Genomic DNA, 57,262 nt, shown 5'->3' with positions numbered 1-57,262 from the left:
CGGCGACCCTGGGCACTCTGCTCAAGTATCCCTGGACCGTGGAGCATGGCGGCAGTGCCGGCAAGTTCGGCTGTTACCAGTCCGAGCGATCGATGCTCGAGGACGTGACCCGCAGCTTGGGGCTGCTGCCCCGTGGTGCGGGGCGCTGGTGCCGGCATCCGCTGGCCTGGCTGGTGGAGGCCGCTGACGACATCTGCTACGCGCTGCTGGATCTCGAGGATGGTCTGGAGATGGGCATCCTGCGCTTCGAGGAGGTGGCCGAAGTGCTGCTGCAGATCGCCGGCGATGCGCCGCCCGACTACCCGCGCATGGTCCGCGACGGCGTCTCGCAGCGGCGGCGTATCGCCGCCCTGCGCGGTGCCGCCATGGAGCGGGCGGTCAACGACGTGGGGGCCGTGTTCGTCGAACACGAGACGGCGCTGCTCAACGGCACTCTTTCCAGTGACCTGCTCGAACTCTGCCACCCCGACCTGGGCTGGGGCGTGGCGGCGGCCAAGCAGCTCGCTCGCGAGCGCATCTTTCAGAACGAGCGCAAGGCCAAGCTGGAGATCGGTGCCTACACCACGCTGGGTATCCTGCTCGAGGCTTTCATCGGTGCCGCCCACGAGCTGCACTTCACCGGCCAGTCGAGCTTCAAGCATCAGCGGGTGCTGGCGCTGATCGGCGAGAACACGCCGCGCCCCTCCTGGCCGCTATACGACAGCTACCGGCGAATGCTCGACTTCATCGGTGGCATGACCGACCACTATGCGGTGGACCTGGCCCAGGAGATGGGCGGACGCCTCAGGGGCGACTGAGCGGATGCGAGCGTGGCGGCGGGGAATCTGGGCCGGACTGGCGCTGCTGGATCGCCAGCCACGATAGAGCCGATGTCATATCGATGGCTCGCTCAGCGTCGGATTTCGATCCAGCTCCGCGGCGCGCTCGATGAGAGCCGTGATCACCTTGTCGTGCAGTGCATCGTCGATTTCACCGAGGTGGTGTTCGCTGAGCTGCTGAGACAACGCTTCGCCGCTTACCACCATCAGGCCTTCGGGAGTGCCGGCGCAGGAGATGTCCCAGCCCGGCAGGGCGAGTACGCCCTGCACTGGCACCGGGCTGCCGCACTGCTGCTCGAGCCATGTGGCAAGCCAGCGCGAAGCGCGCAGGGTCTTGACCAGGGGGGCATGCTCGCTCCAGCCGGGGAAGCGCAGGCGCTCCGGCTCGACCGTGACCAGATTGATCTCGCGACCGTCCGAGGTGAACGGCCTCGTCCGGGCGCGTGTCTCAACCACGAACACACCGTGGGGCGTTATGGCGACGTGGTCGATGATGTCGGTGTCGGTCGGCACATCGTGAAACACATAGTAGGGATGCGCCTCTGGGTGCACCATGCGCTCCAGTTCCTGGCCCACGGCCAGCTCGCAGGCCAGCCCCAGCTTTATGCGTCGGATATGCTGGAAGTCGCGAATCAGCAGGAAGCAGTAGACCAGAACCAGCACGGTGCTCAGCGCCCCGTAGAGCGCCCATTCGAGCCAGTTCTGACGGTTGGCGAAGAGCATGCGGCCCATGCCGTAGACCAGTGGCGCCAGGGTCACGATAGGCCCCAGCGCGCCGTTGAGAAACAGCGTGGCGAAGGCACGGTCGAGCCGGTCGCGCAGGGCCTGTCCGGGCTCGCGTAGATGGCGGGCGTTGAAGGGCGAGCGGACACGGGCATCGTGCAGGTTGCGCAAGGCGATGACGATCACGGCCATGGCCCCGAGGGGGAACAGGAAGATGAGAGGCAGCAGATATTCCAGCCAGGCCATCGGGATTCGTCCTTGCCGGTGAAAGTCACATAAGCATTACATTCTAGACAACCTGAGGCGCGCAGGGCCATGTTCGATACCAGACAATGCGCTGCATCATGACGGATAGACGATGAACGATACACGACAGCCCGCCGAGACAGAAGCCATCGAACGCCTGCAGGAGTTCATGTCCCGCCATCCGCGCCTGGCCGTGCTCACTGGCGCCGGGGTCAGCACCGACAGCGGCATTCCCGACTATCGCGATGCCACCGGGGCCTGGAAGTGTGCCCCGCCCATGCAGCACAGGCAATTCATGACCAGCCATGCCGCGCGGCAGCGCTACTGGGCACGAGCCCTGGTAGGGTTTCGCACGCTGCATCGGGCCCGTCCGGGTGACGCCCACCGAGCCCTGGCCCGGTTGGAAGAGGCCGGGGGCGTGCATGGGGTCATCACCCAGAACGTCGATGGGCTGCATCAGAAGGCGGGTTCACGGCGAGTCATCGACCTGCATGGCCGGGCCGAGCAGGTGCGCTGTATGGGCTGCGGCGCCCTGCGCATGCGCCACGACCTGCATGCGGAGCTGGCCGAGCGTAATCCTGACTGGATAGAGATGAAAGCGGAGGTGCGGCCGGATGGCGATGCCGATATCGAGACGGACTTCTCTACCTTCGATGTGCCCGGCTGCCGTCGCTGTGGCCAGGGGATCTGGAAGCCTGACGTGGTCTTCTTCGGCGACAGTGTGCCCTCCGAGCGCGTGGCTCGAGCCAGGGCCGTAGTCGAGGAAGCCGAGGCCCTGCTGGTGGTGGGCTCGTCGCTGATGGTCTATTCCGGCTATCGCTTCGCGCGCCAGGCGGCCGCTGCCGGCAAGCCAATCGCCTGTCTCAACCTGGGACACACTCGTGCCGATGGGCTCTACTCCCTCAAGCTCGAGGCGCCGGTGGGTGCGGTGCTCGCGGCGGTGACCGCCGCCCTTACGGGCGAGGGTCGAGCGGCAGGCTGACCGGTCTCTCGCCGGTACCCGATATGGGCACTGGCTCGGAGGTCACATGGGTCAGATTGCCCTGCTGGCGCAGTTCGGCCGACAACTGCGGTGAGCGGGCCGCCTCGAGAGTGCGGCGGTCGAAGCGCAACGCAACCGGCCAGGGGCCGCTTCCGCTTGGGGTCGAGCGGGTTTCCGCCAAGGTTCCCTCGGCGTCCCGCAGTTGTACCCGTAGCTCGGTATCAGCAGTAGGCTCCAGCCCGGCCGGGGGCTCGACGCGAACGCTGAGCTCGGTGAAGTCGGGTGTTCCGGCGCAGCCGGCCAGCGCCACCACGACCCCGATGCTGAGTAGCCAGCGGCGCCGAGTGGCCTGTGGTTTCGTACGTATTAAAGGCATGACGTCTCCTTGTTCAGCCGCCTGCGAGCTTGACGGTATAGCCCAGGCGTTCGAGCTCGGCCTTGAGCAGTTCGCGATGGTCGCCCTGGATCTCGATGACGCCGTCCTGTACCGAGCCACCAGTACCGCAGCGTTTCTTGAGTGTCTTGGCCAGCGCCTTGAGTTCCGCACCGGGTAGCGGCAGCCCGGTGATGGTGGTTACCCCTTTGCCCTTGCGACCGCTGGTTTCGCGTCGAATGCGCACGATGCCATCGAGCGAGGCGATGCGCTCCTGTTCGGCCAGCTCGACGCAGCAACAGTCGTTTTGCGGTTGGCGGCAGCCGGGGCAGATGTCGCCATGTTCGGTGGAATAGACCAGGCCGCGCAGCTGGTCCTGCAGTGAGGCCATGGAAGCTCCTGACTCGTAAGAAGCGGAATGAGTGCTGGCGTGATCATAACGTCCGGCGGAGCTCGTGCCTACGCAACGTCACCCACTGTTCAGGAGAAGCGCTGGTGTATAGCGGCGGGAAAGGCAGGCTGGCTCAGCGGGCGTGGGCGACCTGGCGGTTGTCCATGGCCCTGGCGTGCGCCAGATTCTCGATCACCGTGGGCAACTGATACATGCTGCTGATCATGATCGCCCCTTCGGGTGTTTCCTCGGCATCGGGATAGCGGTTCAGGTGGATAACCGTCATTCCGGCATCGAGCGCGGCCTTGACGCCCACCAGGGCATCATCGATGGCAATGCAGTCCTCGGCATCGAAGCCCATCATGCTGGCAGCGTGCAGATAGAGCCTTGGGTCGGGTTTCCAGTACTGGGCGGTATAGCCGCTATAGAGGTGCGTGCCGAAGAAATCGGCGAAGCCGATGGCTTTCAAGGAGGTGAGAATCTTGTTCTCGGGCCCATTGGAAACCACGCCGCACGGGTAGTTCGACAGTGCCAGGAGCGCTTCGCGGGCTCCTGTGATCGCCGACAGTTCGGTCTCGAGCCGGCGGTTCAGGTTGCTGCGCATCTCGGTTTCGGTTTCGGCCAGGTGCAGCGGGTCGACGCTGCCGTAGCGGTCTTCGAGAGCCGCCACGATGTTGCGGAAGCGACTGCCACGGAATTCTCCGATGTAGTCACTGGCCTGGAAGGGTAGCCCCAGCCGGGTCAGGCTGGCAGCCATCTCGGCGGCCAGCAGAGGCTCGCTGTCTACCAGCGTGCCGTCACAATCGAAAAGTAGGCATAGGGGGCTAATCATACCAATCTTCCTTCGCAGTCCTGTGACTGTCGAGCACCGTACCTCTTGTATCGGCATGCGGGCCGAAAAGTTTAGGCTGCCGCATGTTTAGCGAACGCTGTTTCCTAAGTATTGCGCGTAAGCGCATCGGGTTCAAGTGTCTCGGTAACATTGCGTCTCATGGGCTGCCCAGGCTGAGAAAAAGGGCTCTAAAAAATGCCGGGTCATACCTGCCTAGAACGGTCCCATGTGTCAGATGTCACCACCCACAGGCCAATTCTCGGCATCGTGCTGGCAAGTGAGGCTTATTTGTAAGATGCTGAATATTGGATGTTTTTAAGTTTAATTGGCTTGTTGGCCCGGCAGCTGCAACCTACCAGGGTGAGTACGACATGCCGGACGAGACCAAGCGCAAAATCGTATTCGCTAGCTCACCGGCATGACAGTGAAGCTTCGGCTTCAAAGGAAACTCAAGTTCAACTCCCCTGGAGGTGCGAACATGATGTCCAAGGAATTTCTCAAGAAACTCGGCATTGTCGGTATTACTTTTGGCCTGAGCGCCAGCCCGTTGGCCTTTGCCGATTTCCATGACGAAGAGGACGAGCAGGGTGCCGTGCCTCAGGAAACGGTTCCGGGTGAAGATGCAGGTGCCGGCATGGGCACTGACGCTGGTGCCGACACTGGTATAGATGCCGGTGCTGATACTGGCGACGCCGGTCTGGGTACTGATGCCGATATGGGCGCCGGTGCCGGCGCTGAAGGCGATACCGGCTTCGACGACGCCGATGATGGGTGGGGCGACGATACCACCGATGAGTGGGAAGAAGAGAACGAAGAGGAAGAGTGGGAAGAGGATCAGGATGACGACCAGGATTGGTAAAGTCTGATGCCCACGGATGGGCAGTCGCTATCAGGGACGATGGCGACGTCATCTAACGGTTGATCCGTCAACCGCCTCGAGCCCGCCCCCGGCTATGCCGGGGGCGGGTTTTTTTGCGTGTACCGAATTACGGGGCGCAATGAGCGAGCTTCTGGCTGCAATGAGAAATATGCCAAAGCGTACATTCTGTGCTCATGTGTCATTTTTCTCCATGCCCGAATGTGCTTGAGAGGCTCCTCTTGCTCAGGGGTGTTTTTCCATATCTTGTTGTTTTACGGCTGTTTTATTCTATGTTGGCAAGATTGGCCTGCATTTCGCTTTCTCCTAAGTGCTGTCGGAATCCTGCCCAAGCGATTTCGGTACATACACTCAGGAAGCAAGTTCAAACTTCATTGGAGGTACGAACATGATGTCCAAGGAATTCCTCAAGAAGCTCGGCGTTGTCGGTATCACTTTTGGCCTGACTGCCAGCCCGCTGGCCCTGGCCGATTTCACTGCCGAGGAAGACCAGGAGACCTATCCGGAAGAGACTGCTCCGGATACCAATGGCAACGCTCAGGGCGGAGCTGACTTCGACACCATCGAGTTCGAGAACGAAGAGGAAGAGTGGGAAACCGACGAGTGGGAAGAGGAGAACGAAGAGGAAGAGTGGGAAACTGACGAGTGGGAAGAAGAGAACGAAGAGGAAGAGTGGGAAGAGGAAGGTGACGCCGACCAGGATTGGTAATGGTCGAGGCTCACTAGCCTACCCCACGATCGCCCTCGGCTCCGCCGGGGGCGATCTCATTTTGTCTGGCTGACCGGATCCAGCCGACGCCACCCCGGCCACGGTACACAGGTGAAGAAGACCAGCGCCGTTAGCCACTTCGGCAGTCAGTTGGTGGAAGCTCAGCGCCGGCGCGAAAGTCGACGGGAATTGGCGCTGCTGCGGCGATGGTAAGGCAGCATGGTGCGGCGTCCGGTGACCCACCAAGGGGTCAACTGGCCGAACGCCATCTGGAGCATGGCTTTCTGAACCTCGAAGCCGGTTTCCATGCTGGCCTCGAGCTTCTCGGTCACCATGCGCTGGTTTTCCTTGAGCATCCGGGGGCTAGTGGGAGACTGGGTCTGCCATAGGCCATTGCGCATCGCGATGGTACTGAACGAGGTGGACCACAGCTCGAAGGCCATGACGCTAAGCTTCCATACGTCCAGCATGGCAGCAGGCGTATACGGCATAAAAGGAGAATAAGGATGAGGTGACATTACGACTCCTTGTCGCTTGATGACGGTGGTTCCTGCACCTGTTGGGTGTTCTTGATCCTAACAGTATTCTTGGTCACTGTATGTTGCGTTGCAGCGTAAAAGCGATATCTCTTACCTGTCGAGACAGACGCTCCACTGCTGTCGGCAGTTCGCGGGCGTGATGAATGGTCATGGCTCCGGCGGGAGTCGCTTCCAGATCGGGAAAGCGGTTGAGATGGATCACCTGCATACCGGCAGCCAGACCGGCAGCAACCCCCACGGCGGCATCGTCAATTACCACGCAGCGCTCAGGGGGATACCCCATGACTTCCGCCGCTTTGAGATAGAGCGCTGGGTCCGGCTTCCATACGCCCAGGCTGTAGGCGCTGAACAGGTGGTTGAAGTGGTGGCTGAAGCCCACACACTCCATGGCACAGCGGATCTTGCGCTCCGGGCCATTGGAAACCACCGCGCGAGGATATTCACCCAGCGCTTCCAGGGCCTCGGCCATGCCGGAGATCGGCATGAGCTGCTCGCGCATGCGGATCTCCATCAGCTCCCGCATCGCACCCTCCATGGCTTGGCGCTGGGTGTCGCCAAGCGCTCGATGGCGGCTCTCCAGCTCGAGCACGATGGTCAGGAAGCGAATGCCGCGAAACTCCTCCATGTACTGCGCCGCGGTGAAGGGCAGGCCGTAACGGGGCAGGACGTCGGCCATGACCTCGGCGAGCAGGATCTCGCTGTCGACCAGGGTGCCATCGGAGTCGAACAGCAGGCAGAGCGGTGCGGACATGAAGGTACCTCCGATGAGAAGTCGCGTAGTGTGCTCAACGTGACGCGGTGAGGTGGGTGAAGGCCGCCTCGTTGACCAGGCTGATCGGCCGCTTGCCATCGAGCGCGAGCATGATGTTATCCACCGCGCGCTGGGCCATGGCGTCGCGGGTCTCATGCGTGGCCGAGCCGATGTGCGGCAGGGCCACCACGTTGGCCATGTGGGGTAGCGGCGATTCCGGCGAGAGCGGCTCCTGTTCGAACACGTCGAGCCCGGCGGCGTGGATCTCGCCGCCCTCCAGCGCGCCGATCAGTGCCGCCTCGTCCACCACCTTGCCACGGGCGATGTTGACGAAGATCGCCGAGCGCTTCATCAGGCCGAACTCGCGCTTGCCGATCAGGTGCGTCGTCTCGGCCGACAGTGGCACGGTCACGCAGACGAAATCGCTCTGTGCCAGCAGCTCGTCCAGCTCGCAGCGCACGGCGCCGAGTTCCCGCTCCAGCTCGGGCTTGGGCGAGGCGTTGGAGTAGAGCACCCGCATGCCGAAGCCCAACGCACCGCGGCGGGCCACGGCGGCACCGATGCGGCCCAGGCCGATCATGCCCAGCGTCTTGCCGTGCACGTCGCTGCCGAAGTGGGACTCGCCGATGCTCTCCTGCCAGTCGCCGCGCTTGACGAAATCGGCCAGCTCGATGGCGCGCCTGGCCGTGGCCATGATCAGCAGGAAACCTGTATCGGCGGTGGTCTCGGTGAGCACGTCGGGGGTGTTGCACAGCAGGATGCCGCGCCTGGTCAGCTCCTCGACGGGATAGTTGTCATAGCCCACCGAGATACTGGCGATGGCCTCAAGGTGCGGCGCCTGGTCGAGCAGTTCGGGTGTGATGGGAAGACTCGAGCCGACGATGCCGTGAGCCTGGCCCAGCGTTTGGCGAAAAGCGGGGTCATCGGTGTCCTTCAGCGTTTCGAAGTAATCGACGTGGAAACGCTGCCTGAGTTGCTCGAGATGCGTCGGCTTGAGGCGGCTGTAGGCGACGATACGTTTCATCATTGTCTCGCTCCGTTGTTGGTCGGCAGTTACGGCAAGTGCGGCAGGCTGCGCTCGAGTTCGACCAGCCGTGCGCGGCTCGGCAGCCCCTCCATGTCGCCCTGTACCTGCACGGCCTGGGCGCCGATCAGGTTGCCGCGACGCGCAGCGGCCTGCGGCGAGAGACCGTCGAGCAGGGCGCTGACCACTCCCGCGGCGAAGCCATCCCCTGCGCCCACGGTGTCCACCACGCGCTCGACATGGAACCCCGGCAGCGTGGTCTCCATCTCCTGGCCTCCCAGCACGCCGCGGTAGTAGGCGCCCTCGGGCCCAAGCTTGAGGAATACGGCCTGGGCGCCACGCTCTAGATAGAAGCCGGCGATGTCGCGGGGAGTATCGCGCCCGGTCAGCAGGCGGCCTTCGGCCAGGCCCGGCAGCACCCAGTCGGCCTTCGTCGCCAGCGCATTGAGCGTCTCGCGCATCTCCGCCTCGCTGGACCACAGGCTGGGGCGCAGGTTGGGGTCGAAGGAGATGGTTGCGCCATGGGCTCGGGCGCGGTCCAGCATGTGTCCGGTAAGCTCCCGGCAACTGGCCGAGAGTGCCGGAGGAATACCGGTGGCGTGCAGGTGACGGGCGGCGGTGAAGTCCACCTGGGCGGCATCTTCAGGTGAAAGGTGACTGGCCGCACTGCCACGGCGGAAGTACTCGACACTGGGGTCGGCGCCGCCTTCGGCGCGCTCCTTGAACACGAGGCCGGTGGCATGGGCGGGATCATCGCTCAGGTAGCGACAGTCCAGCCCTTCCGTTTCGAGCTTGCGACGCACGTAGGTACCGAAGCCGTCGCTGCCGACACGACTGAGCCAGCCGACCCGGAAGCCGAGCCGGGCCAGGCCGATGGCGACGTTGGTGTCGGCCCCGGCGATGCCGCGGCGGAAGCACTCTACCTCGGCCAGCGCACCGGGAGTCTCGGCTACGAACAGAGCCATGGCTTCGCCGAAGGCGAGCACTTCCGGTGGCAAAGTGGGGGTCTTCATGGTGTCTCCTTGTCGTTATCTTCAACGTCGTCGGTGTCGGATAGACGGGTCGAGCCGCGCGCGATCAGCGTTGGCGGAAACAGGGTGTGGCAGGGGGGAAGTGCATCCCCGCTGTCGCCGAGACGTGCCAACAGCTGCTGAACGGCGGTGCGGCCGATGACCTCGGTGGGCTGTGCCAAGGTGGTGATGCCGGGTGGCACCAGGCCGCACCAGTCGAGTTCGTCGATACCCAGCAGGCCGACCTCGCCCAGGCGTATGCCCAAGGCCTGCAACGCTCGGGTAGCGGCAAGGGTTACGTTACCGTTGGCGCAGAGCACGGCGGCGGGGCGCCCGGCTCGAGCGAGGAACGCCTCGATGATGGTGCATACCGCGGTGCCGTCGAGGGCCGGGTCGTGGCGTTCGCCGTGGAGTGCCGGTTCGTCGGCCAGGCGTCGTTCGAAGCGCTGCCAGCGCTGCTGGCGCGGGCTGGCCAGGCCTACCGGTTCGCTGAGGAAGAGCAGGTGGCGATAACCCTGCGCCTTGAGGTGATCGATGGCCATGTCGACGGCGAGCGCGTTGTCGAGACCGACCCTGTCCACCTCGAGTTCCTCCAGCCAGCGGTCGAGCAGCACCAGCGGCATGCCCTGCCCGGTGAGGTTCTGCAGTTCATGGGCGGGGCTGCCGGCGGCGTTGATCACCAGCCCCTCGACCCGGTAGGAGGCGAGCAGTGCCAGGTGAGTGCGCTCTTGGGCGGGGTCGTTGTCGGTGTTGGCCACCAGCAATGAATAGCCTAGTTCGCGGCACGCCTGTTCTACGCCGTGCATCACCGCCACCGAATAGGGGTTGCGTATGTCTGCTACCAGCATACCGAGCAGCCGCGAACTGCCGCCCTTGAGGCCGCGGGCGATCTGGTTGGGGCGATAGCCGAGCTTGAGTGCGGCCTCACTGATGCGCCGCTGCAACGCCGGCGAGAGCCGCTCGCGCTCGCCGCTGAAATAGCGCGACACGCTAGTCTTGGAGGCGCCGGCCTCGAAGGCGACTTCGAGAATGGTGGCATGGCGGGAGGTGCGGGCAGGCATGATGACGCTCTGAATGGGAACGTTCCCATCCTAGGCGGCATGAGCCGTGGGGGCAAGTTCGAGAGAAGTTTGGGAGATGCTCGAGAGCAAGGTGCGCGAAGGGCGAGTCAGCGTCGGATGAGCGAATGAGGAAGGCAATGCCAGGGGAGAAAATGAGAAGGGCGGCTCGAGGCCGCCCTTGTCGACTCAGGCGAGACGTTTACTTCACCTTGGGATCCAGCTCGCCGCGGGCGTAGCGCTCATACATTGCATCGAGGCTGATCGGCTTGATACGGCTGGCGTTGCCGGCGGTACCGAAGGCCTCGTAGCGGGCGATGCAGATGTCGCGCATGGCCGTCACGGTTTCCTTGAGGAACTTGCGCGGGTCGAACTCGCTGGGGTGGTGGGCCATGAAGCGACGTACCGCCCCGGTGGAGGCCAGGCGCAGGTCGGTGTCGATGTTGACCTTGCGCACGCCGTACTTGATGCCCTCGACGATCTCCTCGACCGGTACGCCGTAGGTCTCGGGGATCTCACCACCGAATTCGTTGATGATGGCGAGCCACTCCTGGGGCACCGAGGAGGAGCCGTGCATCACCAGGTGGGTATCGGGGATGCGCGCGTGGATCTCCTTGATGCGCTGGATCGACAGGGTGTCGCCGGTGGGTGGCTTGGTGAACTTGTAGGCGCCGTGGCTGGTGCCGATCGCAATGGCCAGGGCGTCGACCTGGGTCGCCTTGACGAACGCGGCGGCTTCTTCCGGGTCGGTCAGCAACTGGTCGTGGGAGAGCACGCCCTCGGCGCCGATGCCGTCCTCTTCGCCGGCCATGCCGGTCTCCAGGCTGCCCAGGCAGCCCAGCTCGCCCTCCACCGAGACGCCGCAGGCGTGGGCCATCTCGACGGTGCGACGGGTGACGTCGACGTTGTAGTCGTAGTCCATCGGCGTCTTGCCGTCCTCGCCCAGGGAACCGTCCATCATCACCGAGGAGAAGCCGAGCTGGATCGAGCGCTGGCACACCGCGGGCGAAGTGCCGTGGTCCTGGTGCATGACCACCGGAATGTGCGGGAACTCTTCCACGGCGGCCAGGATGAGATGGCGAAGGAAGGGCGCGCCAGCGTACTTCCGCGCGCCGGCAGAGGCCTGGACGATGACCGGGGAGTCGGTTGCGTCGGCCGCTTCCATGATGGCGCGCATCTGCTCGAGGTTGTTGACGTTGAACGCTGGAATGCCATAGCCGCGCTCGGCGGCGTGGTCCAGCATCTGGCGCATGCTGATCAGTGCCATTGACTCACCTGTTCTCTTCTACGGTCTGTCTGGGGGATAGGGTGTCGCCCGGCAGTACCGGGCGACAAGGGGTTGGGTCAGCGTGCGGCGGCATCTTCCAGCGCCTTGACGGCCGGCAGGATCTTGCCTTCCACGTACTCGAGGAAGGCGCCGCCGCCAGTGGAAATGTAGGAGACCTGCTCCTCGATCCCGTACTTGTCGATGGCGGCCAGGGTGTCGCCGCCGCCGGCGATGGAGAAGCCGCTGCTTTCGGCGATGGCCTTGGACAGCGCCTCGGTGCCCTTGCCGAACTGGTCGATCTCGAACACGCCCACCGGGCCGTTCCACAGAATGGTGCCGGCATCCTTGAGCAGGCCGGCGAGCCGCCCGGCGGTGTCGGGGCCGATATCGAGGATCATCTCGTCGTCGCTCACCTGGTCGACCGGCTTGACCACCGCCTCGGCCGATTCGGAGAACTCGGTGGCCACCACCACGTCGGTGGGCAGCGGGATCTCGACCCTGGCCATCAGCGCCTTGGCCTGCTCGACCAGGTCGGCTTCATACAGCGACTTGCCGACGTTGTGGCCCGCCGCGGCAATGAAGGTGTTGGCGATGCCGCCGCCGACGATCAACTGGTCGCACTTCTCGGAGAGGGCGTTGAGCACTTCGAGCTTGGTCGAGACCTTGGAGCCGCCGACGATGGCGACCATCGGCCGCCGGGGGGTGGCGAGAGCCTTCTCCAGGGCATCGAGTTCGGCGGCCAGCAGCGGGCCGGCGCAGGCCTGCGGGGCGAAGCGGGCCACGCCATGCGTAGAGGCCTGGGCACGATGGGCGGTGCCGAAGGCGTCCATGACGTAGATGTCGCACAGCTCGGCATACTGCTGGGCGAGGGTCTCGTCGTCCTTCTTCTCGCCGACGTTGAAGCGCACGTTTTCGAGTAGCACCACCTCGCCATCGGCAAGATCCTGAGCGGTGTCGAGGTAGTCCTCGACCAGCCTCACCGGTCGGCCGAGCAACTCGCCGAGGCATTCGGCTACCGGCGCCAGCGAGAACTCCTCGGCCGGCTCGCCTTCGGTCGGGCGCCCCAGGTGGCTCATCAGCATGACCTTGGCGCCGGCCTCCGTGGCGGCCTTGATGGTCGGCAGGCTGGCCCGCAGGCGGGCGTCGCTGGTCACCTTGCCGTGCTTGACGGGTACGTTCAGGTCCTCGCGGATGAGCAAGCGCTTACCGCGCAGGTCGAGGTCGGTCATCTTGAGCACGTTCATCGGGCGTCTTCCTTCCTTGTCTGGGGGAAACCGAAGCCGGGAATCATCGGGGCGCCGCGGGAAGTGCCGCCATGCGCTGGGCGACGTCGAGCATGCGGTTGGCGAAGCCCCACTCGTTGTCGAACCAACACAGCAGCTTGATCAGGCGGTTCCCGGCGACGCGGGTCTGAGTGGCGTCAACGATACCCGAGCGGGGATCGTGGTTGAAGTCGACCGAGGCCGTGGGCTCCTCGGTATAGCCGAGCAGGCCGGCCAGCGGACCCGTGCTCGCCTCACGCAGAAGGGCATTGACCTCGGCCGCCGAGGTGTTGCGACGTACGCAGATCGACAGATCCATGGCCGAGACGTTGATCGTCGGCACGCGCATGTGCAGGCACTCGAAGCGCCCGGCCAGGTGGGGCATCAGGCGGTTGATGCCGCGCGCCAGGTTGGTGTCGACGGGCACGATGGAGTGCATTGCCGAGCGCGTCAGGCGCAGGTCGGTCTGGTGATAGGCGTCGATCACCGGCTGGTCGTTCATTGCCGAGTGTACCGTGGTGGTCACGCCGTGCTCGATGCCGAGCGCCTGGTCGAGTACCGTGAGCACCGGCACCAGGCAGTTGGTGGTGCATGACGCCGCCGAGACGATGCGATGCTCGGCGGCAAGCTCACTGTCGTTGATGCCGCAGACGATGGTGGCATCGACGTCGCTCTCGGCGGGCTGGGAGAACAGCAGCCGCCCGGCGCCAGCGGCAAGATGAGCCTCGGCAGTGGAGCGGTCCTTGAAGCTGCCCGAGCACTCCAGCACCAGGTCGATGCCGAATTCGCCCCAGGGCAGGTGCGCGGGCTCGGGTTCGGTGAGGATCGCGATGGGTGAACCATCGACGATCATCCGGCCTTCTGCCGTCTCCACCTGCCCTGGAAAACGCCCGTGGGTCGTGTCGTAGCGGGTCAAGTAGGCGATGGTATCCAGGTCGGAGAGTTCATTGATCGCCACCACCTCCAGCATCGGGTCGCCGGAGCGGTTCAATCGGCGCTCCAGCAGCGCGCGCAGCACGCACTGGCCGATACGACCGTAACCGTTGATGGCGATGCGCTGGGCCATGAGGCGGGATCTCTTGCCGGCGGAAAGCGGCGATTCTAGCGCATTTTCGATGCAGTTGCCCACGTGGCCTGAGGATGAGCCCGTACCGAGCGGAGCGCTGAAGCGAGTCTCCGGCGAGCCTTGAAAAAAATCGCGGCGACCCTATAAGAAGCAATACGGCACCAGTATGGCCCTTGTGCCTTCGGTGCCGCGGTTCGGGTTGACCCGCAACATCCAAAAGCCTGATAGCGTAGGAGGTGTTCGATATGTTCGGAGATCTCAGGCGTTTCGATACCGGCGTCTCGCCGGGAGTTGACTGGTTCCGCCAGTGGCTCGACGAGGTCTTTTCGGAGGAGGGGGCGGCGGACATTCGCTCGGTGCCGCGCGGCAGCTTCCCGATGATCAACGTCGGCCGTACCGATGACGCCGTGCGTGTCTACGTCCTCGCAGCTGGCCTTGCCCATGGGGATCTGGAGATCAGCGTGCAGGACAATGTGCTGACCCTGCGGGGGCGGCGTGACGCCCTGCCGGGAGAGCGCGACGATGGCCGCCAGCGGCCCAGCTTCCGTCGCGAGCGCTTCGATGGAGAGTTCGTACGCTCCATCGGTCTGCCTGAAGGCATCGATGTCGAGCGTGCCGAGGCACGTTGCCACGACGGCGTGTTCGAGATCCACCTGCCCAAGCGTGAAGAGCTCAAGCCGCGTCGTATAGAGATACAGGCGGCCTGAGTCGAGTAGTGGCAGAAGGAGAGCAGATCAACACGTCAGGAGGTGATGGACATGAACGAAGTCGCACGTCATGAATCGCAGGCTGGCGTACCCGCACGTGAAAGACGCAGCTCGGCGATGCGGCCTCCCGTGGATATCTACGAGGAGGACAATGCCCTGTTCGTGGTCGCCGACATGCCCGGTGTCTCGCGGGATGGCCTGAGTGTCGAAGTCGATGGCAACCTGTTGAGCATCGAGGGCGAGATTCGTATCGACATGCCCGAGGGCATCACCGCGACCTATGCGGAAGCCAAGGCTCAGCGCTATGCCCGGCGCTTCACGCTCAGCCACGAGATCGATACCGCCGCCATCGAGGCGCGCCTGGAGAAGGGGATTCTCCAACTGCGGCTGCCGAAGAAGGAGCGGCATAGGAGCCGGCGGATCGAGATCAAGGCCGCTTGATACGCATGCAGATTCATGGAGTACTCACCTTGGAGCGCCCTTTCCCTGTGAAAGGGCGCTTCCGTTTGCAAGCGAGGCGTACGCTCGGTACGGTTTTCACTACGCTGGGAATAGCGATTCACGACACCATGGAGAGGAAGACATGACCGACATACCCCAACTTCTGGGTGACGATGCCGAGTATCTGCTCGATCACCGTTGCCGTGGCTTTCCCCGCGAACAGCTGCACCTGCCGGGGCCGGACTTCGTCAGCCGGGTGGTGGCCGACAGCGACCGCAGCCCGGCGGTGATGCGCAGCCTGCAGGCGATGTTCGACCACGGCCGTCTGGCGGGCACCGGATATCTCAGCCTGCTGCCGGTGGACCAGGGCATCGAGCACTCCGCCGGCGCTTCGTTCGCTCCCAATCCGCGCTACTTCGACCCGGCCAACATCGTCGAGCTGGCCATCGAGGGCGGCTGCAACGGCGTGGCGTCCACGCTGGGCGTGCTGTCGTCGGTGGCGCGGCGTTACGCCCACCGCATTCCGATGATGCTCAAGCTCAACCACAACGAGACGCTGAGCTACCCGGCGATGTACGACCAGACCCTGTTCGCCGAGGTGGAGCAGGCCCACGACATGGGCTGCGTGGCGGTCGGCGCGACCATCTACTTCGGCTCTCCCGAGAGCCGCCGCCAGATCATGGAGATCAGCGAAGCCTTCGAGCGTGCCCACCAACTGGGCATGGCCACGGTGCTGTGGGCCTACCTGCGCAACCCGGGCTTCAAGCACGAGGGCAAGGACTACCACGTGGCGGCCGACCTCACCGGACAGGCCAACCACCTGGCGGCGACCCTCAAGGCCGATATCGTCAAGCAGAAGCTGCCCGAGACCAACGGCGGCTACCAGGACATCGGCTTCGGCCACACTCACGCTCGGGTCTACAGCGAGCTGACCTCGGAGCACCCCATCGACCTGGCCCGCTACCAGGTGGCCTGCTGCTACATGGGTCGAGCGGGGCTGATCAACTCCGGTGGCGGTTCCAAGGGGCACACGGATATGGGCGAGGCGGTGCGCACCGCGGTGATCAACAAGCGCGCCGGCGGCATGGGGTTGATCTCGGGACGCAAGGCGTTCCAGAAGCCCATGAGCGAAGGCGTCGAGCTGCTTCACGCCATCCAGGACGTCTATCTCGACCAGAGTGTGACGGTGGCCTGAGCGCGATCAGGCAAACGGGCAACGTAAAAGGGCACGACCGCCAGGTCGTGCCCTTTCTTCTTGCCGCCTGTGGAGAGAGCCTGTCAGCCCAGCAGTTCGCGCGCCTGCTTGACCACGTTCTCGACGGTGAAGCCGAAGTGCTTGAACAGGTCATCCGCTGGGGCGGACTCGCCGAAAGTGGTCATGCCGATCACGCGGCCGTCGAGGCCCACATACTTGTACCAGTAGTCGGCGTGGCCGGCCTCGATGGCGATGCGCTTGGTCACCGTGCGCGGCAGCACCTTGTCGCGGTACTCGGCGTCCTGACCGTCGAAGCGGTAGGCCGAAGGCATCGACACCACGCGTACCGCGCGGCCCTGGCTTTCCAGCTCGGCGGCAGCGCCCATCGCCAACGTCACCTCGGAGCCGGTGGCGATCAGGATCAGTTCGGGCGTGCCCTCGCTCTCCTTGAGCACGTAAGCGCCGCGCTGGATTTCGGCCAGCTGCTGCTTGCTGCGCTGCTGGTGCGGCAGGTTCTGGCGCGACAGCACCAGCGCGGTGGGGCCGGAGTTGCGCTTGATCGCGGCGTCCCAGGCGGCGGCTGTCTCCACCGCGTCGCAGGGACGCCAGGTGCAAAGGTTGGGTGTGCTGCGCAGGTTGGTCAGCTGTTCGATCGGCTGATGGGTGGGGCCGTCCTCGCCCAGGCCGATGGAGTCGTGGGTGAAGACGTAGATGGCGCGCTTGCCCATCAGTGCCGCCATGCGCACCGAATTGCGCATGTACTCCATGAAGATCAGGAAGGTAGCGCCGTAGGGAATGAAACCGCCATGCAGCACGATACCGTTCATGATCGCGCCCATGCCGAACTCGCGCACGCCGTAGTGCAAGTAGTTGCCGCTCGGGTTTTCGCGGGAGATCGGCTTGGCACCGCTCCAGAAAGTCAGGTTGGAGGGGGCCAGGTCGGCGCTGCCGCCGAGTAGTTCGGGCAGCTGCGGCCCCAATTCGTTGAGGCACAGCAGTGACGCCTTGCGCGTGGCAATGGTCTCGCCCTTCTGCTGCATCTTCTCGATGAACGCCTCGCTGGTGATCTCCGCCGGCAGCTTGCACTGGGTGCGACGGCTGAATTCACGGGCCAGTTCAGGATGCTCTTCACGGTAGCGGGCGAAGCGGGCCTGCCAGTCGTCCTGCTGGGCTTGCCCCTGTTTGCGTGCATCCCAGTCCTGATAGATCGGCTCGGGCACGTGGAACGGCGCATGCGGCCAGTCGAGCTGCTTGCGTGCGGCGGCCACTTCCTCTTCGCCCAGCGGGGCGCCGTGGGCCTCTTCCTTGCCTTGCTTGTTGGGTGCACCGAAGCCGATGACGGTCTTGCAGATGATCAGGCTTGGCTTCTCTTCGTGGCTGCGTGCCAGTTCGATGGCGGCCTTGATCTCTTCGGGATTGTGGCCATCGACGTTGGGTACCACATGCCAGCCGTAGGCCTCGAAGCGCTTGGCGGTGTCGTCGGTGAACCAGCCCTCGACCTCGCCGTCGATGGAGATGCCGTTGTCGTCGTAGAACACCGTGAGCTTGCCCAGCCCCAGGGTGCCGGCCAGCGAACATACCTCGTGAGAGATCCCCTCCATCATGCAGCCGTCACCAGCAAAGCAGTAGGTCTGATGATCGACGATGGTATGGCCGGGGCGGTTGAACTGCGCCGCCAGGGTCTTCTCGGCGATGGCCATGCCTACGGCATTGGCCAGGCCCTGGCCCAGCGGGCCGGTGGTGGTTTCCACGCCCGGCGCATAGCCGAACTCGGGGTGGCCGGCGGTCTTGGAGTGCAGCTGGCGGAAGTTGCGCAGTTGCTCGAGCTCCAGTTCGTAGCCGGTCAGGTGCAGCAGCGAGTAGAGCAGCATCGAGCCATGGCCGTTGGAGAGCACGAAGCGGTCGCGATCGGGCCATTTCGGGTCGTTGGGGTTGTGCTTGAGATAGTCGTTCCACAGTACTTCGGCGATGTCTGCCATGCCCATCGGGGCGCCGGGATGGCCGGACTTGGCCTTCTGTACGGCATCCATGGACAGGGCGCGAATGGCGTTGGCCAGTTCGAAACGGGATGGCATTTGGGTAAGCTCCTCGCCTGCGGCAGAATGGGGCAAGTCAACGGCGGCCTGCCGGGCCTGCCGGTAGCGTTCTGGCTGGGCGCCGCAGGAAGGTACGGCGCGGTCGAATTCGGCCGCCTATTGTCGCCGACTTGCGCCCGGTCATCAAATGACGGGTGCCTCCCCGGATGGCAGCATGTAAACTCGGGTCCCCATGAGGCTGTGTGTTCGCCGGCAGGAAGCTGGAAAGCACGCAGCTGGTTCGTCGTTCCGGTTCGACGGTACCGCCGCGCCTTGCCGAGATACAGCCTGCCGATATACAGCTCGCCGATACACAGAAGGGTCGACACGCATGAGCGAATACTCCCTGTTCACCTCCGAATCCGTGTCCGAAGGTCATCCGGACAAGATTGCCGACCAGATCTCCGATGCGGTGCTGGATGCCATCATCGCTCGCGACAAGCACGCCCGGGTGGCCTGCGAGACGCTGGTCAAGACCGGGGTGGCCATCGTCGCTGGCGAGATCACCACCTCCGCCTGGGTCGACCTGGAGGAGCTGGTGCGCCAGGTGATCATCGACATTGGCTATACCTCCTCGGAGGTCGGGTTCGACGGTGAGACCTGCGGGGTACTCAATCTGATCGGCAAGCAGAGCGTAGACATCGCCCAAGGGGTTGATCGCAGCAAGCCGGAGGACCAGGGGGCGGGCGACCAGGGCTTGATGTTCGGCTACGCCACCAACGAGACCGATTCGCTCATGCCGGCGCCGATCCACTACGCCCATCGCTTGGTCGAGCGCCAGGCCGAGCTGCGCAAGCACGGCCTGCTGCCGTGGCTGCGCCCGGATGCCAAGAGCCAGATCACCTTCCGCTACGATGAGGCGGGCATGCCTTGCGGCGTCGAGGCGGTGGTGCTGTCGACCCAGCATGCTCCCGAGATCGACCAGGAGGAGCTGAGGCGCATGGTCCGGCGCGAGATCATCGAGGAGGTGATCCCGGCCGAGTGGCTCTCCGAGCAGACCAAGTACCACATCAACCCCACCGGCAAGTTCGTCATCGGCGGCCCGGTGGGCGACTGCGGCCTGACCGGGCGCAAGATCATCGTCGACACCTACGGCGGCATGGCGCGCCACGGCGGCGGCGCCTTTTCCGGCAAGGACCCTTCCAAGGTCGACCGCAGTGCCGCCTACGCCGGACGCTACGTGGCCAAGAACATCGTCGCTGCCGGGCTCGCCGACAAGTGCGAGATCCAGGTTTCCTATGCCATCGGCGTGGCCGAGCCCACTTCGGTGTCGATCAACACCTTCGGCACCGGCAAGATAGATGAGGCGCGCATCATCGAGCTGGTGCGCGAGCACTTCGATCTTCGCCCCTTCGCCATCACCCGCATGCTCGACCTGCTCCACCCCATGTACCAGCTCACCGCGGCCTATGGCCACTTTGGCCGCGAGCCCTTCGAGGCCAGCTACCGCTGGAAGGACACCAAGGGCCAGGAGCATACCGAGACCTTCACCGCCTTCCCCTGGGAGCGCACCGATCGCGCCACGGCGCTGCGCCAGGCCGCCGGTTTGTAAGCACTCGCCCTAGGCACGCAATGACAGGCCCCGCCGGCATCGCCGTGCGGGGCCTGTTGCTATGGTGGGGAACACAAGGGCCGAGGGCACAAGGGGCAGACGCAAGCTGCCTGTGCGGAAATGCGCACGATGCATGGGCGCTCGCTACCGCTACCGGTCCCTTCCGCGAGGATAATTCGTAGGCAAGGCAGTCGCTTCCGTTACTGTGCGGAAATTCGTATGCCGAATTCGCCGATTGTGCACATTTCCAGTCAAACCCGGGCTGTTGTCGTTGCGACCAAAGTCGCATATCGATTCGCTAAGCGCTTGAATGCCTTTCCTTTCACTTATTTAGGCGCATTGGTTGCTGAACGCAGACTGCGCTCCATGAGACGCGCGCTCCTAGAATGACAATGGGCATGGCATAACGAGCCGAGTGCGGCATAGAGGGAATTGTGGTGTGGCCAGTGACCGGCCTGGCAACAAGCAGTTCGAGAGGGCGATCGGCAACGCGGTCATCGACTCCTCTATCGCCGCGATGAGCGAAAGCGAGCGAGGAAAAGCACATGGCAGACGATTTGCGCGACAGCGCCTTGCAGTACCACCGATTTCCCCGCCCCGGCAAGCTGGCGATCCAGGCGACCAAGCCCATGGCCAGCCAGCGGGATCTGTCGCTGGCCTATTCTCCCGGTGTGGCCGCGGCCTGCGAAGAGATCGAACGCGACCCCCTGATGGCGGCCGAATACACCGCACGCGCCAATCTGGTGGCCGTGGTCAGCAACGGCACGGCGGTGCTGGGGCTGGGTGCCATCGGTGCCCTGGCTTCCAAGCCGGTGATGGAAGGCAAGGCCGTGCTGTTCAAGAAGTTCGCCGACGTGGATGTGTTCGACATCGAGATCGAGGAGCGCGACCCGGACAAGCTGATCGAGATCATCGCCGGCCTCGAGGCCACCTTCGGCGGCATCAACCTGGAGGACATCAAGGCACCGGAGTGCTTCGAGATCGAGCGGCGCCTGCGCGAGCGGATGAAGATCCCGGTCTTCCACGACGACCAGCATGGTACCGCCATTGTCTCGGGGGCCGCCCTGCTCAACGGCCTGCGGGTGGTGGGCAAGGAGCTCGGCGACATCCGCCTGGTCTGCAACGGCGCGGGCGCGGCGGCCCTGGCCTGCCTGGACCTGGCGGTGTCCCTGGGGGTGCGTCAGGAGAACATCCTGGTCTGCGACCGTACAGGCGTGGTCCACACCGACCGTAGCGAGGACATGGATCCCTATAAGGCGCGCTATGCGGCCCGGACCGAGGCCCGCACCCTGGCCGATGCCGTCAATGGAGCCGACGTGTTCTTGGGTCTCTCGGCCGGGGGCGCGCTCAAGCCGGAAATGGTGGCGACCATGGCCGATCGCCCGTTGATCCTGGCCATGGCCAACCCCACGCCGGAAATCATGCCGGAGGAGGCCAAGGCGGTACGCCCGGATGCGGTGATCGCCACCGGACGCTCGGACTACCCCAACCAGGTCAACAACGTCCTGTGCTTCCCGTTCATCTTCCGGGGCGCCCTGGATTGCGGCGCCACCACCATCAACGAGGAGATGAAACTGGCCACCGTCAAGGCCATCGCCGACATGGCGACCACCACGGTGCCGGAGACGGTGGCGGTGGCCTATGGCGGGCAGGCGCTGACCTTCGGCCCGGAATACATCCTGCCCAAACCCTTCGACCCGCGCCTGATCGATACCATCCCGCCGGCGGTGGCCAAGGCCGCCATGGAGAGTGGCGTGGCCACTCGGCCCATCGCGGACCTGGAGGCCTATGCCCGCTCGTTGTCACGCTTGGTCTACCGCTCCGGCAATGTGATGGAGCCGGTGTATGAGCGGGCCCGACACAACCCTCTCCGCTTGCTGTATGCCGAGGGCGAGGACGAGCGCGTCCTGCGTGCCATGGAGGTCTGTGTCAGCCAGCGCTATGCCAAGCCCGTGCTGATCGGCCGCCGGGCAATCATCGAGGCGCGCATCGAGGAATTGGGCCTGCCGGTGAAACCCGGCGTCGATTTCGAGCTGATCGACGCGCAGGACTATCCCGACTACGCCGAGCTGGCCAGCGAGTACCACCAACTGATGGGGCGGCGTGGCGTCCATCCCGAGGCCGCCGAGAAACGCGTGCGCAGCCGGTCTACCATCCTGGCCTCGCTGCTGCTGCGCCGGGGCGAAGTGGATGCCATGATCGCCGGCCCGGTAGGCACCTACCATGAGCACCTGGACCTGGTGCTGGACGTCATCGGCCTGCGCGAAGGCGTCAGCACGCCTGCTGCCCTGCAGCTGCTGATCCTCGAGCGGACCACGCTGTTCATTGCCGACCCCTTCGTCAACTACGACCCCGATGCCAGCCAGATCGCCGAGATCACTCTGCTGGCCGCGGAGCAGATTCGCCGTTTCGGCATCACGCCCCGGGCCGCCCTGGTCTCCCACTCCAATTTCGGTAGTTCCGACTTCGCCAGCGCCGGAAAGATGCGCGAGGCCCTGGCGCTGATACGGGAACGCGCCCCGGATCTGGTGGTGGACGGTGAAATGCAGGCCGACTCGGCGCTCTCCATGGGCGTACGCGGTCGCATCCTGCCCGGCTCGCTGCTCGAGGGTGAGGCCAACCTGTTGATCATGCCCAACCTGGACTCGGCGAACATCGCCTTTACCGCCCTCAAGGTGCTGGGCAACGGCGTGTCCGTGGGCCCCATCCTGCTGGGGGCCGCCAAGCCGGTGCATGTGCTCAACCGCACGGTCACCGCGCGGGGTATTGCCAACATGAGCGCCTTCGCCGTGGTCGAGGCACAGACCGATCGCTGACAGCGATCGGAAACAACAAGTCCGAGCCAATGATCAAGGGAGACGACCCATGGCCTTCGATGACTACAACGACTTCGATCCCCAGGAAACCCGGGAGTGGCAGGAAGCCGTCGACATGGTGGTGGAACGGGTGGGCCCCGAGCGGGCCACCTTCCTGCTGCACAAGGCGGTAGAGGAAGCCTACCGAACCGGGGCCGAGGCGCCGGATACGACCCGTACGCCCTATGTGAACACCATACCTCCCCACAAGGAGGCCAAGCTGCCCGGCGACGAAGCCCTGCTGCAGCGGCTGATCGCCTATCTGCGCTGGAACGCCATGGCCATGGTGGTGCGCGCCAACAAGAAGCCCGCCGAACCCGGCGGGCATATCGCCAGCTACCAGTCCTCGGCGGTGATGTACGAGGTGGGCTTCAACCATTTCTGGCAGGCCCCCAGCGACGGCCACGGGGGCGACATCATCTACTTTCAAGGGCACTGCGCTCCGGGCATCTACGCGCGGGCGTTCCTTGAGGGTCGGCTCTCCGAGGAGCAACTGGAGAACTTCCGCCTGGAAGTGGACGGCAAGGGGATCTCCTCCTACCCCCACCCTTACCTGATGCCGGACTTCTGGCAGGTCTCCACCGTCTCCATGGGGCTGGGGCCGATCATGGCCATCTATCAGGCCCGCTTCATGAAGTACCTCCAGAACCGGGGATTGGCCGACACCGAGGGGCGCAAGGTGTGGGCGTTCCTGGGCGACGGCGAGATGGACGAACCCCAGTCCCAGGGGGCCATCGCCCTGGCCAGCCGCGAGAAGCTGGACAACCTGATCTTCGTGATCAACTGCAACCTGCAGCGCCTGGACGGCCCGGTGCGGGGCAACGGCAAGATCGTCCAGGAGCTGGAGGGCAACTTCCGGGGCGCGGGCTGGAACGTCATCAAGTGCCTGTGGGGATCGGGCTGGGACGAACTGCTGGCCAAGGACACCAAGGGGCTGCTGCGCCAGCGCATGGAGGAGTGCGTCGACGGCGAGTACCAGAACTTCAAGGTCAAGGGTGGCGGCTACATCCGCGAGCACTTCTTCGGCAAGTACCCGGAGCTCAAGGAGATGGTCGCCCACATGTCGGACGACGACATCTACTACAAGCTGATCCGCGGTGGCCATGACCCGCAGAAGGTCTACGCGGCCTATCACGCGGCGGTCAACACCCAGGGCAAGCCCTCGGTACTGCTGATGAAGACCGTCAAGGGCTACGGCATGGGCGAGGGCGGCGAGGGCCAGAACATCACCCACCAGAAGAAGAAGCTGGGTGAGGACAACCTCCGCCACTTCCAGAAGCGCTTCGACCTGCCCTTGAGTGACGAACAGGTCACCAAGGCGATGTTCTTCAAGCCCCCCGAGGAGAGCGCCGAGATGCAGCTCCTGCATGGGCAGCGCAAGGCGCTGGGCGGCTACCTGCCCCAGCGCCAGCGCAACGGCGACCGGCTCGAAGCGCCGCCCCTGGAGATGTTCAAACAGGTGCTGGCGGACACTGGCGAGCGCACCATGTCCACCACCATGGCCGTGGTGCGCATCATGGTCTCCCTGGCCCGGGACAAGACCCTGGGGCCGCGGCTGACCCCGATCGTCGCCGACGAGTCGCGCACCTTCGGCATGGAGGGCATGTTCCGGCAGATCGGTATCTACGCCCCCGAAGGGCAGAAGTACGTGCCCATGGACGCCGAGGAGATCATGCCCTACCGGGAGGACCAGAAGGGCCAGATCCTGCAGGAGGGCATCAACGAGGACGGTGCCATGTCGTCATGGATCGCCGCTTCCACCTCGTACAGCAACCACGGGGTCACCATGATCCCGTTCTACGTCTACTACTCCATGTTCGGCTTCCAGCGCGTCGGCGACCTGGCCTGGGCGGCCGGCGACATGCTGGCGCGGGGCTTCCTGATCGGCGGCACCTCGGGACGCACCACCCTGAACGGCGAGGGCTTGCAGCACCAGGACGGGCACAGCCAGCTGTTCGCCCAGTTCATTCCCAACTGCATGGCCTACGACCCGACCTTCCACTATGAGGTGGCGGTGATCGTGCGCGACGGACTCAAGCGCATGTACGAGGACCAGGAGAACGTCTTCTACTACATCACTACGCTGAATGAGAACTACCATCATCCGGCGCTTCCCGATGGCGCGGAAGCGGGCATCATCAAGGGCATGTACGCGTTCAGCAAGGCCAAGGGCAAGGCCAAGAGCCCGCGGGTACAGCTGCTGGGCTGTGGCAGCATCCTCAACGAGGTGATTGCCGCGGTGGACCTGCTGCGCGACGACTGGGGTGTGGCGGCCGACGTCTGGAGCTGCCCGAGCTTCAACGAGCTGGCCCGCGACGGCCACGCGGTCAAGCGCTGGAACCGGTTGCATCCCGGGAAGAAGCCGCGCAAGAGCTATGTCGAGCAATGCCTGGAAGGCAGCGAAGGGCCGGTCATCGCCGCCACCGACTATATCCGCATGTTCGCCGAACAGATCCGGCCCTTTGTGCCGCGGCGCTACGAGGTGTTGGGTACCGACGGTTTCGGCCGATCCGACAGCCGCGAGGCCCTGCGCCGCCACTTCGAGGTGGATCGTCACTACGTCGTCCTGGCCGCGCTGCAGGCCCTGGTCGACGAGGGCAAGCTCAAGAGCGGCAAGGTGCGCGACGCCATCGCCAAATACGGCATCGACCCTGAAAAGCCCAATCCCCTCTACGCCTGAGAGCTGAGCCGAAGGAGAAGAACAGTGGCCATTCAAGAGATCAAGGTACCCGACATCGGCGACTACAGCGATGTCCCGATCATCGAAATCCACGTCCAGGCCGGCGACACGATCCAGGTCGAGGACCCGCTGATCACCGTGGAATCGGACAAGGCCTCGATGGACGTACCGGCGCCTGCCGCGGGTACGGTCAAGGAGGTCAAGGTCAAGCTCGGCGACACGGTCTCCGAGGGCAGCCTGGTGCTACTGCTGGAGAGCGAAGCGGGCGTGGCCGCCCCGAGTGGGGCAGATGAAAAGCCCGCGGCGCCTGCCGGGAAGGGCGGGGAGCCATTGCCACCGGCGGCGTCACCCTCTGCCCCGGCTGCCCCCAGCGCCGCACCGCCGGCTGGCCCGATCGCGGACTTCAGCCGGGTTCACGCCAGCCCCTCTGCGCGCCATCTGGCCCGCGAACTGGAGGTGGACCTGACCCGCGTGCCGCCGACCGGCCTCAAGGGACGGGTCACCCAGGAGGACATCCGGAACTTCGCCAAGGGTGGCGCCCCGACGGTGGCCACGGCTGGTGCTCCGGCCGCCGGGGAGGGCATGGATCTGCTGCCCTGGCCCAAGGTGGACTTCAGCAAGTTCGGTCCGGTGGAGACCCAGCCGCTGTCGCGCATCAAGAAGATCTCCGGCGCCAACCTGCATCGCAACTGGGTGAGGATTCCCCACGTCACCAACCACGACGAGGCCGACATCACCGATCTGGAAGCCTTCCGTGTGCAGTTCAACAAGGCCAACGAGAAGGCCGGCATCAAGGTCAGCATGCTGGCGTTCATGATCAAGGCCGCGGTCGCCTCCCTGAAGCAGTTCCCCGAGTTCAACGCCTCGTTGGAAGGCGACAACCTGATCCTCAAGCAGTACTACCACATCGGTTTCGCCGCCGACACGCCCAACGGCCTGGTGGTGCCGGTAATCCGCGATGCGGACAAGAAAGGCGTGGCCGAGATCGCCCAGGAAATGGGGGCGCTGGCCAAGCTGGCCCGGGACGGCAAGCTCAAGCCCGATCAGATGCAGGGCGGCTGTTTCACCATCTCCTCCCTTGGCGGGATCGGTGGGCTGTTCTTCACGCCGATCATCAACGCCCCCGAAGTGGCCATCATGGGCGTGTGTCGCTCCTACTGGAAGCAGGTCTCGCCGGACGGAAAGCAGTCGGAATGGCGCTTCATGCTGCCGCTGTCGCTGTCCTGGGATCACCGGGTGATCGACGGTGCCGCCGCGGCCCGTTTCAACGTCCATTTCGCCAACCTGCTCGCCGACATGCGGCGCATCATCATGTGAGGAGCCGACGACATGGCCAATGCAATCGAAGTCAAGGTGCCCGATATCGGCGATTTCAAGGACGTCGAGATCATCGAGGTGCTGGTCAAGCCGGGCGATGCCATCGACATTGAAACCCCGCTGATCACCCTGGAGACCGACAAGGCCTCCATGGACGTGCCGTCCCCGATGTCGGGCACGGTCGGAGAACTCAAGGTCAAGGAAGGCGACAAGGTTTCCCAAGGCTCGATCATCCTGATGCTGGAGCCGGCCGAGACGGGCTCCCGAGTGGCGGACCGCGATCCGCAGCCGGCGGTCCATGAAAAGGGCGTCGTTGGCTCAGCGGCGTCCGACGATGCGGGCGGTGGTTATGGCGGAGGCAGCCTGGAAGAGGTTCGGGTGCCGGACATCGGCGATTTCAAGGACGTCCCGGTGATCGAAGTGCTGGTGCGGCCCGGCGATACGATCCGTGCCGAGGACCCGCTGATCACCGTGGAGTCCGACAAGGCCTCGATGGACGTGCCTGCGCCCAAGGCCGGCAAGGTCAGCGAGGTGCTGGTGACGGTCGGCGACAAGGTCTCGCAAGGCTCGGCGATCCTGATGCTGGAAGCGGAAGGAGCGGCTCACGCAGTCTCGCCCGCCCCCACCCAAGATGTGCAGGAGCAAGCAGCGGCCCCTGCACCGACGGCGGCTACCTATACTGGTGGCGCCGACATCGAGTGCGAGATGCTGGTGCTCGGCGCCGGGCCGGGCGGCTACTCGGCCGCCTTCCGGGCCGCCGACCTGGGGATGAAGACCGTGCTGGTGGAACGCTATGCCACCCTCGGCGGGGTCTGCCTGAACGTCGGCTGCATACCCTCCAAGGCGCTGCTGCATGTGGCGGCGGTCACCGACGCGGCCAATGACCTGGCCGACCACGGCATCGCCTTCGGCAAGCCGAAGATCGATCTCGACAAACTGAGCGGCTGGAAGGAGAAGGTCGTCGGCAAGCTCACCGGTGGGCTGGCCGGCATGGCCAAGGCGCGCAAGGTCGAGGTTGTCCGTGGGTTCGGGACTTTCCTCGACCCGCATCACCTGGAAGTTGCCCTGACCAGCGGCGACGGCCAGCAGCCGACCGGCAAGAAGCAGGTGGTGAAGTTCGGCAAGTGCATCATCGCCGCCGGCTCGCAGTCGGTGAAGCTGCCTTTCATTCCCGACGATCCCCGGGTGGTCGACTCCACCGGTGCGCTGGAACTGACCGCCATCCCCAAGCGCATGCTGGTCATCGGCGGCGGCATCATCGGCCTGGAGATGGCCACGGTCTACTCCAGCCTGGGCACCCGCATCGACGTGGTTGAGATGCTCGACGGGCTGATGGCCGGCGCCGACCGCGACCTGGTCAAGGTGTGGGAGAAGGTCAACTCGCCGCGCTTCGACAGGGTGATGCTCAAGACTCGCACCACCGCCGTGAAGGCACAGAAGAACGGCCTCAAGGTCAGCTTCGAGGGCGACAACGCCCCCGCCGAGCCGCAGCTCTACGACATGATCCTGCAAGCGGTGGGGCGCAGCCCCAACGGCAACAAGATCGGCGCCGAAAATGCCGGCGTGGCGGTCGACGAGCGTGGCTTCATCGCCACCGACAAGCAGATGCGCACCAACGTCGGTCACATCTTCGCCATCGGCGACATCGTCGGTCAGCCGATGCTGGCCCACAAGGCGGTGCACGAGGCGCATGTCGCGGCGGAGGCCGCTGCCGGGCACAAGAGCTTCTTCGATGCCCGGCAGATCCCCTCGGTGGCCTACACCGACCCGGAAGTCGCCTGGGCTGGCAAGACCGAGGCCGAATGCAAGGCCGAAGGCATCAAGTACGGCAAGGCGATCTTCCCCTGGGCCGCCTCCGGTCGGGCCATCGCCAACGGCCGCGACGAAGGTTTCACCAAGTTGATCTTCGACGAGGAGACCCATCGCATCATCGGTGGAGCCATCGTCGGCACCCAGGCCGGGGACCTGATCAGCGAGCTGTGCCTGGCCATCGAGATGGGCTGCGACCCGGTCGACATCGGCAAGACCATCCATCCCCATCCGACCCTGGGCGAATCGGTGGGCATGGCCGCTGAACTGTTCGAGGGGGTCTGTACCGACTTGCCGCCGCAGAAGAAGCGCTAGGACGACTGCCAGCGGGCTGCTGATGCCGGAGCAATCATGCGGCTGCCCGGCATCAGCCGCCGATCCTTGAAACGCTGGAACAGCAATGAAGGAACATAGGGGAGGACGGATCAATGAGCAATCAACCTCACCAGCAGGTACCGGGCGAGCAAGTGTCAGGAGGAGAGGGAAGTGGCGGACGATCCGCCAAGCTGATATGGGGACTGCGCGCCTTCGGGCTGCTCGTGGCGCTGGTCGTGTGGCTCGCCATGGGTCAGGCCGAAGGGTTGTCGCCGGATGCACGCTGGGTGGCGACGATCGGCGCCCTGATGGCGGTGTGGTGGATGACGGAGGCGATCCCGCTCTCGGCCACCGCCCTGCTGCCGATCGTGCTGATTCCGATGCTGACGGAGCGGTCCGTCGCCCAGGCCACGGCGCCCTATGCCAGTCCCATCGTATTTCTTTTTCTCGGCGGCTTCCTGATCGCCATCGCCATGGAGAAGTGGAACCTCCACCGGCGTATCGCGCTCTTGACCCTGGCCCGGGTCGGGGTCTCGCCGCACCGGATCGTGCTCGGCATGATGCTCGCCACGGGGTTTCTGTCGATGTGGGTCTCCAACACCGCGACGACGCTGATGATGCTGCCGATCGGGCTCTCCGTGCTGGCCCTGGTCGCGGAACGCAGCGGGGAATCCACCGAGACGGCCACCGCCGGCCACGATCACCACCGGGCCGGTCACGTCGACTTCATCCATGACGACAACATCAAACGCTTCGGTCTCTGCCTGCTTCTCGCCATCGCCTGGTCGGCAAGCATGGGCGGCCTCGGCACCCTGCTCGGCAGCCCGCCGAATGCCATCGTTGCCGGCTATGCCGCCGACGAACTGGGCCGCAACATCGGCTTTCTCGAGTGGATGATGCTCGGCGTACCGCTAGCCTTCACCTTCATCCTGGTGGGCTGGGTCCTGATGACTCGGGTGCTCTACCCGTTCAAGGTTGCGGAGATTCCTGGCGGCAAGGAGATGATCGACGGCGAGATCCGCAAGCTCGGCGCGCTCAGCCAGGGCGAGAAGATGGTCTTGCTCGTCTTCGGCTCGGCGGCGTTCCTGTGGGTCGTGCCCGGCGTGCTCGGCAATATTCCGGGAGTGGGTCAGTGGCTGGGGCCGCTGGGGTATCTCGATGACACCGCCATCGCGATCGCTGCCGGCATTGCGCTGTTCATTCTGCCTGCGAGGGGTCGCAGCGAGATGGTGCTGAACTGGCAGGATGCCGAGGACGGCCTGCCCTGGGGCGTACTGCTGCTGTTCGGCGGCGGCCTGAGCCTTGCCGGCGCGGTCGCGGGGACCGGTCTCGACAACTGGTTCGGCCAGCAGGTCACGGGACTCGGCATGCTGCCGATCGTCCTGTTGGTCGCCGCCGTGGCCACGATCATCCTGTTCCTGACCGAGGTGACCAGCAACACGGCGACGGCCGCGACCTTCATTCCCGTGCTCGGTGGCGTGGCGGTGGGTATCGGCGCCGACTCGATGACGCTGCTGATCCCGGCCGCCTTCGCCGCGACCTGCGCCTTCATGCTACCGGTCGGCACGCCGCCCAACGCCATCGTCTTCGGCACCGGAGCGGTCAGCATCGCCCAGATGGCGCGTGGCGGGGTCGTACTCAACATCATCGGGATCGTGTTGATCACCGCCTTCTGCTACATGCTTGGCGGCTTTGCGCTGGGGCTGCAGTTCTGATCCCCTGGTGGGGGGCGGTGCCGTGACGGTCGCCAACCGGCTTTGGCCCAGCGGATTGCCGACCCCCACCGTTCAGCGCATCGGCTGCTGTTCGAATGAGTAGATAATTGAGAGGAGTGTCGAGCGTTGATTGTCGGTGCCTGCATTCCCTGCCTATAGTGAGGGGCACCGTTTTCCGCTCGAGAGAGGTGACGCATGAACCAGCCCGCTGTTTCCGCCCCGACCGCGCAGGACTTCAAGGTCGCCGATATCAGCCTGGCCGACTGGGGGCGACGCGAGATCCGCATCGCCGAGACAGAGATGCCGGCGCTGATGAAGATCCGCGCCAAGTACCGCGACGAGCAACCGCTGGCAGGGGCGCGCATCGCTGGCTGCATCCACATGACCATCCAGACGGCAGTGCTGATCGAGACGCTGATCGACCTTGGGGCTTCGGTGCGCTGGTCGTCGTGCAATATCTTCTCGACCCAGGACCACGCCGCCGCCGCTATCGCCGCGGCCGGCATTCCGGTATTTGCCTGGAAGGGCGAGACCGAGGAGGAGTTCTGGTGGTGCATCGAGCAAACGGTGGAGGGCTCCGACGGCTGGACCCCCAACATGGTGCTGGATGACGGCGGCGACCTCACGGCGCTGCTGCACGACAAGCGCCCGGAGCTGCTCGACGCCATTCACGGCATCTCCGAGGAGACCACCACTGGCGTGCATCGCCTGCAGGAGATGCTGCGCGACCGCACGCTCAAGGTGCCAGCGATCAACGTCAACGACGCCGTGACCAAGTCGAAGAACGACAACAAGTACGGCTGCCGCCATTCGCTCAACGACGCCATCAAGCGCGGTCTGGACCACCTGCTGGCGGGCAAGCAGGCGCTGGTGGTGGGCTACGGTGACGTAGGCAAGGGCTCAGCGGCCTCGCTGCGCCAGGAGGGCATGATCGTCAAGGTCGCCGAGATCGACCCCATCTGCGCCATGCAGGCGTGCATGGACGGCTATGAAGTGGTGTCGCCCTATGTCGACGGCGTCAATCGTGGCAAGGAGAGCGTCGACCGGGCCTTGCTTTCGCGCATCGACCTGGTGGTGACCTGCACTGGCAACATCGAGGCCTGCGACGCTGCCATGCTCGAGGCGCTCAAACCCGGCGCGGTGGTGTGCAACATCGGCCACTTCGACAACGAGATCGCAACCGGCTACATGCGCCGCCACTGGCATTGGGAGGAGGTCAAGCCGCAGGTGCACAAGGTCTATCGTGACAGCACGCCGGGCCATTTCGACCCCACCAGCGGCGACTATCTGCTGCTGCTTTCGGAGGGGCGGCTGGTCAACCTGGGCAATGCCACCGGCCATCCATCACGGATCATGGACGGCTCCTTCGCCAACCAGGTGCTGGCGCAGATCCATCTCTACCAGCAGCGTTTTGCCGACCTGCCGCCAGCGGAAAAAATAGGCGGCCTGGCAGTCACGGTGCTGCCGCGCCATCTCGATGAGGAAGTGGCGCGCTATATGGTCGAGGGCTTCGGTGGGGTACTCACGCGCATGACCGAGCAGCAGGCCGAGTACACCGGTGTGCCCGTCGAAGGGCCCTACAAGCCGGACGCTTATCGCTATTGAATTGGATAAGCTGCAATGAAGGCCGAACGCCGCCGATGGGCGGCGTTCTTGCGTGTGATGTCGCTTGCCTGTCTTGGCAATCAACCGTCGACGAAGGCAAGAAAGCGTCCTGCGATCATTACCGCAGGCCACAGTAGCAGCGAGAGCCCCCCTGCCAACCGCAAGCGCCGGGGCGTGGCCTTTGCCAGCCCCGGCCCCAGGTTGAGCAGCAGGGCATTGGCGATGGCCAGTGCGATCAGCGCCAGCTTGAGGCGAAACAGTGGCATTTCTGCGTAGCCGTTGGGGTCGGCGAGAAGCAGCAATCCCCCGGTCGTCATGGCCAGCAGGAGCCCGAAGATGGCCACCGGCTGCAGCAGTCGGCCCAGCTCCCGCAGCGGCAGATGCCTGCGCCAGCCCAGCAGGCGCAAGTCGAGGGCCACGATGGCGCCCAGCAGCAAGGAGATACCCAGCACGTGCAGGGCATTGATTGCCGCATAGCCCCAGCGCGAGAGGCGTACCCATTCGGCCAGGGCCGTCTCGGCAAGCCAGCTCAGCAGTGCTTCCACGATGTTCGGTTAGATCCGGCCGGGATAGAGCACGTAGTGCTCGTCGCCGATCCACAGCTGTTCGGCCTTGAGCAACCGTTCGCCGGCATGTTCGCCGGAGACACGCAGCTCCACGCCTTCAGTCAGGTCGCCCTCGGCCAGCCCGGCACGCTCGTTGCGCCAGGGCTGACCGACCTCCACCGTCCATGTCTCGCCATCCACGTCCAACTGGACTTCGCCATGAGGGTTGCCCAGCCGCACCTGGGTGATGGTGCCTTCTATCTCGATGGTTTCTCCCCCGGTCCAGCCATGGTGGGCTTGGGCAGGCACGAGGAACAGCAGCATGACAATGGCCAGCAGCCATTTCGCCTGAGGGTGCATGGTCGTCTCCTTCCGAGAGGCCTCCCTTCAGGCTAGCCCTGCCGTCATCGGCTGCAAGGACAATTGCTGCGTCGGGCCGGGCCCCCTACAGTCCGGCCAGCGGCATGAGCCATTTCAGGTAGAGCGGGATCAGCAGCGGGGCGGCCAAGGTGGTGACCAGTACCGCCAAGGCGCCCTTCTCCGGCTTGATCCCCAGCTCCATGGCGACCACCACCACATTGGCCGCCATCGGGACCACGCCCAGCAGCAACAGCGCCAGGACCAACTCGTCGGGCAGGGGCAGCAATGCCTGAAGCAGAAGGACGACGAGCAGCATCAGCCAGGGCCACAGCAGGTAGCGGATGGCCACGCAGCCGGCCATGAAGCGCAGATCGATCTCGCGAATCGCGACCCGGCCCAGTGTCATGCCGATGATCATCATGCCGAGCAGCGTGTAGGTGGCCGGGAACACCGACAGGCTCTCCATTAGCGCGTCAGGCAGCGTCATGCCGAGCCCGCTTACCAGCAGCGCGGCAAGAAAGGCGTAGATCAGCGGCAGCCTGGCGATCTTGGTCAGGCTCTCACGCACCGAGAAGCGGCCGCGTGCGCTGAGATAGAAACCCACCGTGAACTCGTAGAGCGTCACGCCGAGTATGCAGAAGAGATAAAGGGTCACGCCTTCGGGCGGCAGCAGGATCATGGCGATCGGCAGGCCGAAGTAACCGGTGTTGCCGGTGCCGGATGAGAACGCCAGCACGGCGCTTTCCTGGGGCGAAAGGAAGCGCTTCGCCAAGGGGTTGATGATGGCAGCCACCAGGCTGGCCAGCAGGAAGAGAGCCAGGGTCAGCAGCAGATAATGGGGTGTCGGTCCACCCAGCAGCAGGCCGCGGAAAAAGGTCAGCGGTGCAATGAGGTAGATCAGCAGCGTTGCAATGGGACGCGGATCGATCGCCAGGCGCCGCGCGGCGAGCCAGCCCAGGCCGACGAAGGCCAGCAGCGTCCAGAGAGGGCCCAACAGTGCGCCAGGGTCGATCATCGCTCGCCATTCCATCGCCGAAAGCCGATATGATGCCTGTTGACGGGACAACTGTCAGCATGTGCCACCTCCCTGAGCGCCAGCTCCACGATCAGCCGTTATGGCGGCTCGACCTGGCCCGTTCTGCCTGGTCGTCGATGTTATCCTTGTACGCGGTCTTGTCCCGGACCACTTGCGTGCCGCGGACCCTCATATGACTGCAGTTCATGCAGCAGCGTGAAACTTTTCATTGGTCAGGTGTTGGGCAGGGCGGCAGAATGCATGAATTCGCGAAGCCAATCGCAAGCTTATCTACCAGAGCTGTCGCCCTAGGCGGCAGGTGGTGCCGATCGAAGAGCGTCAGCAACAGTGAGAGGATCCTGCATGAGTACGTCGTACCCGCTTGGCATCAGTTTCGAGTTCTTTCCCCCCAACACCGAAGCGGGGCGCGAGAAGCTGATGGGGGTACGTGACGCGCTGGCAGAGCGCAAGCCGCGCTTCTTCTCGGTTACCTACGGTGCCGGCGGCTCGACCCAAGCACGTACCCTGACCACCGTGAGGTCCGTCCGCGAGGCGGGCATCACCACGGCACCACATCTCTCCTGCGTCGGCAGCGAGAAGGCCCAGTTGCGCGACCTGCTGGCCCAGTATCGCGATGAGGGCATCGACAGCCTGGTTGCCCTGCGTGGCGATCTGCCCTCGGGCATGGGCGGCATCGGTGAGCTGCGCTACGCCAACGAGCTGGTGGAGTTCATCCGTGAGGAAACCGGCGATCACTTCGAGATCGCCGTGGCGGCTTATCCCGAGTCCCACCCTCAGGCGGCGAGCTTCGAGCGCGACGTCGAAAATTTCGCGCGCAAGGTAAAGGCGGGAGCCAACCTCGCCATTACGCAGTACTTCTTCAGCGCCGACGCCTACTTCCACTTCGTCGAGCGTGCCCGTGCATTGGGCGTCGAGGCACCCATCGTGCCCGGTATCATGCCGATCACCAACTACACCAAGCTGGCCCGTTTCTCGGATGCCTGCGGCGCCGAGATCCCGCGCTGGATTCGCAAGCAGCTCGAGGCCTACGGCGACGACAGCGACGCCATCGCCAAGTTCGGTACCGAGGTGGTGTCGCGGTTGTGCCAGCGCCTGCTGGAGGGTGGCGCTCCTGGACTGCACTTCTACACCCTTAACCAGGCCGACCCCTGCCTGCGGATTCTCGACAACTTGAGCTGATCGCTTGGCACCGGGGCGCATCACCAGCTAGCCTGTTCCTGCATGTCCATGGATTCAGGAACAGGAGGACGCTAGATGCGCCATGCCAACCTTTCGGGAGTCACTTTTGCCTGCCTGCTGCTCGCTGCAGGTGCCGCCCAAGCCCAGGAAAGCCACGAAGTAGAGATGAGCTGGGTGAGCACCGATGGCATCGAGGACTCCATCGGTACCATTACCCTCGAAGATTCCGATCACGGCCTGCTGCTCACCCCCGATCTGCGCGAAATGCCGCCCGGCGTGTACGGTTTCCACGTGCATGAGAATCCAAGCTGCGAGCCGGGCGAGAACGAGGACGGCGACATGACGGCCGCCGGCGAGGCGGGCGGCCACTACGATCCGGAGGAAACCGGAACTCATCAGGGCCCCTACGGTGATGGGCATCTTGGCGATCTGCCGGTGCTGATCGTCAACGAGGACGGTGAAGCTACCCTGCCAGTGTTGGCGCCGCGTCTCAGTCTCGAGGACGTCCAGGGCCGCAGCCTGATGGTTCACGAAGGTGGCGACACCTACTCTGACGAGCCTGAACTCGGCGGTGGCGGTGATCGCATGGCCTGCGGTGTCGTTGAATCGTAAGCGACTCCGGTAGCCCTGCCCCCGCCTGAAAACGCAAGGGCCCCGCCAAATGGCGGGGCCTCGTCTTGTTGCCCAGAGCCGTGTGGCTCAGAGCTTATGGCCTGGGGTTCATGCCGGGGTAGTGGGTTTTGCCTTGAGGGCGGCCGCCTGCCAGACGAACACCAGCCCACCGATACCGAGACCGGCCAGGTCTGTCATCCAGCCACCGGCGATCATCGACAGTGCGGCAGCAAGCAGCAGGATGCGCTGTACGAAGTTGACTCCTCCGTTCAGGAACCAGCCCTGTACCGATGCCGCAAGCAGGTAGATACCCACGCTGGCGGTGATGAACACACGCAGAATCCCTCCCCAACTGCCTTGCATCAACAGCTCCGGGCTGTAGAAGAACATGAAGGGCACGATGAACGCGGCCAGGCCGAACTTGAAGGAGGTCATGGCGGTCTTCAGCGGATCGGTGTTGGCAATGGCCGCTGCCGCATAGCCTGCCAGCGCCACCGGAGGCGTGATCGCCGACAGTACCGCGTAGTAGAACACGAAGAAGTGCGCCACTAGCGGAGGGATACCGATCTGCTGCAGGCCCGGAGCGACCACCGAGGCGGCCACGGCATAGGCTGCGGTGGTTGGCATGCCCATGCCGAGCAGGACCGAGATACACATGGCGAAGAAGAGTGCCATCAGGTGGCTGGTATCCGCGATGCCGAGCAGCATGGAAGCGAAGCGGGCACCGACGCCGGTCAGTGCGATCACGCCGACGATGATGCCGGCACAGGCACACACCGCGATCAGCGGAATGGCCATGCGCGCGCCCAGCGAGAGGGCATTGAGCAGCGCCTTGGGGCCCATCCAGTGGGGTGTGAACCAGGAAACCACGGCGGCGCTGACCATTGCCAGGGTGCCGGCACGGATCACCGAATAGCCCATGAACAGGGTGCCGACCAGGATGATGATGGGCAGGAACAGATAGACCTGCTTGACCATCTGACGGAACACCGGCAGCTGGTCCCGGGGCAAGCCCTGCATGCCGCCGCGGCGCGCTTCCAGGTCAACCATCAGGTAGATGGAGAGGAAGTAAAGGGCAGCGGGAATCAGTGCGGCGACGGCAATCTCGGTATAGGGAATACCGGTGACCTCGGCCATGATGAAGGCGCCGGCGCCCATGATCGGGGGCACGATCTGGCCGCCGGTGGAGGCGGCAGCTTCGATGCCGCCAGCGCTGCGTGGGTGATAGCCCACCTTCTTCATCAGCGGAATGGTCAGTGAGCCGGTAGCGACCACGTTGCCTGCCGAGGTGCCGTTGATCATGCCCATCAGGCCGGAGGCGAACACTGCCACCTTGGCCGGGCCGCCACGCGTGCGGCCGGCGGCAGCGAAGGCGAAGTTGACGAAATAGTCACCCACGCGTGACGCCTGGAGGAAGGCGGCGAAGGTGATGAACAGAATGATGTAGGTTGACGAGACAGCCGTCGTCGCGCCGAGAATGCCGTTGTCGGTATACAGATAGGTGAAGAAGCGCTGCGGCGAGTAGCCGCGGTGTTCCAGCAGGCCGGGCAGGTAAGGGCCGGCGAAGGCGTAGACCAGGAAGACGGCGGTGATGACGATCAGCGCCAAGCCGGCCACGCGACGGGTAAGTTCCATGATCAGTGCCACCCCTACCGCCGAGACGATGAACTCCGTCTGGCCTGCGAAGGGTGTGCCGGCGGCCATGCGCCAGCGCTGCAGCACGAACAGCAGATAGGCGGCAACGATGATCGAAGCGACGATCAATATCGCATCGGCCCAATGGATGGAGCGGCTGGAGCTGCGCCATACCCAACTGCTGATCATGGCGATGGCGGTGGCGATAGCCAGTGCCCAGCTCATGTGCACCATGACCCAGGCAGCCGGCTGCGTACCCTGTGTCTCGCGTACGAACCAGGCGTAGAGGATGGTGACGGTGGCATACGCAATGGCGGCCACGGCAGGAGCCAGGACGAGCCACTCGACACGCTTGATACGCAGGTCGCCGGGGCTGCGGTCCAGGGTCATGGCCGCGGTAATGGCGAAGCCGACGGCCAGGCCGCCAGCTACGTGAATGATTCGAAAGGCCCAGGTCTCGATGGGAGCAACGTTGAGCGCATAGAGATGCATGGCCGTGAACAGGACACAGGCGGCAAACACCGTCTGGCCGAGCAGGCCGGAGAGCACTCGCTCGTTATGGGCGATGGGGATGTCGGAGACGCCTTCGGTGCCGATCTTCGAGGCGGCTTGTTCGGGTTGGGTTTCGTGGGTCATGCCGGGATGCTCTGAGGGTTACGGTTGCCTGCGGTGGAGCAAGGCGTTGACGCCGGCCCTGAGGCCGGCGTCGATGCGCGTCTCTAATTAGTCGCGCAGATCCTCCGGGATCTCGTAGCCGTTCTCTTCGAACCAGCGTACGGCACCCGGATGCCAGGGCAGGAAGGTGTTGAACTCGAAGTTCTCGGCCTGCGTCTCGCTGGCAGCACCGTGGATCTGAACCATGCGATCGTTGTTTTCCATCACGGTCTTGGTCACTTCATAGACCAGTGACTCCGGCATGTCCTTGTGCGTGATGGCGAAGTTCCAGATCGAGACGGCGGTCAGGTCCTCATCCAGGCTGTTGTAGACAGAGGCCGGGATGCTGGCCGGGCTCAGCTCGGGGAAGTCGTCCAGGAACTGTCCCATCTCTTCTTCGGTGAAGGAGAAGATGTTGACGTTGGCCTGTGCTTCGAGCTGATTGAAGGCAGAGATCGGCACGCCGGCAGCGAAGGCAAAGGCGTCGATCAGGCCATCCTGGAGCTGGCCAGCCTGGTCGGCGGCGCCGCCGTTGCGAGTATCGACATTGAGGCCGAGCTTCTCGAACAACTGCGGGTAATACATGTCCGAAGTACCGCCTGCGGGGCCTACGCCCACGGTCTTGCCGTCCAGATCGGAAACGGAGCTGATGCCGGAGCCGGCCATGGCAATGATCTGCAGCGTGGTCTGGTACATCGGGAACACCGCACGGATGTCGGTATGCTCGACGCCCGGGGCGAGCTCACTGTTGCCGGTCCAGGCCTCGTAGGCCGGTCCCATGGTCACCATGCCGAAATCGTGCTCGCCCATCTGTACCAGGGTGGCGTTCTGGACGGGGCCGCCGGTTACTTCGGCGCCGAAGGGGACGCCGAGAGCATCGCCCACCATGTTGGCCCAGCCAGAGCCATAGATGTAGTAGGTGCCACCCTGGCTGGCAGTGCCTACGGTCAGGCTGCGGGGCCAGTCGCTGCGATCTTCTGCCTGGGCGCCGGAGGTGACCAGAGCCGCGCCGAGCACGGAAGTGGCGATCAATTTGGAGGCGGTGTAGCGCATGGAAGTACTCCGATTTGCCTTATCGTTATGGGAGCGCACCGGCGGTGCGCCCGTGTGAAACACGGAAGTTACCACCATCAGTATAGGCAAGCGCTGCGCCATGGAAGGAGAAAAGTAGCTAAAACAAAGTCTTGTTTTCGTGGCATTCGACGAAAGTCGACATGGGGCGAGGGCTTGTTGGCTGGGGTTTCGCACGATGACGCTATTTCGATGTGCGGTTTTCCGCACGTCAGTTGATTCTGGGCGGTTCTACCAAGGCGGCAATCAACCGGCTGGCCTGGTGCAGGTCGTTCATCAGCGACGAGGCCAGCCAAGGATCGAGACGATGCTCGCGCAGCCGTTTTGCCAGCTCGTATTGCCAATGGCGGCGAACTTCTTCGAGGGGAGTGGCGAGCGCCAGGCCTTCTTCACCCTCGGCTAGTCGGTTGAGGCCGACCGCCACGGCAAGTCGCAGATCGTCATGGGCTTCACGCAGCGGGCTCACTGGCGCCGCATGACGCAGGAAGCTGCGTTGCAGTACTTCACCGAAGCGAACGGCTTCGACCATGCGCAGTGAGCGAGCCTGCAGGGCGTCCAACCGGTTCTGCTGGGCCTCGGTGAGCGGCACGTCGATGCGTGCCTGGAAGGCGAGAATCTCGGTCAGCAGTGGCTTGATGCGTTCGTGATAGCGGGCATTGACCGATGGCCAGGCGCCCGGGTCGATGCGAGACTCCACGGCGCTGCGCAGCGGCGGGTGGCCAATGACCTCGGCACTGGGCAGCAGGATGGCCGTGCATAGGAGGTGATAAGCGCGACGCTCGAGACGCCGGCACTCTTGTTCCATGGCGCTGACGGCGGTGTCGGCGTGGTTCAGGGCAGTACTGTCGAGATGGCGAGCTTGCGTCTGTGGCAGCCTTGCAGGCTCGGGGAAGCGGTGCTCGAGAAGCTCGGCAAGGCGTGGTATCCAGGGCAGCATCAGCACGATGCCCAGCAGGTTGAAGAGGGTATGGAACAGCGCCAGCTTGAGCGGCCAGGCGGTTTCGGCCAATCCCACCAGCTCGGCGATAGCATCCACCAGCCAGGCCAGCGGCACCAGCAATGCCAGGGCGACCGCAGCGGTGACAAGGTTGAAGATGACATGGGCGCCGGCCAGCCGACGAGCAGCAACGCCGGCTGAGAGCGCGCCGAGTACGGCGGTTACCGTGGTGCCGATATTGGCACCGATGGCGATGGCCAGGGCGGGCAGGTAGGGCAACTGGCCCGAGGCCAGGGCGGTCAGGGTGAGCAGCAGCGTGGCGTGGCTCGATTGCATCACCACGGTGGCGACAACGCCGATCAGCACGAACAGCGGCCAGTGCCACAGCCGGTCGCCGGCCAGCCCATCCAGACGGATGCCGTCCTGCCAGGCCTCGAAGCCGAGCTTCATGAAGTCGATGCCCAGGAACAGCAGGCCAATGCCCAGCAGCAGCCCGGCGATGCCGGCCAAGGAGCCGCTCAGACGGTAGCGACCGAGCAGGCCGAGGGCGAGCAGCGGCATGGCGTAATGGGCCAGGTCGAAGCGCAGGCCGAACGAGGCGATCAGCCAGGCGCCGGTGGTGGTGCCCAGGTTGGCGCCGAACAGCAGGGCGATGGCGCCGGGCAGGGTGACCAGGCCGGCACTGACGAAGGACATCGCCAGCAGCGTGATGAGCGAACTGGACTGGACCAGGGCGGTTGCCAGGGCGCCGACGCCGATGGCTCGCCCCGGATGGCTGGTGGCGGCATGCAGCCAGCGATCGAGGGTGCCGCCGGAGAGCCGCTTGATGGCCTCTTCCAGCAGAGTCATGCCCCACAGGAACAGACCCAGACCGGCGGCGAGAGTGGCAATATCGTGGCGTGACAGCAACAGGGCCGCTGCCGCCGCCAGGCCGAGCAGCTCCAAGTGTCGCCGCCTGCCTCGGTGGAGCCCGGCGCCGGGAGTTGCTGCGCCCTGCACCGTCAGCGGCTCCGAGGGTCGAGGATCCTCACGGTCTGGATGGTGTTGCGCTGCTGCTCCTCGCGCTCACGGTTGACGCGAGTCTCCAACTCGGCAGCCGTCTCGTCCTCGATCGCTGCCTGTTCGAAGAAATCACAGCTGACGCAGTCACGATAACGTATACCGTTCTGCTCCCAGGCACGGATTCGGTCCATCTCGGCACAGCGGGGGCAGATAGCGCCAGCAATGAAGCGTTTCTGAACGGCCATGGAGCCTCCGTAGGATGGCCGCCGGTGAGCCCGGCGGCGGTGTGGCCAACGATACCTTGCCGCGCTGTCGATGTCAGGCAGCACGGATGCCGCTGTGTCGCAGCAGCGGCTCGACGCTGGGCTCGCGGCCGCGGAAGGCGCGGAACAGCTCCGCAGCGTCGCGGGCGCCGCCCTGCTCGAGGATCTCGCTACGGAAGCGGCGTCCGGTTTCGGGATCGAAGATGCCGGCTTCCTCGAAGGCGCTCCAGGCGTCGGCGGAAAGCACCTCGGCCCACTTGTAGCTGTAGTAACCCGCGGCATAGCCGCCGGCAAAGATGTGGCTGAAACCGTTCTGGAAGCGATTGAAGTCGGCCTTCGGTACCACCGATACGGCCTTGCGCACCTCGTCGAGCAGGGCCTGTACGCCCGCCGCCGTGGGCGCACTCAGCTCATGGTGCAGACGCAGGTCGAACAGCGAGAATTCGAGCTGACGCACCAGGCCCATGGCGGATTGGAAGTTCTTGGCTGCCTGCAGGCGTTCCAACAGCTCGGCGGGCAGGGGGGCACCGCTGTCGACGTGGCCGGCGATCAGGTCGAGGCCTTCTCGCTCCCAGCAATAATTCTCCATGAACTGGCTGGGCAGCTCCACCGCATCCCAGGCCACGCCGTTGATGCCGGATATTTCGGCCACCGTCTGCCGGGTCAGCATGTGGTGCAGGCCATGACCGAATTCGTGGAACAGGGTGGTGACCTCGTCATGGGTCAGCAGTGCCGGCTTGTCGCCCACCGGGCGGGTGAAGTTGCAGGTGAGGTAGGCCACCGGCAGCTGTAGCCCCCCGTCCTCATGGCAACGCCGCACCCGGCACTCGTCCATCCAGGCTCCGCCGCGCTTGCCTTCGCGTGCGTAGAGGTCGAGGTAGAAGCCGGCAATGGGCTCGCCGTGCTCCACAATCCGGAAGTAGCGGACCTCTGGATGATAGCGGGGAGCCTGAAGGTCTTCCTCGAAGCTGATGCCATAGAGTCGCTCGACCACCTGGAACAAGCCGTCGACCACCCGCGGGGCAGGAAAGTAAGGTCGCAGTTGCTCCTGGGAGATGGCGTGGCGTGCCTCACGCAGCTTTTCGCTGGCATAGCCGACATCCCATGGGGCCAGCTCGGGTAAACCCAGCGTTTCGCGGGCGTAGGCTTCCAGTTCGGCGAACTCTTCCCTGGCCTGAGGCACTGCGCGGCGGGCAAGGTCCTCGAGAAAATCCAGTACCTGGCGCGGTGACTCGGCCATCTTGGTAGCCAACGACAGGTCGGCATAGCTGGCAAAGCCCAGCAGTTCGGCCAACTCTCGGCGCAGGGTCAGGGTTTCCTCGATGATCGGTGCGTTATCGTACTCGCCGGCATTGGGACCCTGATCCGAGGCGCGGGTGACGAAGGCAGTATAAACCTCTCGACGCAGCTCGCGGTCATCGGCGAAGGTCAGCACCGGGTAGAAACTGGGGAAGTCGAGGGTGATGCGATACCCTTTCGCACCCTTGGCCTCGGCGTTGGCGGCCAGTGTTTCCAGGGCGCTCTCCGGTAGGCCGGCCAGGCTGGCCTCGTCGTCGATGTCCTTGTGCCATGCCTGGGTGGCATCGAGCAACTGGTTGGAGAAGGTGTTGGAGAGCTCCGACAGGCGCGACTTGATCTCGCCATAACGCTTCTTCTGCGCTGCCGGCAAGTCGACGCCGGCGAGGCGGAAGTCGCGCAGCGTATTGTCGACGCTGCGGCGCTGGGCTTCATCCAGCTCGGCCCAGGCCGGTCCCTCCTTGAGCGCCTGCCAGGCACGGAACAATCCTTCGTGCTGGCCCAGCCAGGTGCTGTAGTCGGAAAGCTTGCCCAGGCAGGCCTGGTAGGCCTCGCGCAGCGCCGACGAATTCATGGTGCCGTTGAGATGCGATACCGGCGACCAGGCGCGCGACAGCCGGTCGTTGAGTGCCTCGAGCGGAGCGGCCAGGCTCTCCCAGGTTGGCGCCTCCTGCTGTGCGCGCTCGGCCAGTGCCTCGGTGCCAGCGCGGTTGTCGGCCAGCAGTTTCTCGATGGCCGGTACCACATGTTCCGGCTTGATCTCGGCGAAAGGGGGTAGCTCATGGGGCTCAAGCAGCGGATTGTGGGGCATGCGCACCTCGGGTTGCAGTCAGCGGGAAAGGCGTATTAGCAGTTAGATGCGGCCTCAGGGAGTGGGTTTCAATCCCGTCGGGGGGATTGGTGGCAAGGAGTCGGCCTGATAGGCTTGCGCCTCCACGAAAGTCGAGGTGACGGCATGAACGCAACCCTGGAGCGCTGGAGCACACGGCGGGCCTTCATCCTGGCGGTGACGGGCGCGGCGGTGGGGCTGGGCAACATCTGGCGCTTTCCGTATATCACCGGCGAGAACGGCGGCGCCGCCTTCCTGGTGCTTTACGTGACCTTCGTGCTGTTACTGGGCTTGCCGGTCATGATGGCCGAGATCCTGATCGGCCGTGCCGGTCGCCGAGCGCCCATGCAGGCGCTTGGCCATCTGGCCGGCCAGGCCGGAGCCAGCCGTCACTGGCGTTTTCTAGGGTTGTTCGGTGCCTTCACCGTGTTCTGCATCCTGTCGTTCTATTCCGTGGTTTCGGGCTGGTCCATCGAGTTCCTGGTGACGGCGGTGAATGGCAACTTCAGCGGGCGCGGCGCAGACGAGATCGCGACCGGCTTCGAGGCCTTTCTCGGCGACCCGCGCCGGATGACCTTCAACCATACACTGTTCCTGTTCATGACCATGACCGTGGTCGCGGCGGGAGTGGCCAAAGGGCTGGAGCGGCTCAACAACCTGCTGATGCCGCTGCTCTATCTGCTGCTGATACTGCTTGCCGGTTATGCGGCGACCACCGACGGCTTCGGTACGGCGCTGACCTGGCTGTTCCGGCCGGACTTTTCGGCCATTACCCCGCTGGTGGTCATGCATGCCATGGGGCACGCCTTTTTCACCCTGGCGGTAGGCGCTTGTGCATTGATGGCTTACGGTGCCTACATGCCGGAGCGCCAGAGCCTGCCGCGTGCGGCCGGAGCGGTGGCCGTACTCGACGTCAGCGTGGCGCTGCTGGCCGGCATCGCCATTTTCTCGGTGGTGTTCACCCAGGGGATGGACCCCGGCGAGGGGCCGGGTTTGATGTTCGTCACCCTGCCCATCGCCTTTGCCGAACTGCCCTGGGGGGCGCTGTGGCTCAGCGTGTTCTTCCTGCTGTTGCTGCTGGCGACCTGGACGTCGTCGATCAACCTGGCCGAGCCCATCGTGGCCACCCTGCAGGGGTTGGGGCTGAGTCGCGGCAAGGCTGCCGCGGTGGTGGGGATCTCCGTGTGGTTGGTGGGGCTGCTCTCCGTGCTGTCGTTCTCTACCCTGGCCGAATGGCGGCCGCTGTTCGGCATGAATGCTTTCGACCTGGTCACCACCATTCCCACTGAGATATTCCTGCCGGTGGGCGGCTTGCTGATCGCCATCTTTGCTGCCTGGATCATGCCGCGCCATGAGGTCCAGGCGGCACTGGGAGTCAGCGAGCCGGGCTTTCGTCTGTGGCAAGCGGTGATACGCTGGGTCTCGATTCCCCTGGCGGCCGTGGTGCTGATGGCCGGACTATTGTGACAATCCCGATGCGACCGGCCAGGGTGCCGGCCTGGAGAGAAGCATGAGTGCGAACGACCCCATCCGCAGTTGGCAAGGCACGCGACCCACCCTGGGTGCGCGGGTCTACCTCGACCCGGCCAGCGTAGTACTCGGCGACGTGGTGCTGGGCGACGACTGTTCGGTCTGGCCCATGGCGGTGATCCGCGGTGACATGCACCGCATCCGTATCGGGGCGCGCACCAGCGTGCAGGACGGCAGCGTGCTGCACATCACCCACGCCAGCGATTTCAACCCCGATGGCTTCCCGCTGACCATTGGCGACGACGTCACCATCGGCCACAAGGCGATCCTGCACGGCTGCACGCTGGGCAATCGCATCCTGGTGGGCATGGGGGCCATCGTCATGGATGGCGCCGTGGTCGAGGACGAGGTGATCATCGCCGCCGGTGCCGTGGTGACCCCGGGCAAGCGTCTCGAGAGCGGTCATGTCTATGCCGGCAACCCGGCCAAGGCGCTGCGTCCGCTGAAGGAGAGCGAGCGGCAGTTCTTCCCCTATACCGCCGGCAACTACGTCAAGCTCAAGGATCAGTACCTGGCTGAAGCAGGAACGACTGCCACATGACGGAAACCTTGGGGTTCATGGCGGCGGTCATCGGCCTGCTGATCACACCCGGGCCCACCAATACCCTGCTGGCGGCCTCGGGCAGTCAGCGCGGCATGCGTGCATCGGTGAGCCTGATTCCTGCCGAATTGGCCGGCTACCTGTTGGCGATCGCCCTCTGGGGCAGCGTGCTGGGCAGCCTGGGGGAGCGGTGGGAGTGGCTGTCGGTGACACTGCGCATCGCCAGTGCGCTCTATATCGCTTACCTGGCGTTGCGCATGTGGCGCAGTGCCACTGACTTGGAGGTGGCTGCCAGGGTCGTGGTGAGCCACTCGGGGCTGTTCCTGGCCACGCTGCTCAACCCCAAGGCGTTGCTGTTCGCCGCAGCGATTTTCCCTCAAAGCGCTTTCCGCGGGCCCGTCGAATTCGTGCTGCCTGCGCTGCTCTTCAGCCTGTTGCTGATACCGATAGCCGCGCTCTGGATCGCGTTCGGCACTGCCGTGGCCGGCGGTCGCTTGAGGTGGCTATCGCCCTTCGTCATTCAGCGCGGTGCCGCTCTGGTACTGGCCGGTTTCTCCCTCTCTCTGGGATGGAGCACGCTGCACTGAGACAAGCCGGCGCTCTGTCGGGCATTGTCTTCGGTTGCGTCGACAAGCGATAATCTGGCTTTTTATCCAGTAGAGGGCTTGTCCCGGCATGGCCGATTTCCGCACCCATCTTGGCGTGGCCGCCGCTGGCGGCGCCGTACTGGCCCATGGCGGTTGGCAGGTAGGGCTGTGGGAGCTGTGGCAGGGCGGGGTCGTGTTCGGGCTGGTGACCTTCGGGGGCATCCTGCCCGACATCGATGCCGACAGTTCCAAGGCGATTCGCCTTATCTTCAATCTACTGGCGGTGCCCAGCGTGGTGCTGGGAGCGCTGCTGTTGCAGGGGCATCTGGCCCCGGGTTATTTGCTGGTGGTGTGCGGTCTGCTCTATCTCACGGTGCGCTACGTTGCCGGTGGCGTATTCAGTCGCTTCACCGTGCACCGGGGCATCTGGCATTCGCTGCTGGCCGCCGCTCTGTGCGGGCTGGCGGCGGCAGCGGTGAGTTACCAGCTGTTCGTTCAGCCTGCCCGGTTGGCTTGGGTGCACGGTGTTGCCGTCTGCCTCGGTTTCGTCATCCATCTGGCACTGGATGAAATCTACAGCGTCGATCTCACCGGGGCGCGCATCAAACGCTCCTTCGGCACGGCGCTCAAGCCTCTCGACATTCAGTCTCCGGGCAACTCGCTGGCCATGCTCATGGCCGGCATGGCGCTGCTGCCATGGCTGCCGGCCTGGTCAGCGCTGCTGGAGTTGCTGGCTCAGGGCGTGGCCTTGTGGCGATAGTCCTCGGCCTTGAGCCCGTACTTGCGCAGCTTGTCGTAGAGCGTCTTGCGCGGCAGCCCGAGATGTTCGCAGACCTCGGTGATCCTGCCGCGATGGCTGACCAGCGACTGGCTGATCAGGCTCTTCTCGAACAGCTCCACCTGCTGCGGCAGGGCCAGCTCGGCGCTGTCCGCCTCGACGCCCTCCAGGAGCACGTCGAGGCGATAATCGAAGGCCGATCCCAGCAGTACGTAACGCTCGGCCAGGTTGCGTAGCTCGCGCACGTTGCCGGGCCAGTCGTGAGCCATGAGGGCGGAGATCCCACTGGTGTCCAGCGGAGGGGCCTCCAGCCCGCTGCGGTTGGCGGCGACCACGGCGAAGTGCTGGAACAGCAGCGGGATGTCCTCGCGCCGTTCGCGCAGAGGCGGGAGCGGCAGGGTGACCACGTTGAGACGGTAGTAGAGGTCCTCGCGGAACTCACCAGACTCGGCGGCGAGCTTGAGGTCGACCTTGGTGGCGGCGATGACGCGAATGTCGAGCGGGATGTGTTCGTTGGCACCGAGGCGTTCGATGCAGCGCTCCTGCAGCACGCGCAGCAGCTTGACCTGCAGCGCCAGCGGCATGGACTCGATCTCGTCGAGAAAGACCGTGCCGCCGTTGGCATGCTCGAACTTGCCGATGCGCCGCTCCACGGCGCCGGTGAAGGCGCCCTTCTCATGACCGAACAGCTCCGATTCGATGATGCTCTCCGGCACGGCGCCGCAGTTGATGGCGACGAAGGGATGTCCGCCGCGAGGACTGCGCTCGTGGATGGCACGGGCCACCAGGTCCTTGCCGGTGCCCGTTTCTCCGAACAGCAGGACGTCGGTCTCCACCTGAGCAATGCGCTGTACCATGGAGGCGAGTCGATGAATCGCCGGCGTTCTCCCCACCAGGCGTGGCCCAGGGGCGGCCTGTTGGGCTTCCAGCTCGGCCTTGAGCTGGCGGTTTTCCAGGCTCAGGCGACGCTTGTCGATGCCGCGGCGTACCATCTCGACCAGCCGCTCGCCGGCAAACGGCTTCTCCAGGAAGTCCCAGGCGCCCTCACGCATGGCTTCAACGGCGGTGGAGATGTCGCCGTGACCGGTGATCAGGATCACCGGCAGGTCCGGGTCGCGCAGACGAACTTCACGCAGCAGGGTCATGCCGTCCATGCCGGGCATGCGAATATCGCTGACGATCACGCCAGGAAAGTCGGGCGTAAGCGCATCCAGGGCACTCTCGGCACTGGCGTGGGATTCAGGCTGGTAGCCCGCAAGTTCGAGGGTTTGGCCGGCGGTGATGCGCAGGTGAGGCTCGTCGTCGATGATCAGTACCGGTATGGCCGCCGGGTCATGCATGTGAGCGCTGCTCCTCGTTTGGCGAAAGCTGAGAGTCGTCAGGACGTTCTTCCTGAGGCAGGGTGATGGTGAAGCGCGCGCCGGCGCCAGGATGGTTGGTGGCCTCGATGCTGCCTCCAAGATCCTTGATGATGCGTGCCGAGATCGACAGGCCCAGGCCCAGCCCGCTACCCGGGGATTTCGTGGTGAAGAACGGCTCGAAGATGCGCGACAGGTGTGGCTCCGGTATGCCGGGGCCGGTATCGGTGACGCTGATCCGCACCTGAGTCCGCTCGGCTTCGACGCCCAGGATGAGCTTGGGTGCGGGCGTTTCCGCCATTGCCTGAAGCGCGTTGCCGATCAGGTTGACCAGGACCTGCTCGAGTCGCACCAGGTCGGCATGCACCCATGCCTCGTCAGACCAACTGCGTACCACCTCAACGTCGTGTAGGCGATTCCGGTAGAGGCGCAGCGCATAATCGAAGCATGCCTGTACCGATACCGCGGTCAGCGAACTGCCGCTCTTGCGTGAGAACTGGCGCAACTGGGCACTGATCTCGGCCATGCGTTCGGTCAGCTCGACGACCTGCTCCAGGTTGGCATCGACGGCCTCCAGGCGCTGTCGCTCAAGGAAGGCGCGGGCATTCTCGGCATAGGCGCGAATGGCCGCCAGCGGCTGGTTGAGCTCATGATTGATGCCGGCGGCGAGCTGGCCGAGAACGGCGAGCTTGGCGGTCTGCACCAGTTCGTCCTGGGTCTGGCGCAGGTTCTCCTCGGCCCGCCGCCGCTCCTCGATCTCGTCGGAGAGCAGGCGGTTGGTCTCCAGCAGATCGCGAGTGCGCAGCGCAACGTTGCGCTCGAGTTCGTCCCGGGCGCGGGCCAGGGTCTGGCGCTCGCGTTCGGCGAACAGCTCGCGCTCGCGGCGCAGGCGGTGGCGCTGCCAGCCGATGCCACCGGCCAAGGTGACTACGCCGTAAAGCCCCCCGGCCAGCGCGGCGGTCAGCCATTGCGACTGGTAAACGGTGCCCAGCGGTTTGAGGATATGCATCTCCCAGCCATAGGCGTCCATGGGGCGGGCAAGCCCCAGATAACTCGCCTCGGCCAGGGGGCCATCGTTGAACCTGACCAGGCGGCTGCCGTCCGGCCGCTCTTCATAGACGTGGATGCCCGAGGGGGAGAGTGGCTCGTCGGCGTAGCGCCGGGCTGCCAGCAGCGTCTGGCGCTCCTCTTCCGAGAGCGCATGGAGCGCGGTCATGCGCAGCGCGGGGTGGCTGGCCATGAAGATGATGTCGTCGGCATCGGTCACTAGCAGCTCGGCATCCTGCGCCGCCCAGCTCTCCTCCACGGAATCGAGCAACACCTTGATCACCATGACGCCATCCGGGCGGGCGTCCGGGGTCGTTTCGTCCAGCCATACCGGGGCCGAGAAGTAATACCCGCGCTCGAGGGATTGGGTGCCAAGTCCGAAGAAACGGCCGCGTCCACCGGCGATGGCATCCTGATAATAGCTGCGGAATGCATAATTGTGGCCGATGAAGGTATTGACCAGGTGCCAGTTGCTGGCGGCAAGCGTGGTGCCGTCTCGGTCCAGCAGGTAGATGTCCGAGACGTTGGCGATGGCACGAAACCGATCGAGCAGCAAATTGAGAGGCATCGGGTCCTGGTGGCTGGCGCCGCTCAGAAAGCGCTGCACCATCTCCCGCGATGCCAGGATCTGTGGCAGGTAGTCATGGCGTGTCAGGTGACCCTCCAGGCCGGCTGCGGAGAGGCGCAGCTCGTTCTCGGCCTCGCGCACCAGTGTCTGCAGCGCCTGCTCACGCGCTACCTGGGCGGCCTGCCACATGACCACGGCCAAGCCTAGCGGCAGCAGTAACAGCAGCAGCCAGCGCAGAGGAACCGACAGGCGAGGGGGGCGATGCGGGCCTTTCACTCGAGGCGCTCCCTACAGCTGGATTTCCGGCAGTGCCTGGGCACGACGCAGCGCACGTTGTGCACGGGTTTCTGCGCGCTCCATTTCCAGCAGCTCTTCCTCGACGAAGACCAGATGCTCATGAGACCGCGCTCGCGCATCCTCGGCACGGCCTTCGAGAATGGCATCGAGCAGTGCGCGATGCTGCTTCATCAGCATGGGCCGCGACTGAGGCTTCTCGAACAGATGGGCCAGGTTGTCGACGATGCTCTTTTCCAGCAGGTGGAAGATGCCGCGAATGGTATGCAGCAGCAGGACGTTGTGTGCTGCCTCGGCGATAGCCAGGTGGAAGGCGGCATCCGCCTTGGCTTCCAGCTCCGGGTCGCGTCCGGCGAAGCAAGCTTCCAGCTCTTCGAAGCGCTTGATCAGCATGGCACGATCGGCCGGTGTAGAGCGCAGGGCGGCATAGTAGGCTGAAATTCCCTCCATGGCGTCGCGGAACTCGAGCAGGTCCAGGTGGAATTCCTGATGTCTGGACAGCATGTCGAGCAGTGGGTCGCTGTAGCCACTGTTGAGTTCGCGGGTGACGAAGGTGCCGCCACCTTGTCGGCTGGTCAACAGGCCCCGGGTCGCCAGCTTCTGAATGGCTTCGCGCAGGGAGGGGCGCGAGACGCCGAAGCGCTCGGCCAGCTCGCGCTCCGGTGGCAGGCGCTGGCCGGGCTTGAGGCTGCCTTCGAGAATCATCGCCTCGAGTCGCTCGGTGATGACATCGGCCAGGCGCGGCTGGCGCACATTCTGATAGGTCATGCGGGTCTTCCTGAAGATGCAACGCCACTTAATTGGTCTTACCAATATTGGCCTGAAATGCGTCGTCTTGCAAATGCCCGTAAACGCCATGAATCGCGCGACGCTGCGGGTGCTGTTTCAGTTGTAGTCATTCAGATAGACCAAAGTCTATGCGAATCAGGCGAATAATAGCGAGGCTCGTCGTTGACACTGGTAGTCACGAGCCCTAAGGTTCAACGACTTTCTTGGGTAAATTGGTTTGACCAATTTACCCGGAAGCCGAAAAGCTATAATCAGCAAGACCGCTACTGCCCACGGGCCGACAGTGAGGGAGCTTCATGAAGCCAGTCAAGCTATATCCACCCAAGCCGGAGAAGGTCTACTTCTTTGGCACCTGCCTGATCGACCTCTTCTACCCTGACGCCGGTCTGGATGGAATTCGCTTGCTGGAGCGTGAAGGCATCGAGGTAATTTTCCCGCAGGGCCAAACCTGCTGCGGCCAGCCGGCCTATACGTCAGGCTATCACGATGAGGCTCGTGTCGTAGCGGCGGCTCAGCTCGGCCTCTTTCCCGAGCCCTGGCCGATCATCGTTCCCTCTGGCTCCTGCGGGGGCATGATGCGTACCCACTACCCGCAGCTCTTCGCTGACACGGAACGGGAAGTCCAGGCTAATGAGGTGGCAGGGCGAATCTATGAGCTCACCGAGTTCTTGCTGCACGTCTGCCACCTGAGGCTCGAGGACCGCGGACAGCCCGAGAAGGTAGTCATGCATACTTCCTGCAGCGCCAGGCGCGAGATGGGGCTGGCCGAGACCGGCCCGGCGCTGCTTGCCAGGATGGGGCAGGTCGAGCTGGTGGAGCAGGCCCGCGCCGCCGAATGCTGCGGCTTTGGCGGCACTTTCGCGGTGCGCCACCCGGAGGTTTCCGCTGCCATGGTAGAAGACAAGACTCAGGCCATCGAAGCCACTGGCGCCCGGCGCTTCGTCACATCGGACTGCGGCTGCCTGATGAATATCGGTGGTCGCTTCGAGCATCAGGGCAAGCCGGTCACCGGTGAGCATATCGCCAGCTATCTATGGCGGAGGACGTCATGAGCCTGCAAGCCCCAGGGGTACAGACTTTCACCCCCCGCGAGTTTCATCGCCAGGCCCACGATGCGCTGGGCAATCCGCAGATTCGTGCCAACTTTCGCAAGGCGATGGATGGTCTGATGGCCAAGCGGCGCGACGTTTTCAGCGACTGGGACCTCGAAACCCTGCGTGAGCTGGGTGCCAATATCCGCCTGCGGGCACTGGCCAAGCTGCCCGACCTGCTCGAGCGACTCGAGGCCAACTGTCAGGCCAACGGTATCCAGGTGCACTGGGCCGAGGATGGTGACGAAGCGTGCCGCATCATTCGGGAGATCTGCGAGCGCCACGAGGCGAAGGCGGTAATCAAAGGCAAGTCGATGGTTTCCGAGGAGATGCACCTCAATGCTCATCTCGAGGCAGCGGGTATCGAGGCGCTGGAGTCCGACCTCGGCGAATACCTGGTGCAGCTCAATGAGCAGACGCCCTCCCACATCATCATGCCGGCGATCCATCTCAATACCGATGAGATCTCCGAAATCATGCACGCCAAGACCGGCACCGAGCGCACCCGCGACGTCGACTACATGACCGCGGCGGCACGAGCCCAGTTGCGCGAACGCTTCATGGCTGCTGATGTCGGCATCTCGGGAGTCAACTTCGCGGTGGCCGAAACCGGCACCCTGTGCCTGGTGGAGAACGAAGGCAATGGGCGGATGACCACCGCCGTGCCGCCGGTGCACATCGCCGTGACCGGCATCGAGAAGGTGGTCGAGCATCTGCGCGACGTGCCGCCGCTCTATGCGCTGCTCACGCGCTCGGCCACCGGCCAGCATGTCACCACCTACTTCAATATGATCAGTTCACCGCGCAAGCCAGGTGAGCATGATGGGCCGAAAGAGGTTCATCTGGTGCTGGTCGACAGCGGTCGTTCCAACATCTATCAGGACGACGAACTGCTCGATACCCTGCGCTGTATCCGCTGCGGGGCCTGCATGAACCACTGCCCGGTCTATACCCGAGTGGGTGGGCATACCTACGGCACCACCTATCCAGGACCCATCGGCAGCATCTTGATGCCGCACATGATGGGGCTGGAAGAGACCAAGGACTTGCCCACCGCCTCTAGCCTGTGTGGCGCCTGCGGTGAGGTGTGCCCGGTGAAGATCCCGATTCCCGATCTGCTGGTGCGGTTGCGTCGTGAAGCGGTGGGCGAGGGGCGCGGCAATGTGCCCGGCGCCGGCGTCAAGCGCACCAGGAAGGAGGCGGCGGCATGGAAAGGGTTCCAGTGGTTGGCCACACACCCTGGTGTATGGCGCAGCAGCACGGCACTGGCCGGCAAACTCCAAGCGTTGATGCCGTCGAAGCTGGGGCCCTGGACCGAGTACCGCACAGCACCCAAGCCGGCCAAGAGAACGCTGCATGAGCTGGTCAAGCGCCACCAGGCCGAGAAGGGGGAGGAGCGTTCATGAGTGCCCGTGAGAATATTCTCAAGCGTCTGCGCGAGCGCGCCGATGGCCCGCTGACGGCCCCCGAGAGCGACTTTGCCGTGGTGACCGGTCGTGAATGGAGTGCTCAGGAGCGACTGTCCCGCTTCGAGCGGCTGATCACTTCGGTCCATGGCGAAGTGATACACACCGGCCGTGCTGACTGGGCAGCTGCACTGGCCGAATTGCTCGAGGCCAAGGGTATCCGGCGACTGGCGCTAGGCCGTGAACATCCGGTGGCCGCCGAGGCGCGTACCGCCCTGGCGGAGGGCAACGTCGTCCTGATCGATGCCGACCGTGACATCGAGACTTGGCAGCATGAGCAGTTCCACGACACTGATGCCGGCCTGACCTCGACGCGTGGCGCCATCGCCGAGACCGGTAGCCTGTGGCTATGGCCGACCCCCGACGAGCCGCGTCTGCTGAGCCTGGTGCCGCCGATCCACATCGCCGTGCTCGATGCCGACGCTATCGAAGATACCTTCTTTGACGTCGTCGAAGCCCACGGCTGGGCCGGCGACATGCCCACCAATGCACTACTGATCTCCGGGCCGAGCAAGACCGCGGACATCGAGCAGACCCTGGCCTATGGCGTGCACGGGCCGCGCGAGCTGGTGGTGCTGATGCGCCATGCCGAGGTTCTCCCATGACCGCTGCGGCAATAGCGCCGTCCGCCGGCGCTTGGCAGGAGCTCAAGCGCGAGCTGCTCGCGATCATGCCCGCCGAGCAGTTGATCGACGACCCGCTGCGCACCCTGGCCTACGGTACCGATGCCAGCTTCTACCGGCTGATTCCCAAGCTGGTGGTCCGGCCCGCCAGCGAGGACGAACTCATGGCGGTGCTTGCCGGTTGCCGCAAGCGCCATCTGCCTGTGACTTTTCGTGCCGCCGGCACTTCGCTCTCGGGTCAGGCGGTAACAGACTCCGTGCTGATCCAGTTGCGCGAGGGCTGGCGCGGCCACGAGATTCTCGACGGCGGTCGGGCCATCCGCCTGCAGCCCGGCGTGATCGGTGCCCGGGCCAATCAGCTGCTGGCGCCTTTCGGACGCAAGATCGGCCCCGACCCGGCTTCCATCAATAGCTGCATGGTGGGCGGGATAGCCGCCAACAACGCCTCGGGAATGTGCTGCGGCACAGCACAGAACAGCTACCGCACGGTGCGCGACATGCGTGTGATCCTGGCCGACGGCACACGCCTGGATACCGCCGACCCGGCCAGTCGCGAGGCGTTCCGTCGGAGTCATGCCGAGCTCGTCGAGGGGCTGGAGAGGCTCTCGGCCGAGACCCGAGGCAACGAGCCGCTGGCTGAAAAGATTCGCCACAAATACCGGCTCAAGAACACCACCGGCTATGCGCTCAACAGCCTGGTCGACTTCGATGACGGCATCGAGATCCTCAAGCATTTGATGATCGGCTCCGAGGGCACGCTCGGCTTCATCAGCACCATCACCTACGAAACCGTGATCGACGAGCCGCACAAGGCGGCGGCGCTGGTCTTCCTGCCGGATATGGCCACTACCTGCCGGGCCACCATCGCGCTCAAGCCGGCGCCGGTCTCGGCGGTGGAGCTGATGGACCGTGCCGCGTTGCGCTCGGTGGAAAGCAAGCCGGGCATGCCCGAAGTGCTCAAGACCCTTCCTGACGGGGCGGCGGCACTGCTGATCGATGTGCGCGGCAACGACGAGGCGCAGCTCGAGTCCAGGCTCGATGCGGTGCAGGCCATCTTCGAGGGCATTCACACCCTGGAGCCGGTCACCTTCACCCGTGACAAGGGCACTTACGAACTCTACTGGAAGATACGCAAGGGACTCTTCCCCGCCGTGGGTGCGGTACGTGACATCGGCACTACGGTGATCATCGAGGATGTCGCCTTTCCCATCGAGCGTCTCGATGAGGGCGTGGTGGCCCTCACCGAGGCGTTTCATCGCCACGGCTATCCGGAGGCGATCCTGTTCGGTCACGCCCTGGAGGGTAATCTGCACTTCGTCTTCCCCCAAGGCTTCGAAAAGCCTGGCGAGGTGGAGCGCTACCAGGCGTTGATGGATGAGGTCGCGCAGTTGGTCGGCGTCGAGTACGGCGGCTCGCTCAAGGCCGAGCATGGTACCGGGCGCAACATGGCGCCCTACGTGGAACTCGAGTGGGGCCCCGACGCCTATGCACTGATGTGGCAGATCAAGGCGCTTTTCGATCCCGAAAACCTGCTGAACCCCGACGTCATCCTCAGTCGCAATCCCACCCTGCATCTCGAGAACCTGAAGCCGCTGCCGGCCGCCGACTCAATCGTCGACAAGTGCATCGAGTGCGGCTTCTGCGAGCATGTCTGTCCTTCCCGCGACCTCACCCTGACGCCACGCCAGCGCATCGTCATCGCCCGCGAGATGGCAAGGCTCGAGGCCCTGGGCGATGCCATTGCCGAAGAGGATGCAGAACGACTGGCCGCGTTGCGCCGCGACTATCGCTACGCCGGCGACGAGACCTGTGCCGTCGATGGCCTGTGTGCCACTCAGTGCCCGGTGGGTATCAACACCGGCGAGCTGATCCGCGAGATGCGCCATGAGCGCCTGGCATCCCATGCCGACATGGCACGCCGAGTGGGGCGGCACTTTTCCGGCACCACGCGTCTGGCGCGAGGCATGCTCAACCTGGCGGGCGTTGGGCGCGCCGTGCTGGGTGAAAAGGGGCTCACCGGTGTGAGTGGGGCCATTACTCGTGCCAGCGGAGGAAAGGTGCCGCAGTGGGTGCCTACCCTGCCCAAGGCGGCCTCGGTGCGCGTGCTGAAACGCAAGAACGCTGGCAGTACGGTCCGGGATAAAGTGGTCTACTTCCCTTCCTGCGCCACGCGGGTGTTCGGCGCCGGGCATGGTGACAGCGAAAGCCGCTCGATCATGGAGATCACCCTTGCGTTGCTCGACAAAGCTGGCTTCGAGTTGATCGTTCCCGAAATGCCGGGGCACCTCTGCTGTGGCATGGCCTTCCAATCCAAGGGTCAGTTTGACGAAGCGGCTCACAAGGCCCGCGAACTCAATCGCGAATTGCTGATAGCGAGCCAGAACGGCCGCTATCCGATCCTCAGTGATACCAGTCCCTGCGTGCTGCATATGCAGGGGCGGCTGGATGAGCGCCTTGTGGTGCAGGAGCCGGTGGCCTTCGCCCATGACTACCTGCTGCCGCGTCTCGACATCACCCCGCTCGATGAACGAGTGGCGGTGCATGTGACCTGTTCCAGCACGCATATGGGGCTGGGGGAACGCATGGTAGCCCTGGCGCGGGCCTGCGCCCGCGATGTCGTGGTGCCGGCCGAAATTACCTGCTGCGGCTTTGCCGGTGACAAGGGGCTGGTCACACCGGAACTCAACGCCTCGGCGCTCAAGGGCCTGGCCGAACAGGTGGAGGAGTGCGATGCGGGTTATTCCAACTCGCGTACCTGCGAGATCGGCCTGTCTCTGCATGGCGGCATCCCGTATCGTTCAATCCTGTCTCTGCTAGACCGTGCCAGTCGGGGGCGTAGCGCCGCTTGAGAATATCCACAGGCCCTCGCCGTTCGGGCCTGTGGAGAACGCCGGTGGACAGCTTGCCTGCCTTGGCCCGTCACGGCCTCGTCACGTGCCTGAAACTTTTTTACAGGAAGGCCTTGCGGGGCATCCGA

General features: G+C 64.5%; 48 protein-coding genes (1 of these 48 cut by a window edge). 24 read left to right on the top strand and 24 right to left on the bottom strand.

What is annotated here, in order from left to right; all coding sequences use genetic code 11:
* Positions 1 to 797, top strand: partial view of a deoxyguanosinetriphosphate triphosphohydrolase gene (locus tag SPH52_RS21155; protein WP_411797024.1) — the 3' portion only. It extends 541 nt beyond the left edge of the window; 797 of the gene's 1,338 nt are visible here — the last part of the coding sequence; the start codon falls outside the window, past its left edge; it ends in the stop codon at positions 795 to 797.
* A gap of 75 nt (positions 798 to 872) precedes the next feature.
* Here SPH52_RS21155 and SPH52_RS21150 read toward each other — a convergent pair whose 3' ends face one another.
* Positions 873 to 1,787 carry a nuclease-related domain-containing protein gene (locus SPH52_RS21150; protein ID WP_411797023.1) on the bottom strand — a complete coding sequence of 305 codons (915 nt, stop codon included), beginning with the start codon at positions 1,785 to 1,787 and terminating at the stop codon, positions 873 to 875.
* Between the two features lie 112 nt (positions 1,788 to 1,899).
* Between SPH52_RS21150 and SPH52_RS21145 the strand changes: the two genes are divergently transcribed.
* A complete protein-coding gene (locus tag SPH52_RS21145) occupies positions 1,900 to 2,769 on the top strand; it encodes an NAD-dependent protein deacetylase (protein ID WP_411797022.1) in 870 nt (289 codons plus the stop codon).
* On the opposite strand, the gene SPH52_RS21140 is transcribed toward SPH52_RS21145, so the two are convergent.
* The 3 genes from SPH52_RS21140 to SPH52_RS21130 form a co-directional block, all read right to left on the bottom strand.
* Complete coding sequence (locus SPH52_RS21140; protein ID WP_411797021.1) at positions 2,741 to 3,145, bottom strand: YbaY family lipoprotein; 405 nt, start codon at positions 3,143 to 3,145, stop codon at positions 2,741 to 2,743. The two genes, SPH52_RS21145 and SPH52_RS21140, sit on opposite strands and share 29 nt — an antisense overlap.
* A gap of 13 nt (positions 3,146 to 3,158) precedes the next feature.
* Positions 3,159 to 3,533 (bottom strand): translation initiation factor Sui1, encoded by a 375-nt coding sequence (locus SPH52_RS21135; protein ID WP_411797020.1) that lies wholly within the window; start codon positions 3,531 to 3,533, stop codon positions 3,159 to 3,161.
* 133 nt (positions 3,534 to 3,666) lie between these two features.
* Positions 3,667 to 4,365: an HAD family hydrolase gene (locus SPH52_RS21130; RefSeq protein WP_411797019.1), complete on the bottom strand. Its 699-nt coding sequence runs from the start codon at positions 4,363 to 4,365 to the stop codon at positions 3,667 to 3,669.
* 478 nt (positions 4,366 to 4,843) lie between these two features.
* On the opposite strand from SPH52_RS21130, the gene SPH52_RS21125 reads away from it, so the two are divergent.
* Together SPH52_RS21125 and SPH52_RS21120 are read left to right on the top strand one after the other, a co-directional pair.
* Entirely contained in the window at positions 4,844 to 5,224 is a 381-nt protein-coding gene (locus SPH52_RS21125; protein ID WP_411797018.1) for a hypothetical protein, read from the top strand.
* A gap of 406 nt (positions 5,225 to 5,630) precedes the next feature.
* Complete coding sequence (locus tag SPH52_RS21120; protein WP_411797017.1) at positions 5,631 to 5,951, top strand: hypothetical protein; 321 nt, start codon at positions 5,631 to 5,633, stop codon at positions 5,949 to 5,951.
* Positions 5,952 to 6,112: 161 nt separating this feature from the next.
* Here SPH52_RS21120 and SPH52_RS21115 read toward each other — a convergent pair whose 3' ends face one another.
* The 8 genes from SPH52_RS21115 to SPH52_RS21080 form a co-directional block, all read right to left on the bottom strand.
* Positions 6,113 to 6,469, bottom strand: a complete 357-nt coding sequence (locus SPH52_RS21115) for a hypothetical protein (protein WP_411797016.1) — start codon at positions 6,467 to 6,469, stop codon at positions 6,113 to 6,115.
* 73 nt (positions 6,470 to 6,542) lie between these two features.
* Entirely contained in the window at positions 6,543 to 7,241 is a 699-nt protein-coding gene (locus SPH52_RS21110; protein ID WP_411797015.1) for an HAD family hydrolase, read from the bottom strand.
* Between the two features lie 34 nt (positions 7,242 to 7,275).
* Positions 7,276 to 8,268, bottom strand: a complete 993-nt coding sequence (locus tag SPH52_RS21105) for a 2-hydroxyacid dehydrogenase (RefSeq protein ID WP_411797014.1) — start codon at positions 8,266 to 8,268, stop codon at positions 7,276 to 7,278.
* Positions 8,269 to 8,294: 26 nt separating this feature from the next.
* Entirely contained in the window at positions 8,295 to 9,278 is a 984-nt protein-coding gene (locus tag SPH52_RS21100; RefSeq protein WP_411797013.1) for a sugar kinase, read from the bottom strand.
* On the bottom strand, positions 9,275 to 10,336 hold the full coding sequence (locus SPH52_RS21095) for a substrate-binding domain-containing protein (RefSeq protein ID WP_411797012.1): 1,062 nt from the start codon (positions 10,334 to 10,336) through the stop codon (positions 9,275 to 9,277). Before SPH52_RS21095 ends, SPH52_RS21100 begins: the two co-directional genes overlap by 4 nt.
* 199 nt (positions 10,337 to 10,535) lie before the next feature.
* Positions 10,536 to 11,600 carry a class II fructose-bisphosphate aldolase gene (fba, locus tag SPH52_RS21090; RefSeq protein WP_411797011.1) on the bottom strand — a complete coding sequence of 355 codons (1,065 nt, stop codon included), beginning with the start codon at positions 11,598 to 11,600 and terminating at the stop codon, positions 10,536 to 10,538.
* Positions 11,601 to 11,677: 77 nt separating this feature from the next.
* On the bottom strand, positions 11,678 to 12,844 hold the full coding sequence (locus tag SPH52_RS21085) for a phosphoglycerate kinase (RefSeq protein WP_411797010.1): 1,167 nt from the start codon (positions 12,842 to 12,844) through the stop codon (positions 11,678 to 11,680).
* Positions 12,845 to 12,887: 43 nt separating this feature from the next.
* Entirely contained in the window at positions 12,888 to 13,928 is a 1,041-nt protein-coding gene (locus tag SPH52_RS21080) for a type I glyceraldehyde-3-phosphate dehydrogenase (RefSeq protein WP_411797009.1), read from the bottom strand.
* Between the two features lie 245 nt (positions 13,929 to 14,173).
* Here SPH52_RS21080 and SPH52_RS21075 point away from each other — a divergent pair, with 245 nt between their 5' ends.
* The 3 genes from SPH52_RS21075 to SPH52_RS21065 all read left to right on the top strand — a co-directional run bounded on the left by SPH52_RS21075 (position 14,174) and on the right by SPH52_RS21065 (position 16,271).
* Complete coding sequence (locus tag SPH52_RS21075) at positions 14,174 to 14,635, top strand: Hsp20/alpha crystallin family protein (protein WP_411797008.1); 462 nt, start codon at positions 14,174 to 14,176, stop codon at positions 14,633 to 14,635.
* A 51-nt stretch (positions 14,636 to 14,686) separates the two neighbouring features.
* On the top strand, positions 14,687 to 15,076 hold the full coding sequence (locus tag SPH52_RS21070; protein WP_411797007.1) for an Hsp20/alpha crystallin family protein: 390 nt from the start codon (positions 14,687 to 14,689) through the stop codon (positions 15,074 to 15,076).
* A 142-nt stretch (positions 15,077 to 15,218) separates the two neighbouring features.
* On the top strand, positions 15,219 to 16,271 hold the full coding sequence (locus SPH52_RS21065; RefSeq protein ID WP_411797006.1) for a class I fructose-bisphosphate aldolase: 1,053 nt from the start codon (positions 15,219 to 15,221) through the stop codon (positions 16,269 to 16,271).
* 83 nt (positions 16,272 to 16,354) lie between these two features.
* Here SPH52_RS21065 and tkt read toward each other — a convergent pair whose 3' ends face one another.
* Complete coding sequence (gene tkt / locus SPH52_RS21060) at positions 16,355 to 18,346, bottom strand: transketolase (protein WP_411797005.1); 1,992 nt, start codon at positions 18,344 to 18,346, stop codon at positions 16,355 to 16,357.
* Positions 18,347 to 18,677: 331 nt separating this feature from the next.
* On the opposite strand from tkt, the gene metK reads away from it, so the two are divergent.
* From metK to ahcY, 7 genes are all read left to right on the top strand, one after another.
* Positions 18,678 to 19,898: a methionine adenosyltransferase gene (metK, locus tag SPH52_RS21055; protein ID WP_411797004.1), complete on the top strand. Its 1,221-nt coding sequence runs from the start codon at positions 18,678 to 18,680 to the stop codon at positions 19,896 to 19,898.
* A gap of 545 nt (positions 19,899 to 20,443) precedes the next feature.
* Complete coding sequence (locus SPH52_RS21050) at positions 20,444 to 22,714, top strand: NADP-dependent malic enzyme (RefSeq protein ID WP_411797003.1); 2,271 nt, start codon at positions 20,444 to 20,446, stop codon at positions 22,712 to 22,714.
* A gap of 49 nt (positions 22,715 to 22,763) precedes the next feature.
* Positions 22,764 to 25,433: a pyruvate dehydrogenase (acetyl-transferring), homodimeric type gene (aceE, locus tag SPH52_RS21045; RefSeq protein ID WP_411797001.1), complete on the top strand. Its 2,670-nt coding sequence runs from the start codon at positions 22,764 to 22,766 to the stop codon at positions 25,431 to 25,433.
* Between the two features lie 24 nt (positions 25,434 to 25,457).
* Entirely contained in the window at positions 25,458 to 26,750 is a 1,293-nt protein-coding gene (gene aceF, locus SPH52_RS21040) for a dihydrolipoyllysine-residue acetyltransferase (protein WP_411797000.1), read from the top strand.
* 12 nt (positions 26,751 to 26,762) lie between these two features.
* Positions 26,763 to 28,874: a dihydrolipoyl dehydrogenase gene (lpdA, locus tag SPH52_RS21035; protein WP_411796999.1), complete on the top strand. Its 2,112-nt coding sequence runs from the start codon at positions 26,763 to 26,765 to the stop codon at positions 28,872 to 28,874.
* 113 nt (positions 28,875 to 28,987) lie between these two features.
* Positions 28,988 to 30,589 (top strand): SLC13 family permease, encoded by a 1,602-nt coding sequence (locus SPH52_RS21030; RefSeq protein WP_411796998.1) that lies wholly within the window; start codon positions 28,988 to 28,990, stop codon positions 30,587 to 30,589.
* Between the two features lie 195 nt (positions 30,590 to 30,784).
* Entirely contained in the window at positions 30,785 to 32,194 is a 1,410-nt protein-coding gene (gene ahcY, locus SPH52_RS21025) for an adenosylhomocysteinase (protein ID WP_411796997.1), read from the top strand.
* A gap of 80 nt (positions 32,195 to 32,274) precedes the next feature.
* Here ahcY and SPH52_RS21020 read toward each other — a convergent pair whose 3' ends face one another.
* From SPH52_RS21020 to SPH52_RS21010, 3 genes are all read right to left on the bottom strand, one after another.
* Positions 32,275 to 32,739 carry a hypothetical protein gene (locus SPH52_RS21020; RefSeq protein WP_411796996.1) on the bottom strand — a complete coding sequence of 155 codons (465 nt, stop codon included), beginning with the start codon at positions 32,737 to 32,739 and terminating at the stop codon, positions 32,275 to 32,277.
* A 9-nt stretch (positions 32,740 to 32,748) separates the two neighbouring features.
* Positions 32,749 to 33,099, bottom strand: coding sequence for a DUF6152 family protein (locus tag SPH52_RS21015; protein WP_411796995.1), 351 nt, complete (start codon positions 33,097 to 33,099; stop codon positions 32,749 to 32,751).
* 85 nt (positions 33,100 to 33,184) lie between these two features.
* Positions 33,185 to 34,114, bottom strand: coding sequence for an AEC family transporter (locus SPH52_RS21010; protein WP_411796994.1), 930 nt, complete (start codon positions 34,112 to 34,114; stop codon positions 33,185 to 33,187).
* Positions 34,115 to 34,477: 363 nt separating this feature from the next.
* Here SPH52_RS21010 and metF point away from each other — a divergent pair, with 363 nt between their 5' ends.
* Positions 34,478 to 35,314: a methylenetetrahydrofolate reductase [NAD(P)H] gene (metF, locus tag SPH52_RS21005; protein WP_411796993.1), complete on the top strand. Its 837-nt coding sequence runs from the start codon at positions 34,478 to 34,480 to the stop codon at positions 35,312 to 35,314.
* 75 nt (positions 35,315 to 35,389) lie between these two features.
* The gene (sodC, locus tag SPH52_RS21000; protein ID WP_411796992.1) at positions 35,390 to 35,926 is read left to right on the top strand and encodes a superoxide dismutase [Cu-Zn] SodC; all 537 of its coding nucleotides are present in this window, start codon (positions 35,390 to 35,392) and stop codon (positions 35,924 to 35,926) included.
* A 108-nt stretch (positions 35,927 to 36,034) separates the two neighbouring features.
* Here the strand turns inward: sodC and SPH52_RS20995 are convergent, their stop codons facing one another.
* The 5 genes from SPH52_RS20995 to prlC form a co-directional block, all read right to left on the bottom strand.
* The gene (locus tag SPH52_RS20995; protein WP_411796991.1) at positions 36,035 to 38,197 is read right to left on the bottom strand and encodes a TRAP transporter permease; all 2,163 of its coding nucleotides are present in this window, start codon (positions 38,195 to 38,197) and stop codon (positions 36,035 to 36,037) included.
* 87 nt (positions 38,198 to 38,284) lie between these two features.
* Positions 38,285 to 39,268, bottom strand: a complete 984-nt coding sequence (locus tag SPH52_RS20990; RefSeq protein WP_411796990.1) for a TAXI family TRAP transporter solute-binding subunit — start codon at positions 39,266 to 39,268, stop codon at positions 38,285 to 38,287.
* A gap of 229 nt (positions 39,269 to 39,497) precedes the next feature.
* The gene (locus SPH52_RS20985; protein ID WP_411796989.1) at positions 39,498 to 41,168 is read right to left on the bottom strand and encodes a Na/Pi cotransporter family protein; all 1,671 of its coding nucleotides are present in this window, start codon (positions 41,166 to 41,168) and stop codon (positions 39,498 to 39,500) included.
* A 56-nt stretch (positions 41,169 to 41,224) separates the two neighbouring features.
* Entirely contained in the window at positions 41,225 to 41,470 is a 246-nt protein-coding gene (locus SPH52_RS20980; protein ID WP_411796988.1) for a YheV family putative zinc ribbon protein, read from the bottom strand.
* Positions 41,471 to 41,543: 73 nt separating this feature from the next.
* Complete coding sequence (prlC, locus tag SPH52_RS20975; protein ID WP_411796987.1) at positions 41,544 to 43,595, bottom strand: oligopeptidase A; 2,052 nt, start codon at positions 43,593 to 43,595, stop codon at positions 41,544 to 41,546.
* Positions 43,596 to 43,739: 144 nt separating this feature from the next.
* Here prlC and SPH52_RS20970 point away from each other — a divergent pair, with 144 nt between their 5' ends.
* The 4 genes from SPH52_RS20970 (at position 43,740) to SPH52_RS20955 (ending at position 47,031) form a co-directional block, all read left to right on the top strand.
* The gene (locus SPH52_RS20970; RefSeq protein WP_411796986.1) at positions 43,740 to 45,080 is read left to right on the top strand and encodes a sodium-dependent transporter; all 1,341 of its coding nucleotides are present in this window, start codon (positions 43,740 to 43,742) and stop codon (positions 45,078 to 45,080) included.
* A gap of 43 nt (positions 45,081 to 45,123) precedes the next feature.
* Positions 45,124 to 45,684, top strand: a complete 561-nt coding sequence (locus SPH52_RS20965) for a gamma carbonic anhydrase family protein (RefSeq protein WP_411796985.1) — start codon at positions 45,124 to 45,126, stop codon at positions 45,682 to 45,684.
* Positions 45,681 to 46,271, top strand: a complete 591-nt coding sequence (locus SPH52_RS20960) for a LysE family translocator (protein WP_234255564.1) — start codon at positions 45,681 to 45,683, stop codon at positions 46,269 to 46,271. The genes SPH52_RS20965 and SPH52_RS20960 overlap by 4 nt, the downstream gene beginning before the upstream one ends.
* Before the next feature lie 88 nt (positions 46,272 to 46,359).
* Entirely contained in the window at positions 46,360 to 47,031 is a 672-nt protein-coding gene (locus SPH52_RS20955) for a metal-dependent hydrolase (protein WP_234251798.1), read from the top strand.
* Here the strand turns inward: SPH52_RS20955 and SPH52_RS20950 are convergent.
* Genes SPH52_RS20950 through SPH52_RS20940 form a run of 3 tightly spaced genes read right to left on the bottom strand, consistent with a single transcriptional unit; the run spans position 47,007 to position 51,084 of the window.
* Positions 47,007 to 48,389: a sigma-54-dependent transcriptional regulator gene (locus SPH52_RS20950; protein WP_411796984.1), complete on the bottom strand. Its 1,383-nt coding sequence runs from the start codon at positions 48,387 to 48,389 to the stop codon at positions 47,007 to 47,009. The two genes, SPH52_RS20955 and SPH52_RS20950, sit on opposite strands and share 25 nt — an antisense overlap.
* Positions 48,382 to 50,298: an ATP-binding protein gene (locus SPH52_RS20945; RefSeq protein ID WP_411796983.1), complete on the bottom strand. Its 1,917-nt coding sequence runs from the start codon at positions 50,296 to 50,298 to the stop codon at positions 48,382 to 48,384. Before SPH52_RS20945 ends, SPH52_RS20950 begins: the two co-directional genes overlap by 8 nt.
* 12 nt (positions 50,299 to 50,310) lie before the next feature.
* A complete protein-coding gene (locus SPH52_RS20940; protein ID WP_411796982.1) occupies positions 50,311 to 51,084 on the bottom strand; it encodes a GntR family transcriptional regulator in 774 nt (257 codons plus the stop codon).
* 317 nt (positions 51,085 to 51,401) lie between these two features.
* On the opposite strand from SPH52_RS20940, the gene SPH52_RS20935 reads away from it, so the two are divergent.
* The 4 genes from SPH52_RS20935 to SPH52_RS20920 are packed head-to-tail and all read left to right on the top strand — an operon-like array spanning position 51,402 to position 57,134.
* Positions 51,402 to 52,157 carry a (Fe-S)-binding protein gene (locus SPH52_RS20935; protein ID WP_411796981.1) on the top strand — a complete coding sequence of 252 codons (756 nt, stop codon included), beginning with the start codon at positions 51,402 to 51,404 and terminating at the stop codon, positions 52,155 to 52,157.
* Complete coding sequence (locus SPH52_RS20930) at positions 52,154 to 53,602, top strand: LutB/LldF family L-lactate oxidation iron-sulfur protein (RefSeq protein WP_411796980.1); 1,449 nt, start codon at positions 52,154 to 52,156, stop codon at positions 53,600 to 53,602. The genes SPH52_RS20935 and SPH52_RS20930 overlap by 4 nt, the downstream gene beginning before the upstream one ends.
* The gene (locus SPH52_RS20925) at positions 53,599 to 54,267 is read left to right on the top strand and encodes a LutC/YkgG family protein (protein ID WP_411796979.1); all 669 of its coding nucleotides are present in this window, start codon (positions 53,599 to 53,601) and stop codon (positions 54,265 to 54,267) included. Before SPH52_RS20930 ends, SPH52_RS20925 begins: the two co-directional genes overlap by 4 nt.
* On the top strand, positions 54,264 to 57,134 hold the full coding sequence (locus SPH52_RS20920; protein ID WP_411796977.1) for an FAD-binding and (Fe-S)-binding domain-containing protein: 2,871 nt from the start codon (positions 54,264 to 54,266) through the stop codon (positions 57,132 to 57,134). The genes SPH52_RS20925 and SPH52_RS20920 overlap by 4 nt, the downstream gene beginning before the upstream one ends.
* Positions 57,135 to 57,262 lie beyond the last annotated feature (128 nt).

The organism is Halomonas sp. A29 (assembly GCF_046723295.1).
Taxonomy (GTDB): domain Bacteria; phylum Pseudomonadota; class Gammaproteobacteria; order Pseudomonadales; family Halomonadaceae; genus Halomonas.
The sequence above is the reverse complement of the archived record's forward strand: the minus strand, read 5'-3'. Positions and strand labels throughout refer to the sequence as shown.

Excerpts from the sequence above, each read along its gene's own strand:
- SPH52_RS21115 (WP_411797016.1), bottom strand. The coding sequence starts at position 6,469 with ATGTCACCTCATCCTTATTCTCCTTTTATGCCGTATACGCCTGCTGCC.
- SPH52_RS21130 (WP_411797019.1), bottom strand. The coding sequence starts at position 4,365 with ATGATTAGCCCCCTATGCCTACTTTTCGATTGTGACGGCACGCTGGTA.
- SPH52_RS21075 (WP_411797008.1), top strand. The coding sequence starts at position 14,174 with ATGTTCGGAGATCTCAGGCGTTTCGATACCGGCGTCTCGCCGGGAGTT.
- lpdA (WP_411796999.1), top strand. The coding sequence starts at position 26,763 with ATGGCCAATGCAATCGAAGTCAAGGTGCCCGATATCGGCGATTTCAAG.
- SPH52_RS20995 (WP_411796991.1), bottom strand. The coding sequence starts at position 38,197 with ATGACCCACGAAACCCAACCCGAACAAGCCGCCTCGAAGATCGGCACC.
- SPH52_RS21145 (WP_411797022.1), top strand. The coding sequence starts at position 1,900 with ATGAACGATACACGACAGCCCGCCGAGACAGAAGCCATCGAACGCCTG.
- SPH52_RS21070 (WP_411797007.1), top strand. The coding sequence starts at position 14,687 with ATGAACGAAGTCGCACGTCATGAATCGCAGGCTGGCGTACCCGCACGT.
- sodC (WP_411796992.1), top strand. The coding sequence starts at position 35,390 with ATGCGCCATGCCAACCTTTCGGGAGTCACTTTTGCCTGCCTGCTGCTC.
- SPH52_RS21125 (WP_411797018.1), top strand. The coding sequence starts at position 4,844 with ATGATGTCCAAGGAATTTCTCAAGAAACTCGGCATTGTCGGTATTACT.
- SPH52_RS20925 (WP_411796979.1), top strand. The coding sequence starts at position 53,599 with ATGAGTGCCCGTGAGAATATTCTCAAGCGTCTGCGCGAGCGCGCCGAT.
- tkt (WP_411797005.1), bottom strand. The coding sequence starts at position 18,346 with ATGCCATCCCGTTTCGAACTGGCCAACGCCATTCGCGCCCTGTCCATG.
- SPH52_RS21050 (WP_411797003.1), top strand. The coding sequence starts at position 20,444 with ATGGCAGACGATTTGCGCGACAGCGCCTTGCAGTACCACCGATTTCCC.
- SPH52_RS21080 (WP_411797009.1), bottom strand. The coding sequence starts at position 13,928 with ATGGCCCAGCGCATCGCCATCAACGGTTACGGTCGTATCGGCCAGTGC.
- SPH52_RS20965 (WP_411796985.1), top strand. The coding sequence starts at position 45,124 with ATGAGTGCGAACGACCCCATCCGCAGTTGGCAAGGCACGCGACCCACC.
- SPH52_RS20980 (WP_411796988.1), bottom strand. The coding sequence starts at position 41,470 with ATGGCCGTTCAGAAACGCTTCATTGCTGGCGCTATCTGCCCCCGCTGT.
- SPH52_RS21100 (WP_411797013.1), bottom strand. The coding sequence starts at position 9,278 with ATGAAGACCCCCACTTTGCCACCGGAAGTGCTCGCCTTCGGCGAAGCC.
- SPH52_RS20930 (WP_411796980.1), top strand. The coding sequence starts at position 52,154 with ATGAGCCTGCAAGCCCCAGGGGTACAGACTTTCACCCCCCGCGAGTTT.
- SPH52_RS21010 (WP_411796994.1), bottom strand. The coding sequence starts at position 34,114 with ATGATCGACCCTGGCGCACTGTTGGGCCCTCTCTGGACGCTGCTGGCC.
- SPH52_RS21110 (WP_411797015.1), bottom strand. The coding sequence starts at position 7,241 with ATGTCCGCACCGCTCTGCCTGCTGTTCGACTCCGATGGCACCCTGGTC.
- aceE (WP_411797001.1), top strand. The coding sequence starts at position 22,764 with ATGGCCTTCGATGACTACAACGACTTCGATCCCCAGGAAACCCGGGAG.
- SPH52_RS20935 (WP_411796981.1), top strand. The coding sequence starts at position 51,402 with ATGAAGCCAGTCAAGCTATATCCACCCAAGCCGGAGAAGGTCTACTTC.
- SPH52_RS20950 (WP_411796984.1), bottom strand. The coding sequence starts at position 48,389 with ATGCATGACCCGGCGGCCATACCGGTACTGATCATCGACGACGAGCCT.
- ahcY (WP_411796997.1), top strand. The coding sequence starts at position 30,785 with ATGAACCAGCCCGCTGTTTCCGCCCCGACCGCGCAGGACTTCAAGGTC.
- SPH52_RS21015 (WP_411796995.1), bottom strand. The coding sequence starts at position 33,099 with ATGCACCCTCAGGCGAAATGGCTGCTGGCCATTGTCATGCTGCTGTTC.
- SPH52_RS20990 (WP_411796990.1), bottom strand. The coding sequence starts at position 39,268 with ATGCGCTACACCGCCTCCAAATTGATCGCCACTTCCGTGCTCGGCGCG.
- SPH52_RS21150 (WP_411797023.1), bottom strand. The coding sequence starts at position 1,787 with ATGGCCTGGCTGGAATATCTGCTGCCTCTCATCTTCCTGTTCCCCCTC.
- SPH52_RS21030 (WP_411796998.1), top strand. The coding sequence starts at position 28,988 with ATGAGCAATCAACCTCACCAGCAGGTACCGGGCGAGCAAGTGTCAGGA.
- metF (WP_411796993.1), top strand. The coding sequence starts at position 34,478 with ATGAGTACGTCGTACCCGCTTGGCATCAGTTTCGAGTTCTTTCCCCCC.
- SPH52_RS21105 (WP_411797014.1), bottom strand. The coding sequence starts at position 8,268 with ATGATGAAACGTATCGTCGCCTACAGCCGCCTCAAGCCGACGCATCTC.
- SPH52_RS21065 (WP_411797006.1), top strand. The coding sequence starts at position 15,219 with ATGACCGACATACCCCAACTTCTGGGTGACGATGCCGAGTATCTGCTC.
- SPH52_RS21095 (WP_411797012.1), bottom strand. The coding sequence starts at position 10,336 with ATGCCTGCCCGCACCTCCCGCCATGCCACCATTCTCGAAGTCGCCTTC.
- SPH52_RS21120 (WP_411797017.1), top strand. The coding sequence starts at position 5,631 with ATGATGTCCAAGGAATTCCTCAAGAAGCTCGGCGTTGTCGGTATCACT.
- SPH52_RS21135 (WP_411797020.1), bottom strand. The coding sequence starts at position 3,533 with ATGGCCTCACTGCAGGACCAGCTGCGCGGCCTGGTCTATTCCACCGAA.
- fba (WP_411797011.1), bottom strand. The coding sequence starts at position 11,600 with ATGGCACTGATCAGCATGCGCCAGATGCTGGACCACGCCGCCGAGCGC.
- SPH52_RS20970 (WP_411796986.1), top strand. The coding sequence starts at position 43,740 with ATGAACGCAACCCTGGAGCGCTGGAGCACACGGCGGGCCTTCATCCTG.
- SPH52_RS20955 (WP_234251798.1), top strand. The coding sequence starts at position 46,360 with ATGGCCGATTTCCGCACCCATCTTGGCGTGGCCGCCGCTGGCGGCGCC.
- SPH52_RS20920 (WP_411796977.1), top strand. The coding sequence starts at position 54,264 with ATGACCGCTGCGGCAATAGCGCCGTCCGCCGGCGCTTGGCAGGAGCTC.
- SPH52_RS21140 (WP_411797021.1), bottom strand. The coding sequence starts at position 3,145 with ATGCCTTTAATACGTACGAAACCACAGGCCACTCGGCGCCGCTGGCTA.
- SPH52_RS21085 (WP_411797010.1), bottom strand. The coding sequence starts at position 12,844 with ATGAACGTGCTCAAGATGACCGACCTCGACCTGCGCGGTAAGCGCTTG.
- metK (WP_411797004.1), top strand. The coding sequence starts at position 18,678 with ATGAGCGAATACTCCCTGTTCACCTCCGAATCCGTGTCCGAAGGTCAT.
- SPH52_RS20960 (WP_234255564.1), top strand. The coding sequence starts at position 45,681 with ATGACGGAAACCTTGGGGTTCATGGCGGCGGTCATCGGCCTGCTGATC.
- prlC (WP_411796987.1), bottom strand. The coding sequence starts at position 43,595 with ATGCCCCACAATCCGCTGCTTGAGCCCCATGAGCTACCCCCTTTCGCC.
- SPH52_RS20940 (WP_411796982.1), bottom strand. The coding sequence starts at position 51,084 with ATGACCTATCAGAATGTGCGCCAGCCGCGCCTGGCCGATGTCATCACC.